General features: G+C 37.9%; 46 protein-coding genes and 5 pseudogenes (2 of these 51 only partly in view). 26 read left to right on the forward strand and 25 right to left on the reverse strand.

Annotated elements, in window-relative coordinates; translation table 11 throughout:
- The 4 genes and pseudogenes from QSG86_RS16710 to QSG86_RS16145 all read right to left on the reverse strand — a co-directional run.
- Nucleotides 1–1,533: pseudogene (locus tag QSG86_RS16710) on the reverse strand (hemagglutinin repeat-containing protein) (its annotated part extends 840 nt beyond the left edge of the window); the annotation flags it as partial.
- A 3,168-nt stretch (nucleotides 1,534–4,701) separates the two neighbouring features.
- A pseudogene (locus QSG86_RS16715) lies at nucleotides 4,702–5,664 on the reverse strand (filamentous hemagglutinin N-terminal domain-containing protein); the annotation flags it as partial.
- Nucleotides 5,665–5,724: 60 nt separating this feature from the next.
- The gene (locus tag QSG86_RS16140) at nucleotides 5,725–6,246 is read right to left on the reverse strand and encodes a toxin-activating lysine-acyltransferase (protein ID WP_317032423.1); all 522 of its coding nucleotides are present in this window, start codon (nucleotides 6,244–6,246) and stop codon (nucleotides 5,725–5,727) included.
- 12 nt (nucleotides 6,247–6,258) lie between these two features.
- The gene (locus QSG86_RS16145; RefSeq protein ID WP_317032424.1) at nucleotides 6,259–8,016 is read right to left on the reverse strand and encodes a ShlB/FhaC/HecB family hemolysin secretion/activation protein; all 1,758 of its coding nucleotides are present in this window, start codon (nucleotides 8,014–8,016) and stop codon (nucleotides 6,259–6,261) included.
- Between the two features lie 450 nt (nucleotides 8,017–8,466).
- Between QSG86_RS16145 and QSG86_RS16150 the strand changes: the two genes are divergently transcribed.
- On the forward strand, nucleotides 8,467–9,216 hold the full coding sequence (locus QSG86_RS16150; RefSeq protein ID WP_317032425.1) for a metallophosphoesterase: 750 nt from the start codon (nucleotides 8,467–8,469) through the stop codon (nucleotides 9,214–9,216).
- Between the two features lie 103 nt (nucleotides 9,217–9,319).
- Here the strand turns inward: QSG86_RS16150 and QSG86_RS16155 are convergent, their stop codons facing one another.
- The 5 genes from QSG86_RS16155 to QSG86_RS16180 form a co-directional block, all read right to left on the reverse strand.
- Nucleotides 9,320–9,706, reverse strand: coding sequence for a GNAT family N-acetyltransferase (locus tag QSG86_RS16155; protein ID WP_317032426.1), 387 nt, complete (start codon nucleotides 9,704–9,706; stop codon nucleotides 9,320–9,322).
- Between the two features lie 207 nt (nucleotides 9,707–9,913).
- Nucleotides 9,914–12,169 carry a TonB-dependent receptor gene (locus QSG86_RS16160; RefSeq protein ID WP_410487486.1) on the reverse strand — a complete coding sequence of 752 codons (2,256 nt, stop codon included), beginning with the start codon at nucleotides 12,167–12,169 and terminating at the stop codon, nucleotides 9,914–9,916.
- Nucleotides 12,170–12,769: 600 nt separating this feature from the next.
- Complete coding sequence (locus QSG86_RS16165) at nucleotides 12,770–13,051, reverse strand: hypothetical protein (protein WP_317032427.1); 282 nt, start codon at nucleotides 13,049–13,051, stop codon at nucleotides 12,770–12,772.
- Between the two features lie 325 nt (nucleotides 13,052–13,376).
- Entirely contained in the window at nucleotides 13,377–13,979 is a 603-nt protein-coding gene (locus tag QSG86_RS16170) for a GNAT family protein (protein ID WP_317032623.1), read from the reverse strand.
- Between the two features lie 432 nt (nucleotides 13,980–14,411).
- Nucleotides 14,412–14,591 (reverse strand): hypothetical protein, encoded by a 180-nt coding sequence (locus QSG86_RS16180; RefSeq protein WP_317033355.1) that lies wholly within the window; start codon nucleotides 14,589–14,591, stop codon nucleotides 14,412–14,414.
- A gap of 723 nt (nucleotides 14,592–15,314) precedes the next feature.
- Here QSG86_RS16180 and QSG86_RS16185 point away from each other — a divergent pair.
- Complete coding sequence (locus tag QSG86_RS16185; RefSeq protein ID WP_317032429.1) at nucleotides 15,315–16,382, forward strand: aromatic ring-hydroxylating dioxygenase subunit alpha; 1,068 nt, start codon at nucleotides 15,315–15,317, stop codon at nucleotides 16,380–16,382.
- A gap of 54 nt (nucleotides 16,383–16,436) precedes the next feature.
- Nucleotides 16,437–17,384, forward strand: coding sequence for a PDR/VanB family oxidoreductase (locus QSG86_RS16190; RefSeq protein WP_317032430.1), 948 nt, complete (start codon nucleotides 16,437–16,439; stop codon nucleotides 17,382–17,384).
- Between the two features lie 61 nt (nucleotides 17,385–17,445).
- Here QSG86_RS16190 and QSG86_RS16195 read toward each other — a convergent pair whose 3' ends face one another.
- The 3 genes from QSG86_RS16195 to mhpT form a co-directional block, all read right to left on the reverse strand.
- A complete protein-coding gene (locus tag QSG86_RS16195) occupies nucleotides 17,446–18,126 on the reverse strand; it encodes a GntR family transcriptional regulator (RefSeq protein WP_317032624.1) in 681 nt (226 codons plus the stop codon).
- A gap of 171 nt (nucleotides 18,127–18,297) precedes the next feature.
- Nucleotides 18,298–18,747 carry a MarR family winged helix-turn-helix transcriptional regulator gene (locus tag QSG86_RS16200; RefSeq protein WP_317032431.1) on the reverse strand — a complete coding sequence of 150 codons (450 nt, stop codon included), beginning with the start codon at nucleotides 18,745–18,747 and terminating at the stop codon, nucleotides 18,298–18,300.
- A gap of 69 nt (nucleotides 18,748–18,816) precedes the next feature.
- Nucleotides 18,817–20,049, reverse strand: coding sequence for a 3-(3-hydroxy-phenyl)propionate transporter MhpT (gene mhpT / locus QSG86_RS16205; protein WP_317032432.1), 1,233 nt, complete (start codon nucleotides 20,047–20,049; stop codon nucleotides 18,817–18,819).
- Between the two features lie 262 nt (nucleotides 20,050–20,311).
- On the opposite strand from mhpT, the gene QSG86_RS16210 reads away from it, so the two are divergent.
- From QSG86_RS16210 to QSG86_RS16245, 8 genes are all read left to right on the forward strand, one after another.
- Complete coding sequence (locus tag QSG86_RS16210) at nucleotides 20,312–21,145, forward strand: p-hydroxycinnamoyl CoA hydratase/lyase (protein ID WP_317032433.1); 834 nt, start codon at nucleotides 20,312–20,314, stop codon at nucleotides 21,143–21,145.
- 49 nt (nucleotides 21,146–21,194) lie between these two features.
- A complete protein-coding gene (locus QSG86_RS16215) occupies nucleotides 21,195–22,646 on the forward strand; it encodes an aldehyde dehydrogenase (protein ID WP_317032434.1) in 1,452 nt (483 codons plus the stop codon).
- Nucleotides 22,647–22,722: 76 nt separating this feature from the next.
- Nucleotides 22,723–24,609 carry a feruloyl-CoA synthase gene (locus QSG86_RS16220; RefSeq protein WP_317032435.1) on the forward strand — a complete coding sequence of 629 codons (1,887 nt, stop codon included), beginning with the start codon at nucleotides 22,723–22,725 and terminating at the stop codon, nucleotides 24,607–24,609.
- A 72-nt stretch (nucleotides 24,610–24,681) separates the two neighbouring features.
- The gene (locus QSG86_RS16225) at nucleotides 24,682–25,821 is read left to right on the forward strand and encodes an acyl-CoA dehydrogenase family protein (RefSeq protein ID WP_317032436.1); all 1,140 of its coding nucleotides are present in this window, start codon (nucleotides 24,682–24,684) and stop codon (nucleotides 25,819–25,821) included.
- A gap of 54 nt (nucleotides 25,822–25,875) precedes the next feature.
- The gene (locus QSG86_RS16230) at nucleotides 25,876–27,129 is read left to right on the forward strand and encodes an OprD family outer membrane porin (RefSeq protein ID WP_317032437.1); all 1,254 of its coding nucleotides are present in this window, start codon (nucleotides 25,876–25,878) and stop codon (nucleotides 27,127–27,129) included.
- 53 nt (nucleotides 27,130–27,182) lie between these two features.
- Nucleotides 27,183–27,719 carry a DUF3237 domain-containing protein gene (locus QSG86_RS16235; RefSeq protein ID WP_317032438.1) on the forward strand — a complete coding sequence of 179 codons (537 nt, stop codon included), beginning with the start codon at nucleotides 27,183–27,185 and terminating at the stop codon, nucleotides 27,717–27,719.
- 42 nt (nucleotides 27,720–27,761) lie between these two features.
- Nucleotides 27,762–28,151, forward strand: a complete 390-nt coding sequence (locus QSG86_RS16240) for a PaaI family thioesterase (RefSeq protein ID WP_317032439.1) — start codon at nucleotides 27,762–27,764, stop codon at nucleotides 28,149–28,151.
- 840 nt (nucleotides 28,152–28,991) lie between these two features.
- Nucleotides 28,992–29,692 (forward strand): IS5 family transposase gene (locus QSG86_RS16245; protein ID WP_410487487.1). Its coding sequence is split into 2 segments (ribosomal slippage): nucleotides 28,992–29,163 and nucleotides 29,163–29,692, totalling 702 coding nucleotides; the frame shifts between segments, so codons are not numbered across the junction.
- A 261-nt stretch (nucleotides 29,693–29,953) separates the two neighbouring features.
- On the opposite strand, the gene QSG86_RS16250 is transcribed toward QSG86_RS16245, so the two are convergent.
- From QSG86_RS16250 to QSG86_RS16295, 10 genes and pseudogenes are all read right to left on the reverse strand, one after another.
- The gene (locus QSG86_RS16250) at nucleotides 29,954–30,175 is read right to left on the reverse strand and encodes a single-stranded DNA-binding protein (RefSeq protein ID WP_317032625.1); all 222 of its coding nucleotides are present in this window, start codon (nucleotides 30,173–30,175) and stop codon (nucleotides 29,954–29,956) included.
- A 56-nt stretch (nucleotides 30,176–30,231) separates the two neighbouring features.
- On the reverse strand, nucleotides 30,232–30,423 hold the full coding sequence (locus tag QSG86_RS16255; RefSeq protein WP_410487833.1) for an Arm DNA-binding domain-containing protein: 192 nt from the start codon (nucleotides 30,421–30,423) through the stop codon (nucleotides 30,232–30,234).
- Nucleotides 30,424–30,662: 239 nt separating this feature from the next.
- A complete protein-coding gene (locus QSG86_RS16260) occupies nucleotides 30,663–31,262 on the reverse strand; it encodes a helix-turn-helix domain-containing protein (RefSeq protein WP_317032440.1) in 600 nt (199 codons plus the stop codon).
- Between the two features lie 306 nt (nucleotides 31,263–31,568).
- Nucleotides 31,569–32,888 (reverse strand): DcaP family trimeric outer membrane transporter, encoded by a 1,320-nt coding sequence (locus QSG86_RS16265; protein WP_410487488.1) that lies wholly within the window; start codon nucleotides 32,886–32,888, stop codon nucleotides 31,569–31,571.
- 142 nt (nucleotides 32,889–33,030) lie between these two features.
- On the reverse strand, nucleotides 33,031–34,677 hold the full coding sequence (gene aliA / locus QSG86_RS16270) for a cyclohexanecarboxylate-CoA ligase (protein ID WP_317032441.1): 1,647 nt from the start codon (nucleotides 34,675–34,677) through the stop codon (nucleotides 33,031–33,033).
- 166 nt (nucleotides 34,678–34,843) lie between these two features.
- Nucleotides 34,844–36,001 (reverse strand): cyclohexanecarboxyl-CoA dehydrogenase, encoded by a 1,158-nt coding sequence (gene aliB / locus QSG86_RS16275; RefSeq protein ID WP_317032442.1) that lies wholly within the window; start codon nucleotides 35,999–36,001, stop codon nucleotides 34,844–34,846.
- A gap of 11 nt (nucleotides 36,002–36,012) precedes the next feature.
- A complete protein-coding gene (gene badI / locus QSG86_RS16280) occupies nucleotides 36,013–36,795 on the reverse strand; it encodes a 2-ketocyclohexanecarboxyl-CoA hydrolase (RefSeq protein ID WP_317032443.1) in 783 nt (260 codons plus the stop codon).
- Nucleotides 36,796–36,899: 104 nt separating this feature from the next.
- Nucleotides 36,900–37,667, reverse strand: a complete 768-nt coding sequence (locus tag QSG86_RS16285) for a glucose 1-dehydrogenase (RefSeq protein ID WP_317032444.1) — start codon at nucleotides 37,665–37,667, stop codon at nucleotides 36,900–36,902.
- 527 nt (nucleotides 37,668–38,194) lie between these two features.
- Nucleotides 38,195–39,184, reverse strand: a pseudogene (locus QSG86_RS16290) (acyl-CoA dehydrogenase family protein); the annotation flags it as partial.
- A gap of 36 nt (nucleotides 39,185–39,220) precedes the next feature.
- A complete protein-coding gene (locus tag QSG86_RS16295) occupies nucleotides 39,221–40,375 on the reverse strand; it encodes an acyl-CoA dehydrogenase family protein (RefSeq protein WP_317032445.1) in 1,155 nt (384 codons plus the stop codon).
- 244 nt (nucleotides 40,376–40,619) lie between these two features.
- On the opposite strand from QSG86_RS16295, the gene QSG86_RS16300 reads away from it, so the two are divergent.
- The 4 genes from QSG86_RS16300 to QSG86_RS16315 all read left to right on the forward strand — a co-directional run bounded on the left by QSG86_RS16300 (nucleotide 40,620) and on the right by QSG86_RS16315 (nucleotide 45,547).
- On the forward strand, nucleotides 40,620–41,399 hold the full coding sequence (locus QSG86_RS16300; RefSeq protein WP_317032446.1) for an enoyl-CoA hydratase: 780 nt from the start codon (nucleotides 40,620–40,622) through the stop codon (nucleotides 41,397–41,399).
- Between the two features lie 372 nt (nucleotides 41,400–41,771).
- Nucleotides 41,772–43,298 (forward strand): 3-hydroxyacyl-CoA dehydrogenase, encoded by a 1,527-nt coding sequence (locus tag QSG86_RS16305; protein WP_317032447.1) that lies wholly within the window; start codon nucleotides 41,772–41,774, stop codon nucleotides 43,296–43,298.
- 50 nt (nucleotides 43,299–43,348) lie between these two features.
- Nucleotides 43,349–44,554, forward strand: a complete 1,206-nt coding sequence (locus QSG86_RS16310; protein WP_317032448.1) for a 3-oxoadipyl-CoA thiolase — start codon at nucleotides 43,349–43,351, stop codon at nucleotides 44,552–44,554.
- A 138-nt stretch (nucleotides 44,555–44,692) separates the two neighbouring features.
- Nucleotides 44,693–45,547 carry an IclR family transcriptional regulator gene (locus QSG86_RS16315; RefSeq protein WP_317032627.1) on the forward strand — a complete coding sequence of 285 codons (855 nt, stop codon included), beginning with the start codon at nucleotides 44,693–44,695 and terminating at the stop codon, nucleotides 45,545–45,547.
- A 374-nt stretch (nucleotides 45,548–45,921) separates the two neighbouring features.
- Here the strand turns inward: QSG86_RS16315 and QSG86_RS16320 are convergent.
- Nucleotides 45,922–46,149, reverse strand: a pseudogene (locus QSG86_RS16320) (electron transfer flavoprotein subunit beta/FixA family protein); the annotation flags it as partial.
- 2 nt (nucleotides 46,150–46,151) lie between these two features.
- Entirely contained in the window at nucleotides 46,152–47,507 is a 1,356-nt protein-coding gene (locus tag QSG86_RS16325; protein ID WP_317032449.1) for an MFS transporter, read from the reverse strand.
- Between the two features lie 297 nt (nucleotides 47,508–47,804).
- On the opposite strand from QSG86_RS16325, the gene QSG86_RS16330 reads away from it, so the two are divergent.
- The 3 genes from QSG86_RS16330 to QSG86_RS16340 all read left to right on the forward strand — a co-directional run bounded on the left by QSG86_RS16330 (nucleotide 47,805) and on the right by QSG86_RS16340 (nucleotide 49,352).
- Nucleotides 47,805–48,008, forward strand: a complete 204-nt coding sequence (locus QSG86_RS16330) for an enoyl-CoA hydratase/isomerase family protein (RefSeq protein WP_317032450.1) — start codon at nucleotides 47,805–47,807, stop codon at nucleotides 48,006–48,008.
- A gap of 94 nt (nucleotides 48,009–48,102) precedes the next feature.
- Entirely contained in the window at nucleotides 48,103–48,591 is a 489-nt protein-coding gene (locus QSG86_RS16335; protein ID WP_317032451.1) for a MarR family transcriptional regulator, read from the forward strand.
- Between the two features lie 65 nt (nucleotides 48,592–48,656).
- A complete protein-coding gene (locus tag QSG86_RS16340) occupies nucleotides 48,657–49,352 on the forward strand; it encodes a nitroreductase (RefSeq protein ID WP_317032452.1) in 696 nt (231 codons plus the stop codon).
- A gap of 414 nt (nucleotides 49,353–49,766) precedes the next feature.
- On the opposite strand, the gene QSG86_RS16345 is transcribed toward QSG86_RS16340, so the two are convergent.
- The gene (locus QSG86_RS16345; RefSeq protein ID WP_317032453.1) at nucleotides 49,767–50,711 is read right to left on the reverse strand and encodes a LysR family transcriptional regulator; all 945 of its coding nucleotides are present in this window, start codon (nucleotides 50,709–50,711) and stop codon (nucleotides 49,767–49,769) included.
- A gap of 96 nt (nucleotides 50,712–50,807) precedes the next feature.
- Here QSG86_RS16345 and QSG86_RS16350 point away from each other — a divergent pair, with 96 nt between their 5' ends.
- The 8 genes and pseudogenes from QSG86_RS16350 to QSG86_RS16385 form a co-directional block, all read left to right on the forward strand.
- Nucleotides 50,808–51,968, forward strand: a complete 1,161-nt coding sequence (locus QSG86_RS16350; protein ID WP_317032454.1) for an acyl-CoA dehydrogenase family protein — start codon at nucleotides 50,808–50,810, stop codon at nucleotides 51,966–51,968.
- A gap of 13 nt (nucleotides 51,969–51,981) precedes the next feature.
- Nucleotides 51,982–52,803: a CoA ester lyase gene (locus tag QSG86_RS16355; protein ID WP_317032455.1), complete on the forward strand. Its 822-nt coding sequence runs from the start codon at nucleotides 51,982–51,984 to the stop codon at nucleotides 52,801–52,803.
- A gap of 17 nt (nucleotides 52,804–52,820) precedes the next feature.
- Entirely contained in the window at nucleotides 52,821–53,660 is an 840-nt protein-coding gene (locus tag QSG86_RS16360) for a MaoC family dehydratase N-terminal domain-containing protein (protein ID WP_317032456.1), read from the forward strand.
- Nucleotides 53,661–53,665: 5 nt separating this feature from the next.
- Entirely contained in the window at nucleotides 53,666–54,853 is a 1,188-nt protein-coding gene (locus QSG86_RS16365; RefSeq protein WP_317032457.1) for a CaiB/BaiF CoA-transferase family protein, read from the forward strand.
- Nucleotides 54,854–55,159: 306 nt separating this feature from the next.
- Complete coding sequence (locus tag QSG86_RS16370) at nucleotides 55,160–56,053, forward strand: LysR family transcriptional regulator (protein WP_317032458.1); 894 nt, start codon at nucleotides 55,160–55,162, stop codon at nucleotides 56,051–56,053.
- A gap of 134 nt (nucleotides 56,054–56,187) precedes the next feature.
- The gene (locus tag QSG86_RS16375; RefSeq protein WP_317032459.1) at nucleotides 56,188–56,862 is read left to right on the forward strand and encodes a 3-oxoacid CoA-transferase subunit A; all 675 of its coding nucleotides are present in this window, start codon (nucleotides 56,188–56,190) and stop codon (nucleotides 56,860–56,862) included.
- Nucleotides 56,863–56,867: 5 nt separating this feature from the next.
- Complete coding sequence (locus QSG86_RS16380; protein ID WP_317032460.1) at nucleotides 56,868–57,512, forward strand: 3-oxoacid CoA-transferase subunit B; 645 nt, start codon at nucleotides 56,868–56,870, stop codon at nucleotides 57,510–57,512.
- A 157-nt stretch (nucleotides 57,513–57,669) separates the two neighbouring features.
- Nucleotides 57,670–57,671: pseudogene (locus QSG86_RS16385) on the forward strand (MFS transporter) (it continues 1,138 nt past the right edge of the window).

The following is a 57,671-nucleotide window of genomic DNA, read 5'->3' on the forward strand; positions in this document are numbered from 1 at the left end:
TGCTGAAATATTCTGCTGCTTAGCTTCATACGTTGCCTTGTCTTGTAAACTTTCTATATTCAGTTCTTTAGCTGTAATGCTTACGCCTTTGCCTTGTACTTGACCACCAATAATATTGGTCGCATTACCACTATTAATAACCGTTTGACTCTCTTGTGAACCAACATGGCTATTCAAATAACTGGTTTCTTCGCCATTATCTGAACCCTTTCCTAAATTACCGCCTGCTGTTACACCAAGTGCCAAACCACTTTTACCATAACTAACCGCAACACCTACATTCCATCCCTGACTCTTATTGCCAGACTCTTCTACACTATTTTGTTCAAAAGCTTTAATATTAATATCATTGTCTGCAATTAAATTTGTACCTTGTTTACCCAATACATCTGAACCCACAATATTAATATCCGATTGCTCCCCAGCACCTGAGGAACGATCAGCAGAACACTGCTCTGCCGTTTCGCAAGATGTAGCAGTAGCGGAATGAGCGATAATATTGGTTTTTCCACCGGCATAAACTTGACTTGATGCACCTGTAGTACTTTCGGTATGGCTAAAGCTAGTATCTTTCTGCTCACCATAGGTCAGACTAACACTGACATTGGCTGCATCCGCTAAATTTTGAGCACTTGTTGCTGCATCTTTTAACTGTGCAAGCGACTGACCAGCCTTATACGCATCAAATCCAGCATTAGCGGCTGCCATTGCATTGACACGATCATTCTTACTTTTTCCAATTTGTTGTGTTGCGTTGACAGCAGTTTGAATCGCAGCAACGACAGGAATATTCACTGCAAGCGTAAACCCTTTTTGCTCACGTTCATACAAGTAGTCATTTTGTTGCTGTTCCGCAGCAGCTTCTATATTGACTTGCTGTGCAATAATATTCACATCACCATTTTGTGCTGAGACTGTACTGCCAGTTTGTTGGTAGTTTTTCCCTGCAACAATTTTGGTATTACCATTTAAACTCCCTACGGTCGAAGCAGTACTGGTTTTTCTCTGATTTTCATTATCAGTACTTTCTTTGACTTTACCCACCGTAAAGCCAATACCACCACTACTAAAGAGTCCTGATTTTTCTTTACTAAAGAAATGATCTTCTGTTGAGCTTGTTGTTGCTGACTCGATGCTAATATTATTTTTAGCAGTAAGTTGCGTATCTTGATCGGCAATAACATGACTGCCTTTTATTCCAATATCTTGTTCAGCTTGCAAAGCGATATTCTTGCCACCAATCACACTCGCAACCGCTTGAGTATTTGAAGCGCTGTCTTTATAGGTATAAGTCGATGAGCTCAGTAAGCCTTTACTATTACTTTGTGTCGCATCATCTGCTGTTTTTGTATATTCACCAGATTCAACTTTAATATTCTGAGCCTGTGCAACAACATTGCCTTGGCCACTATTAATTTCAGATGCACGAAGTTGAATGTCTTGACCCGCTTTGAGCTGAATATCATTATTTGCCAGAATTTGACTACCAACTTCACCAGACTCACTACGTTTGACGTAATTATTCGCATCTCGAATATTTTCTTGTTGTTGCGCAACGGTTACCGTGCCTAAATGAATATTATTCTTCGCATCCAGTTGCGTAACGCCTTCTTGACTTGCATTGGAAATGACACCCGCTTTCAAATGAATATCTTGACCTGCTTTGAGTGAAAGTATTCCTTCACCCTCTGCATTTGTCACATACACACCTGCTTGGCGATTTAAATGTGTATTTGAACCTTGCTCATTTTTAGTGGTATTTGTTTGGGTCACAATATTAATATCGCGCCCAGCATCTAAGAACAATTGCTGTTTAGCATCAATCACCCCACTGACATTATTAATGTCCGTATTGGCCTTCGCAGACAACTGATTGGCCGTGATTCGTCCACCAAGGTTATCAATACGATCAGCTTGGATCACCAGTGCATTACGTCCGGCTATCGTGCCACTGTTTTCTAAATGATTGGTCACATTGAGTGCGGTATTACTCCCAGCTAACAATGCCCCTGAACCATTAATATCGCCAGATTGTAGCCGAACATAGACTTGTGGCACCAATACTGTTTCTACACGGCCATCTGCTAATGTGATTTTTTGCTCAACCAACCAAACGATGTCAGTGGTTAAACGCGCAATTTGTTCAGCACTTAAGGCAACCCCAACGCTTAAATTCATCTCTTTGGCTGCACTCATCCCTGAGTCCATCAATGCTTTAAATTGATCTTCAAGGTTGTTATAGCCGTCTAAATAGACTTGGCCTGTGAGTTTAGCAATTTGGTCATTCACCAATTTTTGTTCATAGTAACCATCCCCTAAACGCTTGTGCATGTTTTGTGGATCACTATTAAACATTTGCAGCATGTAATCACTGCCCAGCCATTTTTTATAGTTGGTAAAACTTGGATCAGTATTTATTAAATATTGACCATTGTTCGGATTAACACTAAATAAACTACTATTCGGTAAAGTAGTGTTAACATCACCCGTTCGAATACCAATACCATCTTGATAGGCTGATGAAATATTTAAGGCTTCAGTCGAACCTGAGTTATTTTGTATCTGTGCATGTTCTTGATAGGAAAAAATACCCAAATTTAAATCAGTCATCATCGGAGCTGGTCGATATGAGGATGTATCATGTCCTGTACTATCTGCACCGCTATGATGCTCACGCCAATAACTATGCAGGGTTCCCTGATCCGTCACAATAGTTTGACCCAATGTTTCATGATTCACTAAATCATCAACCGAGACGACTAAAGTCTTTCCTGCCAGAATTTGACTGTCCGCATTTAACAGCGACGTGCCCGTAATTTTAATATTACCGCCAGCAATCATCTGCCCAGGTGCAGAATCAATCACTTGCGTTTGCTCTGTGATTTTATCGTAATCATATTTATGCCAGTTTTCGTGCCAGATGCCATCAGGCGTTACCATATGGTCATTTTCGTCAGTTCTTTTAATCCCCCACCCTAATTCTTCTTGGCTACCTGCTGCATAACGTTTATTTTGACCTTGTACTTCATATTCAATGATATGTTGGCGATCAACCTCCTTAATTTCTGTTTTAAGGTGTTGATTCGTATGACGGACAACTTGGCTATTGATGGTTAGGTCATTTCCAGCTTCGATCTTGGCACTATGATTATTTAAATTTTTCGCCTGACCTTCTGCATTCTTTGTGCGACTCAGTTGACCTGCAATCACCATATTGCCTTCACTTGAAAGCAAAGCACCTTCTTTATTGCTAATCTGTTGCGCACCAATATCAAGTTGTTGACGTGCGGCAATCACAGCAGCTTTATCTACGTCTGAAACGATCTCATTTTGATTAATCAATTCATTTGCTGCGATCGCAACATGGTGACCATAAATTTTACCTGTTCCAATATTATTTAACTGTTGGTTAACTTCAATGAAGCTTTGACCATTACTATTAATTTCGCCACGGTTAATTAAATTTTCACTGCCAATATGAATTTTATTTTCCGCAACTAAACGACCATTTGCTGTATTTTCAATGGTTTGTGCTTGAAGGCTGAGTTTATTTCCTGCACGTAATTCAGTGCTATTAATCAAATCTCCAGCAGTCTCAATCGATAATTGATTGCCTGCACTGATGTTATTTTGTGTCGTAAATGAATGCTTTAAAGTCAAAGCTAAATCATGACCCGCAGCTAATTCACCGTCCGCAGTAATTGATTTTGCTTGAATATCAACATCCTGATTCGCCAGAACCTGTCCATCACGGTTATTGATATTTTGTGCCTGTATCGCAATATCTTGTGAAGATAATAATTTCCCTTGCTGATTATTGATGTCTCCACTATTAATCAGTAACGTTGTTCCAGCTAGAATTTGACCGTCTTGATTGATGAATTGACCACTATTCAGATTTAAGTTCTGCTCAACTTGTAACTTTCCACGGCTATTATCCGCAGACCCCACATCAATATGACTGTTTTGGGTATAAATATCGCCCTTAATATTATTAAATTGCTCTCCACTGACATTCAAAGTATTCAAATTAAGTTGAGCATTCTGATTATCTAATCCCTTATCAAGATTTAAACTAATCCCACCATTGGCCGTGATTTTTCCCGCATCATTTTCAATCTGATTAGCTTGAATACTGCCTTGAGCAAAGCTGGTTGCAATCGATGTATTGGCTGAACTGGTACGACCGCCACCAGCTGCTGTCGTTGGTACTGAATTTCCTGAACCCGTACTAACACTTCCAGTATTGCCAGTATTCGACCCAGAACTTGTTCCACCACTGGTATCGACTTCCGTATAACCAATTAAGCCATTTTGACTATTACTTAAGGTATTGGCTTCTATCGTCAAATCTTGTAAGCCGGTTTGAATAATGTTGCCACTTTGATTTTTTAAGCTGGTTGTTTCTATATCCACCCGTCCAGCATTGAGGTCACCTGAGTTTTGAATACGATTGCTATTACGAATATTTAATTCTGCAGAGGTGGTAATTAAGCCTGTATTTTTAATATTCTCAGTTTGAATGCTTTGCTGACCTAAGCTGGAAAATGTGCCGCTGTTATTTAAATCTGTGCCTTTAATCTCTAATGTGGCTTGATTCGGTGTGGTTTTATCTTGTGCCACCACCGCACCACTATTCAGCACTTCCCCATTGGCACTAATTTTAATATTACCCGCTGAAGCAAATACTTGCCCCGCATTGTTAATCCCGACGCCTTTCTCAGTACTGATTAAACTGATCTTACCGGCATACATCCCTCCTAGGTTACTGGTATCAATCGCAACTTGTGGTGCTGTACCTGTCGATGTCGCAGTCGCCTGAACGCTTCCTATTTGTGCCGTTCCTGCAATATCATTCTGTCCAGTCACTACCGTAAGTTCATTCGCCCAAATCCCTGCATTAATAGAGGCTGCTCGGCTTAAAATTTGGGTATAGTCGGTTTTACTGGTATCTAAACCTTGTCCAGTGATATTAATCAGCCCATCACGAATTTGAAATCCTGTCACTTGGCCATTATTCAATCGTGGATTACCGCTAGAGAGCGTTACACCACCCGTATTGATAAAACCACCACCATCGACATTAATCCCTGCTTGATTGGCAATAATCACATCCGCCTTACGTCCACCGACCTCAATATAACCATTTAAATGGCTGGGATTACTGCTGTTAACCTGATTAACAATCACTTTGGCTTCGCCACCGGCAAGCCATGGATTGGCTTGAATATAGCCTCCTAATTGCGTATTGGTGTTCTGACGACTGTTATTCAGAATTACCCCTTGTTGATTGACATCAAATTGTTGATAGTGATTCATTGATACGCCAGCTTGGGTTGGCGTCTGAATATTCACCTGTGTAGTGCCATTGGCACTGCTTAAAACAGTTGGACGTTGATTCCCCGCAGCATTTGGATCAGCAATCACATTGGCCTGTGCCGTTTCAACTGCGCTACTGATCAAGGCTGTTCCTGTGATCAGCATTAAAGAGAAAGATAAAACTTTTAGACCCAAATTCTTTTTAGACGTAATAACCGTAGTTTCAAGCTCAATTGTTTTATTATTTTGTGTTGTACTTTGTCCCGCAGCAGATACATGCTCTGCAACCGCAATCATTTCACCACGAGCTTTACTAAAAATCGTTTTATAAAAGTGCTTATTCATTTTGTTTTGCCTATAAGGAGATTCACTTTCTCAATTCAATAAAGTGAGTATTTTTTTAAATTAAAATTTATTGTTCGTTAACAAAAGGTTTTGCCACTGCTGAAAGTCTTTCAAAGCGACTTGATTTCCTTTGAAACGCTTTACTTTCAAACCTGTTTTTTTACCACGATGGTATAAAGAGCTCATACAAGCTAATGGAAACAGCTCGCCTACGACAATCTTGCTCATCATCTTGCTATGCCCAAACGGAGCAAACCAATCAATAATCCATAAGCGATCACCACTGTTCCACTCATATACAGGCATAGGCAAGCCTTGATTTTTAATGTACTTTTTTTCAGTCTCAGCATTCAAAAATGCCCAACTGACATATCCAACAACACGATTATTTTCAATGAACACTGCAAACTGCCGATGCTGTAAAAATGGAACGACTCGTGTCATCAAATAGCTTAAAGGTGCATCCTTTAAATTCGGTACGTATTGCCATAACCACATAAATGAGCCTAAAACCTCAGCTTCACTCCAATGTTCAGAAGGATAGTGAGATGGAGCAATTAAGCTAATATTTCCAATATTCATCACAATTACTCCTTAAAATGAGTAGCTCGCACTAAAGCCATAATTCAGATCAAAGTTTTGAAAATACTCTGGTTTCTTAAGCGGCTTTCCAATAAAGGCGTCATAGTAGAAGGTACCCCCCACTTTAAATTGACCACGCAGTCCCATTGCACCACCCACAAGGGTTTTACCCAACAACCACTGTGCAGATTGACCGTCCACATGCCCTGCATCGAGTGCCATATAGAATTGATGTGATGGGAAAAGAGAAGTCGCTAAATCATTACGCCAGTAAAAGCCACGATCAGCGGATAAAGTTAAATCACCATCAAAACCACGCACCGTATAGCGTCCACCAATTGAAATTCGATCTTGTACACTCAAAGGTGTCTGATTATATTGGCCATGAAAACTGCTGGAATAACTGAAATTCTGCTGATCTAAGCGAAATGGGACTTGTAGACTGGCATCAACTGTCCAAATCTTCATACGCGATGTTCCTTCATCGAAAGCTTCTTCAATAGCGCTTAAAGCACCAAATGCTCCTGTACCGCGTCGATATCCTAGGCCTAAATCTAAAACCGCTGCTTGAATATACTGACGATGATTAAAATCTAGTTGCCAGCCAGCGACATCTCGTCGTTGTACCGTTAATTCAGCATCATCGATAAAACTCTTAGACGTCCGATGCCAACCTTTTAATGTTGCTGTAGTTTTTTTACTGGCATCACGATAGAGCAGTCGTGTGAGAGATAAGTCTTGGTTATGACTTAAGCCATTGTAGTCATAAACGTTGTTTGCAGCAGCAACGGCCTGATCATATTGATAGCGACTCACATTGGCACTGACCAACCAATTTTTATAAGGAATTGAATAATGAATCGCATAGTTATTGCTACCACTGTCTACCGTTGTTCCATTTTGATCGGTAATTGATTGCTGATCGGCAAGGTTTTGTCCGAAAGTTACATAAAATAAATCACTACGAAATAATGGGTTATCTAAAGATAAAGTCACATTACCTTGATATTTCCCTGTTTGATGACTCCCTGCATCATCAACACTCAAAGTCACGCGAACCGGTATGGTACGTTGTTTCCATTTCACGATAACATTACTTTGATTTGGTGCAGAGGCTGGCACAATTTCGATATCTGCCTCAACAGTGGGTACACGCTTTAAATTTTCTAAACCTTGTTCTAAAGCACGAAGATTCAGTACATCACCCGTTTTTAATGGAAAAATATTCTTGGCATATTGAATCCGTCCAGCATGGGTATTTTGATCATCCTGTTGATCAATTTTGATTTCTCCCAATAAACCCGGAATCACGGTTAATTTTAAAATGCCAGAACTTAAATTTTGCGGTGCCACTAAAATTCGTGTAGTGGTATAGCCCTGACCAATAATGATGTTTTGGGTCTGACTCATGAGCAAATTAATGCGCTGCTCGCCCATACAGATGCCATCACTAAACGCTAATTCTTTTAAGGCCTGCTTGAGATATTTTTCAAAATAAGCATTCATCTCACCATTTAATTGGACTTGATGAATAGGAAAACAATGTTGATCTTTAAGATCTTGAAGTCTAAGTTGTGATTGATTTTGTGTTTGATCTAACAAGACATCACGTTGTGGCTGAGTAATTTTTTTAAGTTCTGCTTGTCGTTGTTGATTACGAATGAGCCCATCCACTGCTGGATCAAATTTTCTGGCGTTTAATAAAGTCAATATCATAAAAACCCCAGCTCCAAAGGCAAGCTGAGAAATAAATCTATTTCTACTTTTCATATTATTATCATTTAGTAGATCTAAACTATTGACTATAAATCATACAAAATTAATTTTAAATAGTATAAAAATTACACTTGGTATCATTAATTAATCAAATATATGATATAAAAGACACAATATCGCTACATATAGGCAAAATATATCATTAAAAAATGTAATCATTTATGACATAAAGACTTTAATGATAAACATATCCAAAGACCATAAAAATAACTTTAGATGCTATATTGCTGTCTTAAATGCAAAAAGACCAATAGAAAATAGCGCTAGAGGATGTAAAAATATTGCGCTTCACTTTAGCAGTAATACCATACCTCAAATTGCCAGATGGATTGAACAGATCACCAGATTAAAAGCTTCTCTATAAGCTCTACATGTTATGCCTTTAGCACTTCAACAAAATTTTTTCTAGATGATCTTTTTTTCGATCCATATCAGGAGGGCCAATTGAAACTACAAATTTTATCTGATACACATAATTCAAAATATCAATTATCTGACGATGCTGATCTTATTATTCATGCTGGAGATTTCTCTAACCACTTCGCTGGAGCAATTGAATTTGCTGAATATTGTCAAAAATTGAACAAAAATTTTATTTTTGTTTTGGGCAATCATGATTACTATGGCGCTCATTATGATTTTGTTATCAATTTTTTAAGAGAAAATTATCCTCAAAATGCCCTTTTAGATGATAATCATATCAAAATAGCAGATAAAATATTTGTGGGTGGTACATTATTTACGAATTTTCGCTCAAACGCTCCTCTCACTACCCCCGACAAACTTTTACAATTTAAAAAAGATGCAGAACAATCTATCTATGATTTTGAAAGAATTATGATAGGGGCCAGTAACCGCACGATAACAGCGGATGATTACATTCTATTATTTCAACGGTATTATCAGAATATCATGCAATTTAAAGATCAAGAAAATGTTATTGTCATCAGCCACTTTCCACCTCATTTAGCCTGCCTTGATCCATACTGGGGACATCATCCAATTGCATCTGCACTTAATCCATACTTTATTAATGATTTAGATATCACTGGATTTAAACTGTGGATTGCAGGACATACACATACCGCTATTGATACAGTCATAGATGGATGCAGATTAATTATTAATCCTTTAGGCTATCCACAAGAACAAGGGAAAAATGGTTTTAGAGAAAATTTAATTATCCATATTTAACGACATTTCACCACATAGCGATATCAATCGATAAAGATAAAACTATAGACTTATCTCCACTTTTTCTAAAGTTAATACGATACAGACATTTAAGGCTATATTTTTAAAGTAGATTTTTTCGATATTGAATAAAACCAGTATTGACCGCGACTTGATCATAGAGAATTCTTGCTTGATAATTTGTCTCTTGAGTCAACCAATAAACTCGAGAACATTTTTTCTTATGGGCTTCAGCATACACGGCTTCTATCAGGCTCTTTCCATAACCTCTGGTACGTTTATCTGTTTCTATAAATAAGTCTTGCAGATAGCAATAATGACCTTCTGTCCAAGTACTACGATGAAAAATATAGTATACTAAACCAATTAACCGATGATCAACCTCAAGGACAAAACAGCCCATTTCCTCACTTTCATCAATTAGACGATGAAATGTTAATTTAGAAAGTTCTGATGTTAAGCTGACTTTATAAAAATCCTGATACCCCATCCAAAGGCTTAACCAGCTGTCATAATCCTATTTTATCAATTTTCTGACTTTCATTCATATAGCTCATTAATTTTAATAAAATTAATATAATACACTTTAGATCAAATACCCATAAAATTAGATCAGAATATCTAATTCTATGGTGATCATCTATGCAACTTAGCTTATCTAAAATTATCATTTTATTCGATTATTAAGTTATTAAAATCAATATTTTATTGTATAACTTAAACCATAGGTACGCCCTTCAGCCGCAATAGATAAAAGAGGATTGGCATTTGTTACAGCTGCTTGCTGGGCAAATACAGTTTTATATTCTAATCCCCAAAGATTAAAAATACCAAAATCTAGACGACCATTCCCTAATGGTGCATGTCCTAATAGATCCATAGTGGCATAACCTTTTATTTTGGCAGCGCTATTTCCATCATTTTTAACTGCATTTTTAAATTCAGTATTGGTACTTATGTTGGCGCGTTCAGAGAGTTCACGATCATCATTATATGCCTTATTTGTACCCTTTATGGCTTGCATTTGCATACGTAAACCATAGCCTTCATTATTATTCCATTCTGCAAACAACGTCCCTTTGATTGGCGATACAGAAAATGCATTTAATTCATGCCATTCATTTGCAGCATCTTTATATTGACCACGGGTATAACTCAATGAACCACCTATATTATATTGATCTAAAATAGGATAATTTATTGTTGCTTCAGCACCATAAACACGCTGATCAGTATCAACGACTCTTGCAGCACGGTTATTAAATTGAACTGTTTTATCTGAAGTATTATAAAACCCTGTTAAGCCTAGATTTAAGCCATTACCTTGATCTAAGCGCCATCCTAACTCATAACTATTCACGGTAATAGGCTGTAAATTTGCTGTTGACACTTGATAAGTTGAAACATCACGCAACATGCGTTGTACATCAGGAAAACTAAATCCCTGAGAGAAGTTTGCATAAATTTGTTGTATATCGGTAAGTTGATAGACTGCACCTAAATTAAACAGCGCTTTATCTGCATGTGTTGATCCAGCAGCAACATACTCGGTTTCACGTGTTGGAATATACGCTTCTGTATTGGCTTTAATATATTGATAACGCATACCAACTTGAATGTTTACATAATCTGTAAGCGCATAATCCGCTTGTATAAAAGTACCTAAATTTTGAATTTTTGTATCTGGTCCATAGCCTTTTGTTGTTCCAGTATTGTTATAAACGAGATAAGGATACTCCGTAGATAAAATATCGACAAATTGTTTGTCTTTTTCCACATCGTAATCTAGACCATATGTAAGTTTAAGCTCTTTATCTTGTATATTTAAATCAGACTGTATAGTTGAGCGTATTCCAATCACTTCAATATTAGATTGTGATTGATTTACTTGTTTAACTGCTTGTGTACTTAGTCCATATGGAAAAAATCTTGACTTTTCTTTTCGATAATAAGCTTCTACATTTAGAATCTGGCCTAAAAAATCTTGATTTTGATATTGTGTATTAAACGCATAGCGCTCTGTAAATAACGGATCACTGAGTTTTAGTCCTTTTATAGCGTTATAACTTGGTTCTTTTCCATCATTACTCGTCGCTGTCTTAGGTAAATAAGAATAATCTGGCCCATAATCTGTATCTTGCTTATCTTTATAATATTGAGCACCAAAACTTAAAGATTGATGATCTGTTATTTGATAATTCAATCGACCAATGAAATCAATTGTATCGGTGTCCATCATACTTCCTTGCCATGGACTTAGAGGAATACGATTATCATTTCCATCAAATTGAGCACCTCTGCGGGTATAATCTGCACCTAAAAATCCATCAACATCACCTTTCTTAAATGAAATATTCTGCTCCACTTCATAAGCTAATCCATCTGCTGTAAAATTATTTGCAGAAGTAAGACCAACTTTTGTTGCAAAGCTTAGAGCCTGATCTATATTCGGTCTTTTTGTAATAATATTAATAATACCGCCTGTTGCACCAGATCCATAAATACTTGTAGCACCAGAAATGACTTCGACACGCTCAATGAGACTCGGACTAATACTATTGAATTGTCTTGAAACATCTCGTGAACCTGTTTGTGGAACACCATCTATTAAAACTAAGACGTTACGACCACGCATTGTTTGTCCATAATTACTCATCGTACCGCTACTGGGTGCTAATGACGGTATTAATTGCGCCAATATATCTGCCGTTTTTCGTCCAGCAATTGCTTGTTGTTGAATCTGTGATTGATTGATGGTTTGAACAGTTCCCGCTATTTCAGAAATATTTGTTGCTGTTCTTGTCGCAGTAATGATCATCGCTGGTAGTTTTGTAGCTGATTCATTTTTATTGGTTTGAGTTAAATCACTGTTTGATTCGATTTGCCCTGCAGCATATATAAGATTGCTTGGCATCATCATCATTAAACATAAATAAAGATTTAATTGGCGCATGAAAATATCCATTAAAATAAATCGTAATAATAATGATTATTGTTAAGTTTAAAAAGTTATTTGTCAGCTTAATGTATTTAACCGGAATTATATCTATTTAAATAATGTGTCTGATGCAGCAACAGTGATGAGAGATTTATCTATTCAGATTGAAGATTATAATTATCTGTATCATGATCTAAAAATGAAATTACCTCGATAATTTAGCTTAAAGTCAGCCTTATACCACCTTAGAGAAGAGATAATTTATGTCCATCTTAAGCTCAATAGTGATAGCCCATTATGCTGTGTGAAATGAGTACAGTTAGACCACATAAAAAATATAAAACTATAGCAAAAGCCAAAGAAATCACCCATCTTGTTTTTTGTAAAAACTTAAATGGCTGCAAACACCAATATGAAAGTATATATAAAATGACGTACCACACAACTTTTAAAGTCATAAGAGAAGCGTTATTTAACTGGCGTAAATTATTTAAATCTGTCGTATTATAAGCCATATTAAATGCTATCCAGCCTACTGAACAACTGATATAAACAAGTAATATTTTTAACCATTTACTTTTTATGAATACCATTGAATATTTGATCTCTATTCTGTTAAATGCCCTTTACAGGAAATGATGCATAAAGCTGATGACAGGTCGGATATCGAACTTGTAATTTATGCAGGTAATATGCCTGATCATGATCTAAAAAGCCATTTAACAAGGCATGATTACGATAGGTACAATACCCTTTTTCTCTATCCCAGCTTAAAAAATCAGCTACAGGTTTAGATATTGATAGAATATTGTTATTGCACTGCAATAATCCAAGTGAACTGATCTGATAGTCCTTGGGTTTAGCCCCATCTGGGGTATATGCGAGCCCAATAACCAAATCATTTTTCCTGAACATTTTAATATTGAAATTAGATCTCCAATGACTAGGCTTCGCGTATTTAAACCGCGCAATAAATGAACGAAAAATAAAATTGTGTAGCGTCTCGATCTGATTCAATTAAATCTAGACGTGCAATAAATACTTCATTTGGTGAATGGGGCATACACGCACTTAGAGTTTGTATATTGCTGGATATACCTAAAATCAATGCCGAAGCCGTAACTATTCGTTTCTTTTGAATAGAGTGAAAATAAATTGAAATATTCTTCAGTTTTAATCGCATCTAATATTAATTATAAGGTCTAGATTATAAATGATAACATTAATTTTGCTGTGTAGATTGATCTAGTATAAAATCTAAGTGCTGTCTTACTGCCGGCCACTCGCTTTTCAAAATACTATAAACATAAGTATCCCTTAAAATATCCTCTTTAACAATTTGATGACTTCTTAATACCCCATCCAACTTTGCTCCCAAGCGTTCAATAGCAGCTCGGCTTTTAAAATTAAATGATGATGTCCTAAATTCAACCGCAATACAGTTTAAAAACTCAAAGGCATAACCAAGTAATAATCTTTTGGCTTCAGTGTTGACTACACTACGTTGTACGGACTGACGATACCATGTTGAACCAATTTCTAAACGACGATTTGCTGCATCAATATTCATAAAACTGGTCATGCCTAATACACGACCACTATGACGATCAAATACAGTAAAAGGCAACATTACGCCTTGCTGCTGTAGGTTAAGTCGTCGATGAATTTCTACTTGCATATTTGCTGGATTAGGGATAGATGTATACCATAATTTCCATAACTCACCGTCTTGAACTGCTTCACTTAACTCCAGCTGATGTGCTTCATTGAGTGGTTTTAACATGACGTTATTCCCAGTCAAGGTTACTGCTTCTATCCATTGCATACGAGATTCCTCAATTTTTTCTTTATTCATATCATCATCGACCCATAAATAGCCAAAGCAGCCATTCGCAGTCACCTTCCTGAGTTAACTTCGTATCTCGTATATTGCTGAATGGTTAGAGTACCACAAGCAATTTATTGCATAATTTTCTACTTCTTCCAATAAGTCAAAGAGATATTTACTCAATCAGCGATAAGGTATTTTTCGATTATAGCGTTCAATATCCGCATTCTGCCGTGGCTTTGCAAATTAAATATATTCAATACCTATACCATATTAAGTTAGCCAACGTACAAATTTATAATTCATCAATTCAGGACCTGAATAACACCACGATAATGCCAAATATGTAGCAGCTTAATGCATACTGATCGCATCACGAGTAACGGCTGGTATAGCAGATGTTGTCCATCAAAGTTGACCTACTTATCATTAATTTTTAGCATTAAGTCGATTTATAGTCTCTTCAATTTCTTTTTCAGCTGCTAAATAACTTTCAATCCAAAATTCAGCATCAGTAATATTGGACTTGGTTGGATTATCCATATGTTGTCTAGCTACTTTAGCTTTAGTAAGTTCAAAAATAAGCGCTTCTTTTACTTCTTGTTTCATCATTACTCCTTGTTGGTCTCTCGTTGTAACAGTGTTCTGTACTATTTGTAAAAAATATCAAATTAATAGAATACCCATCCTATAGAATTAGACTATGATTCAGTTTAAATTAGTACTTTAATTTTTTTAAAAATTATATAATTTATAAGACATGATCGTGTGAATTTATTAAATTAAATTTGTTACTCACTTAAATTATCATGAGTCTATAACCTATTGATGAATTATACATATAAACGAAAGCCATAAAAAATTCCTGTGATTAAATCAAATATCTTTTTCATTTTATTACAATACCATTGCATTATTTTTATTCAATCCCCCCAATATCATACTCAGTTATATGTAACTTAAGTACCCTGTTACAATGTAGCAGTTCGTTAGAATCCAATGCGATCAAACATCATCAGTCACAAAGAATCGTATGTTAATCTTTTATAAAAATCATGTCTTAATCGTATTTGATCGCGTGTAATAAGCGTACGGTAAAAAATAATATTTAAGACTGCATCTAAACTGTGCGCTATTTAAATTTGGCTGACTGAACTAAGCTATTTCTTTACAACAGTGATATCACAATAGCAGTCTCATGCATACAATCTTAAAAATATTTGATTATTTCCAACTTTAAATGGATCCATAAATTAATGATTAGATCAAAATTTAGTTGACTAATGGTTTAAAAACTCATAAATTGGATCCAATTGATACGGAGATCAATCAATGTTTATCAAAAATGCTTGGTATGTAGCAGCTCGTTCAGAAGAAGTCATAGACAAACCTTTAGGTCGCCAAATCTGTGGTGAAAAAATCGTATTTTATCGTGGTAAAGAGAATAAAGTTTATGCTGTTGAAGACTTTTGTCCACACCGAGGTGCACCTTTATCTTTAGGTTTTATTGAAGATGGCAATTTAGTTTGTGGCTATCATGGACTTGTGATGGGGTGTGACGGAAAAACAGTCTCGATGCCCGGACAACGTGTCCGAGGCTTCCCATGTAATAAAAGTTACCGTGTCATTGAAAAATACGGTTTTATTTGGGTATGGCCAGGTGAACAGCATGTTGCAACTGAAGCGGATTTACCTGTACTTGAATGGGCCGAAAATAAACAATGGGCGTATGGTGGTGGTTTATTTCATATCAATTGTGACTATCGCTTAATGATCGATAATCTCATGGATTTAACTCATGAAACCTATGTTCATGCAAACAGTATTGGTCAAAAAGAAATTGATGAAGCCGTACCGACGACACGTGTTAAAGAGGATCATGTGATCACAGAGCGTCATATGGAAAATATTTATGCTCCCCCATTTTGGCAAATGGCACTTCAAGGGAATCATCTTGCAGCCGATGTTCCCATAGATCGTTGGCAAATTTGTCATTTTCATGCACCTAGCAATGTCCATATTGAAGTTGGTGTTGCACATGTGGGCTATGGAGGTTACCACGCGCCAGAAGATAAAAAAGTCTCATCTATTGTTGTTGATTTTATTACACCAGAAACAGAAACATCCCACTGGTACTTCTGGGGAATGGCACGTCATTTCCAAGCGGATAATGCTGAATTAACAGCTCAAATTAAAGAAGGCCAAGGAAAAATTTTCTCAGAAGATTTAGATATGTTAGAGCAACAACAACAAAACTTACTTCGACATCCTGATCGAAAGTTATTAATGCTCAATATTGATGCTGGTGGTGTTCAGGCTCGTAAAGTCATTGATCGTTTAATCCATCTAGAACAACAACAATATCTTGCATCGGATCAAATTTCTGCAGTCAATCTTTAATAAAATTTCAACTGTTTAATGATTAATTAAAAATTATTTTAAAGGACAATTCACATGGAAGTGACCATTCATCAAATTCATAGACATAATCCACATATTTTATCTTTGGAATTAATTTCTGGAAATCATATGCCTTTACCTGCATTTCAAGCAGGTGCACATATTGATGTACATTTAGCTGATGGCTTAATACGACAATATTCATTAGCAAATTGTAGTTCAGAACAACATCGCTATATTATTGGTGTATTAAAAGATCCATGTTCCCGTGGAGGTTCTCAATATATTCATGAGCAACTAAAAGTTGGGCAACGATTAACGATTGGTGAACCTCGTAATTTATTTGCACTAAACCCTCAGTTAGGACACGCTATACTGTGTGCGGGCGGAATTGGTATCACTCCAATTCTGGCAATGGCAAAAGAATTAAAGCAACAAAATAAAAGTTTTCAACTGTTTTACTTTGTTAAAACGCGTACATCTCTGGCTTTTTTAGAGGATCTCACAGAACTTGGGCATTTAGTACATATTCATATTGATGATGAACCCAATACCCATTGTGCTTTAGATAATGTGTTAAATCATCACTCAACACATCAACATCTCTATGTTTGTGGACCCAACGGTTTTATGGATTTTGTTATTCAAACGGCTCAAAAAAATACCTGGTTAGATAGCCATATTCATCAAGAACACTTTAATTCTTCTACAAGAGAGACTCATCATGATCATAGCTTTAATATTCAAATTTTAAAAACAGGACAAATCATCCACGTAGCCCAAGATCAAACGGCAGCTAAAGCCTTAGAAGCAGCAGGTGTGCATATTCCAGTTTCATGTGAGCAAGGTATATGTGGTACATGTTTAGTGAATGTGGTCTCCGGTGAAATTGACCATCGAGATGTATATCTAACCGAAGAAGAACAAGCTGAAAATAAACAGTTTACCCCCTGTTGTTCACGTGCAAAATCTACAACTTTGGTCATTGATTGGTCACCTTAAAAGCAGATCAATTTCGATTTAAAGTCAATATTAACGCAAGTGTTTAAACAAAATGATGCGCTCATTTTGTTTCAAATACTGCACGCATCATGCTTCCCAATGTAACCACATGGCTATGCTCACGCATTAAGCTTTCTGCACGAGCTGCATCTCGATTAAGTAATGCCTGATAAATTGCACAATGCTGAATATGTCCATGTTGTAAACGTCTAATCTCTGACCAATGGTTTTTTTTATCAAAAGTAATTGCCTGTATAGAGGCCATAGGTAACTGATTATTTTTAGATAATGCCTGCGTAATCGCAAGATTATTTGTCGCCTGAATAATCGTATTATGAAAAATTATATTAAAATGATGATAAATTTCAATATCCTCATTGGTCAGTTCTGATTTTTCAAAAATAGGATCAATATGCTCAAGACACATCATTAACTGTTTTTGTTCCGTTTCACTTAATCCTTTTTCTGCTAATTTTTTTGCGGCAAGACCCTCTAAAACACCACGAACTTCAAGTGCATCTTGAATTAGTTTTGGCGATATTTCTCGAACGGTATAACCACGGGTTGGATTTTTTAATAATAAACCTTCTTGCTCAAGCACACGAAAAGCAACACGAATCGGTTGACGCGACACACCCAACATTTCAGCTGTAGGAATTTCAGCTAGACGTAATCCTCCTGGTAGCTCACCAGAAATTATCATTTTTCTTAGCTCAATCAGTACTTGTTGACCAGAAGACATGGTATTGCTCAACATAAATGCAAATTCCTGATGCTATCGATTCAAATCAATTATTTCAATCTATTCAGCGTAGCATCATTCGATAAAATAAAATTTAATACTAAATCTAATCTCATTTATGTTCATATCCAGCTTAAATTTTAAAGTGGCCATATGCTGAATATTTATACATTATTCTGCATTCTGCTTTTGCAAATTATTCGCCATAATATCTAAATTATTACGAATCAACAGCGATAAATTAATATCAATGCCTGTTAACATGGTATCTTCAAGTTTTTTAACAATATCACGACATTGAGTTAATTTTTCAAAACCCTCAGGTGTAACATGAATTAAAATACGTCGACCATGTGAGGGATCTGACTGTTTTACAATCCAGCCTTGGCTGAGTAAATCTTGTAAAATTTTATTGGTCGATTGCGGTTTAATAAATGATCGTGCTGCTAATTTTGCATTTGATAGACTTCCCTTTGCTGCCAATACAGACAATGCTGTAAATTGTGGCAAAGTAATGCCTAAATCTTTAAGCGCTTCACTAAGTAATTTACTAATAATACGATCAACACGCGCAATCATATAACTCAATGTTGGTAATTGATGGGTTGATTGTTCAGTCATAATGATACCACCTTAAATTTTAGACATAAAAAAGTATGGCCTATGCTAGACCATACTCGATGATTTCACTTATTGCGATGCGATTTTTAGCACCGGTGTCGCTTCTTGTACTTTCGGTTTTCGGACTAAAAAAAGTGCTGCAATTGCTGCAATAAAGATTAATGGAATACTTGCACCAATCACCATTGCAGAGCTTGAACCCATTGATAATAGCATACCCGCAAATAAAGGTCCTGCAAAAGAACCTATTCGACCAATAGCAACAGCAGCGCCTACTCCTGTTCCACGCATTTTTGTTGGATAGAACATTGCTGCTAATCCATATAATGCTGATTGACCACCAACAATAAATAAACCACACCCTACAGCAGATAAAGATAGTAAAGCAACGGTTGGTGAAATGGCTAAACAGCATAATGAAACTAAAATACCGATATAAATGAGTTTAATCACCATGCTCATTCTAATCTTATCCAGTAGAATACCCATTAGAATTGAACCAAAAATACCGCCGATGTTATAGCCAATTTGAACATAATTCGCTTCGGTTTTTCCTAAACCCTGAGCTCCCATTAATAATGGCAACCAGTTTAAAAGGAAATATAAAACAACCAGTGTGAAGAAGAAACTGATCCAAATTTGAATGGTCGAAAAGCGACGTTCTTTGGCAAATAAAACTTCAAAAAATGGAGTAGATGGTTTTGTTTTTGATGCTGTCAAATAATCCTTTGATTCTGGCAAAAACTTCATTAAAAGTGGAATAAGTAATATGGGAGCAAATCCACCAACATAAAAAATATGCCGCCATTGTTCATCTCCTGCAAGTCCCATCGCAACAAATGAAGTTAACATTCCGCCAAATGGAATACCACTATACATGATACTTACGGCAGCGCCTTTATGCTGACCAGAAACAGCTTCTGATGCCATGGTAATCATCATGGGTAAAGCGCCCCCCATCCCTAAACCAGTCAAAAACCGGATGATGAGCAATAAATTATAATCTGATGCATATGCTGTTAAAACTGACATAACACCAAAAATACAAATACTGGTCAAAAGAACAGCTTTACGCCCAATTTTATCTGCATAACGTCCACCCAGTAATGCACCGGGTAAAGTTCCTAAAATTGCTGCACTAAAAGCCCAAGCCATTTGTGAATTATCTAAGCCAAACTCTGCTCGCATACGTGGTGCTGCAACGCCCATTGATTGAAGATCGAAACCCTCAAAGACGGCAATAGCAAAGCACAATACGAGTGTAAGTGTGGCTTTACTTTTACTACTTACACTATTTTCCATTCATTATCGTCCTTTCTTAGATTTTTAATCTATACACTTCCTATGTATTGCCTTCCGTCCTAAGCAACTCAAAAAATATCACCTAAACTTATAATTTAATCAACATATATTTTTATATATTTATAAAATATTATTTTAATATAATTAATTTCAATAACTTATAAAAAATATTCAAAAAACCTAAAATAAGCCTTGAATATAAGCTTAACTGATATTAAATTAAAGAACATCAGGACATAAAACATAAATTAAGGAGCAACACATGTCTTATCAAAATCGTTGGCAAACAGTTGATGTACAAGTGGATTCAGGCATTGCATGGGTGACATTAAATCGTCCAGAAAAGAAAAATGCGATGAGCCCAACATTAAATAAAGAAATGATTGATGTACTTGAAACGCTTGAATTAGATCCAGCTGCAAAAGTACTGGTTCTAACAGGTGCTGGTGATTCTTGGACAGCAGGTATGGATTTAAAAGAATATTTCCGTGAAGTCGATAATCAACCAGAAATTTTCCAAGAGCGTATTCGTCGTGATGCTTCTCGTTGGCAATGGCATTTACTTCGCTTCTATTCAAAACCAACCATTGCAATGGTTAATGGTTGGTGCTTTGGTGGTGGTTTCTCTCCACTTGTTGCATGTGACTTAGCAATTGCAGCAGATGAAGCAACATTTGGCTTATCAGAAATTAACTGGGGGATCCCTCCTGGCAATCTAGTCAGTAAAGCAATGGCAGATACTGTTGGTCATCGTACATCCATGTATTACATCATGACGGGTAAAACCTTTTCTGGTATTGAAGCGGCAAATATGGGATTAGTGAACAAGAGTGTTCCTCTTGCACAGCTCAAAGCAGAAGTTACAGAACTTGCAAACAATCTACTGGAAAAAAATCCTGTGGTATTGCGAACAGCGAAAAATGGATTTAAACGTTGCCGTGAACTCACTTGGGAACAAAATGAAGATTATTTATATGCAAAACTTGATCAATGTAATCATCGTGATGATGAAGGTGGTCGTGCACAAGGTCTAAAACAGTTTCTTGATGACAAATCAATTAAACCTGGTCTTCAAGCATATAAACGCCCTGCTTAATATGGATCGATTCATCACTCAATAATGGACATGTAAGGAAACATTCGCCATGCAAAACGTAGAGTTACTTATTCACGGTCAATCCGTTGCTGCAAGTTCAGGTAAATACTTTGAAAGAATTAGCCCAATTGATGGCTCCATCGCATCAATGAGTGCAGCAGCAACCTTAGATGATGTTGATCGTGCTATTCAATCCGCTCATGAGGCATTTCAAACATGGGCTACGCTTTCTCCAACAGACCGTCGTTTAAAATTACTCAAAGCGGCAGATCTTATGGATCAAAAAACTGAACAATTTATTCAGACAGCGATTCATGAAATAGGTTCAACTTCAACATGGTATGGCTTTAATGTTCACCTTGCAGCCAATATGTTACGTGAAGCTGCTGCAATGACAACCCAAATTGATGGCAACATTATTCCATCAGATGTCCCCGGCAATATGGCAATGGGCATTCGTGTTCCTTGTGGAGTCATTGTAGGAATGGCTCCGTGGAATGCGCCTGTAATTCTTGCAACTCGTGCACTTGCCATGCCTCTCGCATGTGGTAATACCGTAGTATTAAAAGCCTCCGAAGCCTGTCCCGCAACACACCGCTTAATTGGAGAGGTATTACATGAAGCAGGTATTGGTGATGGCGTGGTTAATGTCATTACTCATGCACCTGAAGATGCAGCAAAAATCGTAGAACGATTAATTCAACATCCTCTGACTAAACGAATTAACTTTACAGGCTCTACACATGTAGGTCGAATTATTGCTGAAATAGCCGCAAAATATTTAAAACCGGTATTACTTGAATTAGGTGGTAAAGCTCCAGTCATTGTACTTGAACATGCCGATCTTGATGAAACAGTAAATGCCATCGTATTTGGTGCTTTCTTTAACCAAGGACAAATTTGTATGTCAACCGAGCGTGTTCTGGTTGACGAAAAAATTGCAGAAAAACTTATTGAAAAATTAATCAATAAAATCAAAACAATTCATGCAGGAAATCCGCTTAATAGTCATGCACCACTCGGTACACTGGAAAGCCTTAAAGCCGCTACTCGTATCCAAAAACTTGTAGAAGATGCACATGATAAAGGAGCGAGTATTCCATTAGGATTAAATATTGATGGAACCGTGATGCAACCGACTATTGTCGTAGATGTAACTAAAGAAATGTTATTATATGCTGAAGAATCCTTTGGTCCAGTCTGTACCGTACAACGGTTTAAAACAGTCAATGAAGCGATTGAACTCGCGAATGATTCTGAGTTTGGCTTATCTTCAGCCGTCTTTAGCCAAAATTTAGCGGAAGCACTCTCTGTTGCAAAACGGATTGACTCAGGCATTTGTCATATTAATGGTGCAACCGTACACGACGAAGCACAAATGCCATTTGGGGGCGTAAAACAAAGTGGTTATGGACGCTTTGGAAGCAAGGCTTCGATAGCTGAATTTACTGAACTACGTTGGATCACCATCCAAACCAGCCCACGTCATTATCCTATTTAACAAAGGAATAAGAGTTGACATGAAGTCAACTCTTTCCGTTAAAACAGAATAGATAAAATTACATGGAGTAATAACAATGGCACACATGACAGTTCATGCACAAAAATATCCTGAGCGATTGGTTAAATTAGGTAGTCATGAAATAGATTTTAAATATAAAGACGAAACCTTATATATCTCTCCAAAGGAACAGCTCAAGCCTTATCCACAAAAATTGACAGACCGCTTGTTGCAATATGCAGCATCACATCCTCATCGTATATTTGCAGCAAAACGCGATACTAAAGGCCAATGGGTTGAGCTGACTTATGCTGAAACTGTAAATCATGCATGGCGCATTGCTCAATCATTAAAAAAATATACACATTTATCTGATGATCGCCCAATTGTTATTTTATCTGGTAATGATCTTGAACATTTAACCTTATCTATGGGTGCGATGTTAGCGGGTATTCCATTTTCTGCTATCTCACCTGCATATTCACTTATTTCAAAAGATTTTGGAAAACTTAAGCATATTTTTGATGTCCTTACACCAGGACTTGTTTTTGCAAATGATGGCGATGCTTTTGCAACAGCAATTGCAACTTGTCGTAATGCAGATGATATCGAGATCATCACCACATCAGGGCAATTTGCAGGCCAAGTATGTACTGCTTTTTCAGATTTACTGGATACTGAAATTACAGATATTCAATCACACTATGCCACTATTGATGAACATCAAATTGCAAAGTTTTTATTTACCTCTGGCTCTACAAAAATGCCAAAGGCTGTACCAACAACGCATTTAATGTTATGTACCAATCAGCAAATGTTGCTACAAACTTTCCCTGAATTTGCAGAAACGCCTCCTGTTTTAGTGGATTGGTTAGCATGGCATCATACTTTTGGTGGTAGTCATAATGTGGGTATTGCATTATACAATGGCGGAACAATCTATATTGATGACGGCAAGCCAGTACCTGGAAAGATGGAAGAAACTATTCGCAATTTAAAAGAGATTGCACCAACGGTTTATTTAAATGTGCCTAAAGGTTGGGAGGAAATTACGACTGCATTGGAGCAAGATGCTAAATTACGTGAAAAATTCTTTAGTCGCGTTAAAATCCTATTTTTTGCAGGTGCAGCACTTTCTGAAGCAGGTTGGAATCGTTTAGATAAAATTGCACAAGATCATTGTGGTGAGCGTATTCGAATCATGAGCGGTTTGGGTATGACTGAAACTGCACCATCATGTGTCTTTACAACAGGTCCTAAAGTCATGGCTGGTTTTATTGGCTATCCAGCACCCGGCTGTGAAATCAAGCTTAGTCCTTTGGGTGACAAGCTTGAATTTTGTGTCCGTGGAAAAAATGTGATGAAACACTATTGGCGTTTAGCACATGATCAACAAGCCGATATTTTTGATGACGAAGGATTTTACCGTACGGGCGATGCTGTTGTTTTAGTCGATCCCAATGATCCTAGTCAAGGTCTAATGTATGATGGACGTATTGCCGAGGACTTTAAACTTAATACGGGTACTTTTGTCAATGTTGGTACTTTACGAAATAAAGTGCTCATCAACGGCAATTTACTGATCCAAGATGTTTGTATTACAGGTTCAAATCTAAATGCAATTGGATTTCTTATTTTTCCAAAAATCAGCGCTTGTGCTGAATATAGTGGTTTACACATACAAACTGCCACCACTGAAGAAATATTAACGCATCCAAAAGTTCAACATTGGTTTAAACAATTTTTATTGAACTTTAATAAAGATGCAACTGGCAGTTCCAATACCGTATCCATGCTGTATTTAATGGTTGAACCACCTCAACTTGATGCTGGTGAAACAACAGATAAAGGTAATTTAAATCAAAATGGTATTTTAAAGCGTAGAGCTACGATGGTTCAAGAACTCTATGAAAAGCATATTAATAATCCGCTCATCATCCGGATTCCGACCTTAAAACAATAACTTTTTACCCTTTACTCAGCAGCTCTTTTATAGGGCCGCTTGGATTTTTACGTCCTCAAAAAGGAAGACTTTATGCAAAATGATAGTGATTTCGAATTATTTCGCCACAATTACCAGCGCTTTTTGGCTGAACACGTTTCCCCTTATTATGCGTCATGGGAAGAACAAGAACTCATCCCGCGCGAACTATGGCATAAGCTTGGTCAGAATGGATTTCTATGTGTTGATATTCCTGAAGAATATGGAGGATACGGTGCACCTATCTATTATTCACAAATGCTAATCGAAGAAACAGCAAAAGCCGGATTTACATCCCTTGCAGTTGGAATTGGTGGACAAAGTGAATTAGTTTCACCCTATATTCAAAATATTGGTAGTGAAGAACAAAAACAATATTGGCTTCCCAAAATGGTCTCAGGTGAAGTTGTCACTGCAATTGCAATGACTGAGGCCAATGCAGGTTCAGATTTACAAGCGATCCGTACTCAAGCAATTTTAGATGGTGATCACTATATTGTTGATGGTTCTAAGACCTTTATCTCTAATGGTCATCATGCAGACTTAATTGTTTTAGTTGCAAAAACAGATCCTCAAGCACGTGCAAAAGGTATTTCTATTTTATTGGTTGATGCACATTTAGAAGGTGTTAAAAAAGGTCGTGGTTTAAAGAAAATTGGGCTACATGCTCAAGATACCGCTGAACTTTTCTTTGATCAGGTTCGTGTACCTCAATCTCAATTACTTGGTCAAGAAGGTCAAGGTTTTAACTATTTAATGCAAGAACTACCTCGTGAACGGTTAAGTATTTCCTTAATGGCTTTAGGCGCAATGCTCGGTGCAATTGAAATTACAAAAGAATATGTCCTTGAACGAAAGGCATTTGGTCAACCGTTATCTCAATTTCAAAATACCCGTTTTGTTCTTGCACAAGCACAAATAAAAGCACGTGCAGCAGACGCTTTTGTAGAACGCTGTAAAGACCTATATCACAAAAATGCTTTAAGTATTACAGAAGCTGCTGCTTTGAAATGCTTTATTACCGAAACCCAATGTGAAGTGATTGACCAACTTCTTCAACTTTTTGGCGGTTATGGCTATATGCAAGAATATCCAATTTCACGTTTTTTTGTAGATGCACGAGTACAAAAAATTTATGGCGGAACAAACGAAATTATGAAAGAGATTGTTGCACGTGAACTCTTAGGAAAATAAATATTTACTGATTTAAAACAATATTTTTCAGCATATTTTAAGGATGAAATAACGATGAAAAAAATATGGACTATGCCATTTTTACTGTTAACGATGCCTGCTTTTGCAGATAGTTTTATTGCAGATAGTACTGTCGAGCTGACAGCACGAAACTTTTATTTTGATCGTGACTATACTGATATCTCAACTTATCCAGCAGCAAAAGATTGGAGCCAAGGATTTATTTTAAAAATGAACTCAGGCTATACAGAAGGCCCTATCGGCTTTGGTATAGACTTATTAGGTACAGCAGGATTTAAACTTCATGGAGATGCTAAGCATGCCGGAACAGGAAATATACCACGAGATCCTATTACCAATGAACCTCAAGGTAGCTATGGTGAATTACGCTATACTGGCAAAATTAAAGTTGGAAAAACTGATTTACGTATAGGCACACTACAACCGATGACACCTGTCTTAGTCGGTTCTCCAGCAAGGCTACTTCCGCAGACTTATCGTGGTATAGCTTTAAATATAAAAGATATTCCTCAATTGGATTTTCAAGCCTCATATATTGATAAAGTGAATCATCGAGATTCTACAGATTATGAAAAAATAAAGATTTCGGGTGTGAATGGGCGCTTTATTGCTGCTGAAACAAATCATTTATATTATGTTGGTGGCCATTATGATCTACCATCAGCACCATTACGTCTAACTTCATTTTATATGGATGTTCATGATATCTTTCATCAAAAACTACTTGGTTTAACCTATCAATACCCCATTAATGAACATAATACCTTAACCAGCCAAATCAGATATTACATCAACAGGGACTCAGGAAAAGCAAATGCTGGACTAGTGGATAATGATTTAATTCATGCACATGTTGAACTCAAACATAAAGCGCATAAATTCATCCTATCGAGCTTTCATCATCAAGGTGAAACAGCATTTCCTTATTTAACTGGTGGAGAAACTGGTCTGATGATTGATACTTGGACAGGTGAATTCCTAAATGCTAAGGAAAAAGTGTATAGCGCTAGATATGAATATGATTTCAAAAAGTATGTACCAGGTCTTCGATTTATGACTCGTTATACAAAGGGTACTAATATCTATGCCCCTCGTTTAGGTGGAACCCACCTTAAAGAAGATGAACTGGACTTCGACATCGGCTATACCATACAAAGTGGGTTCTTAAAAAATTTAGCATTAAGAGCACGCTATGCAATATACAATAATAATATGCTTTCCAATGCTAACATTAAACCTGCCAATGAAACGCGCATTAATATTGATTACACATGGAAGTTTAAATAAATCTGCTTAGGTTCTGTATCCTCAGAACCTTTTTATTCTAGTGAGCGCATGCCGTGAAATATTTATTTGGTCTATGTATTGGCTTAGGATTTTCAATACTTAGCTATGCTGATACAAAATTCACTCCACCACCATTAACACTTGAACCTCTTGCCACATTTAAAGTGGACTTAAATGCACCTGTTTGGGAATTAGGAAAAACATCTGATTTAGGTCAACGACGTATTATTCCAATTACTGGTGGAACATTTGCAGGACCTTTGATTAAGGGACGAATATTAAATAATGGTGCAGATTGGCAAACTGTTGATAGTAATGGGCTTGCACATATAGATACGCGCTATCTGCTGGAAACAGAAGATGGTGCTCTTATTTATTTGCAAACCAAAGGCTATCGTTACGGTTCACCAGCTATCCTTAAACAGCTCAGTCTCGGACATGATGTTGATCCAACACAATATTATTTTAAATTAACCATGCAATTTGAAACTAGTGCGCCTCAATATGCTTGGTTAAATAAAACAATTGCTGTTGGTAGTGCCATGCGTCTTGGAAAAGCCGTTATTTATGATGCTTTTACTATTAAATAGCATGCTAAAAATAATCCAAAAAATCATGGAAGGATCCATAATATGAAAACCACAATATTCAGCCAACTCCCTCCTATTCATCATTTACTTGGTGGACATAATATTCATTGGGATGCTGATCAACGTGAAATCAGCATTGATTACATTGCGCTTGAAAGCTTTACCAATCCACGTGGGACAGTTGAAGGGGGTATGATTTGTGCCATGCTTGATGATGCAATGGGAATTTTAGCTGCACTCAATCACATACAAAAACCAGCAGCAACAATTAATCTATCAATGGATTTTTTTAGAGCATGCGAAGTCGGTACAGTTCAAACAAAAGCATGGTTTATTAAAGAAGGTAAGAAAATTCTTCGTATTGAAAGTGAAGCTTGGCAATCTCAAACACTGATTGCAAAAACCAGTGCCACATTTATGATTTTAGATTAACTTAAAATAATCCATATTAAAAGGTCAGTAACAATTACTGGCCTTGTATCATTTTAGTATACTGTCGATGCGTTAAATAGCGATAAATACTGTCTAATGTTTACCTTGAATAGGCATATCAAAATCATCAATGACCTGACTATCATGCTCTCAAATATGCCGTATATTTTTTTAATATTTTTTAGAAATCCTAAGTATTAAGCAAGATATATTCTGGACGGAGAATAAATTCCAACTAAAATTCTAAGGATTTCGTCTGATCTATTTTTAATAAAAATCGAACATTCGGCTATGGTTAAAAATGAGTTTTGTACGATATATAATGACTTTGTTCGATGATCGCGCAAAATATTTTTTGCCTTAAAATTAAATTATAGTTCTTATACTGGTCCAGAAATTAAAATATAGTCAATCTAGACCAATAAAACAAAATAAATCATTCGCTATAAAGAATTCTTTCAATAAAAGATACTTACATCATTTCAGATCATTTTAATAATAAGCTTTGGTCAATAGATCGCTTAGAAAAAACTGCAGCACTCATTGAATTGAGTTCGAGTATACCTTTGAGCTTTATGAGACAAGTATTGATTATTTGCTGGCGCACTTGGTCATCCACAAAGCAATGATATAGTAAAATCTCTGTTAAAACTTTTAAGCGAGGTTATATCTATGGAAGTGATTTACCAAAAGCAGTCATGAAATATTGCCCATCTAGATTCAGGGCTATAATTACCATCATCCATATCGTGGATTAAAAATAAAATATTCTTGGGAATTTCGTTGGCTAAAATTAGGGCGTGTCCTCATTTGAAGAATAATATTTAAACGCCTAGAATAATGAAATTTCATGGTTGCTATAGCTCAAAGAACAGTAGAAATATTATGGAAGCTATTTTATGGAAACTACGCACAGGTGCGACATGGCGTGATATTCCTCAAGAGTTTTGCCCTTGGAAAACTGCTTATAACCGTTTTAATCGCTGGGCTATGAAAGGCTTATGGGATAAATTTTTTTCAAACTACGAGGCAGCTTGGACCAAGAATGGGTATTCATTGATGGAAGCTACATACGCGCGCATCAGCATGCAAGTGGAGCTCGGCATGGCTTCGAGCGTGCAATTGGACAATCTCGTGGAGGACTCACAACAAAGATTCATCTTGCAACCGACGCGAATGGATTACCGATTGATTTTAAAATCACTGGGGGTGATGTCCATGACAGCCAAGTTGCAGAACACCTAATAGATCTAATTGAAACAGCAGATTATCTAATCGCGGACAAGGGATATGATTCTGAACATATCAAAAAGTCAGCTAGAAATCGAAAAATGATACCTATTATTCCATTAAGATCAAATAGTAAGAAATTCAATCCTGATTCTGATAAGTACTTATATCGCTTAAGGCATTTAGTTGAGAATACCTTTGCAAGATTAAAACACTTCCGTGCAATAGCAACTCGATTTGATAAACTCGCACGTAATTATCAGTCTATGATTTATATCGCCTGCATGTTCATTTGGTGTAAATCTAAATGAGGACACACCCTAGTTTATGTCGATAGGATAAACATAATGCCACCTTCATGTCGATATTTTTTATAAAAATCGACATATAGTTATAATCATGTCGATTAGTTATAATCATGTCGATGTAATAAACATGAATAGATAAAGATGTCGATAAAACCCAAAGAATCGAACATAAGGCTTTTAATATGTCGACGGTATAAATACATTAATGGTCATGTGTCGATTTGGATGTAAAAAATAAAGATTAAAAGCTTTACCCAAAACTCATCAAAGCAATTGCAATACATCTGCCCAAACTTCTACCACTTCCCAATCTGCTCCAATGGCCTTATCTTTCCATTTCCTTGTCCGTAAACTACTCTCAATATAAACCTTACTATCTTTTTTAAGTTCTTTGTCTGCTATCTCGGCTAATCGATTACTAAAAGTGGCAATACTCCCACCATTAGGAAATTGTTTTTTTTCAGGGCCATGATCTAAAATACCCATTAAAATAACTTTGTTCACGTTTAGCTTTGTTCACGTTTAGCATTGTTCTAAATCTTTTAAATTCTCTCAGACGCTTTTTTTCTCGCACCTTTTCCCGACAATTCAGGATAAGTACCTATATCAAGCCACGACCATTTACCATCTGCCTTTTTATACCTAAATAACCACGCTTTTTTATCATCAGGCTTTACACGGAAATATAACCCATCACCGTCTAACTCCCGATATTCTTTTAATTCGGGGTTAATACACCTTTATAATCCTATGATTAATATCATTACGAGATCTTGATGCATAGGATGGCTTTCTTTATATAAAAATATTTAGAACAATAATATAGTTGATTAATACAGGCTATTTGCATCCTGTGACCCTCATATAGATATATTCTCAATTTAGACATATTTAGAGCTTAATTATAAAAGTTATGACCAAAATAATTTACTTTAAGCTAAGAAAAATTTCATATATAACTATACTCATCAATTTAATATGTCACACTGCTTAACATATAAGCTTGTTTAATATGAAAATTTATAATCCTTTCCCGTTCATTTATAGACATTTGAAAACCAGTTGAGCTAAGCAACAAAGAGGCTCCATAAGTTAAAGTCCATACATAGAATAAATAATCGCGAACAGAAATTTGTTCTGTATCCCTATATAGAAAGTTTTCTATTAGATCATTCAATTCAAGTATCCGCTCTTCACGAATCATATAAAGGGAATTAAATAAATCCTTTAACTTTTTATCCTGACCGGCTATACGCTCTTCAATACTATGAAATAATATAGTTCTACTAGAATTAAGCATATGATAGAGCATGTATTTTTCCACATTTTCCTTCATATTTGTTTTATATTTTTTTGATAAATCCAGAATCCTTTTTTCATTTTCAATAAGCAATTCAAGATAAAGCTGATTTTTACTCTTAAAATATTTGTAAATAGTGCCCTTCGCTATATCTAATTCTTTCGCTAAGTCACCAATAACAATATCCTGATCATTATCAATTAAAAGTCGTTCTGCTGCCGCTAAAATCTTTTGCTTATTTAAAGTAATTTTTTGATTACGGTTTAAATACATCCACTTTTCCTCCTTAATTTTTCAATATGAGAATATTGTAAAATTAAGATAATTCGATTAACTTCGTATCAGTATGATTAGCCATGTTATAAGAATCTCTGCAAATTAAAAATTTTAAAATAATTGGTTTTCTAGTTCACTTAGACTAGCTTCGTTAGATTCTCTTTATCTCTTATCAAAAGATAAAATTAACCACGAAGCATAGTAATAAAATGGAAGTTGAATTCAATACTAAATAAAACAACCTTTTCTAATTTAATTAATCGATATAAATAAATATCATCCTATTTAATCGGATACTATCTATCAAAAATCATAAATCGCTGTTAGATTAATACGATTGTCAATCCCTTTTAAATCCATAAATGTTTTCCGTTCACCATACATATACTCTATTCCAAAATTAATTGGTTTAACTGGATTATAAAATACATTAATCCAACCTTGTTTTAATTCTTTATTTTGGGTGGAATCATCATATACTAAATCTGCAAAAGCATTATTCGAATTTGCTCGCATATAACCAAATCCTAAAGTCGAGCGAATTTTAGAAGTAATTTTCTGAGTAAAACCGATGGTCACAGTATTAAATTCATTTGCATGAATTGTCCCAAAATCATCAAATACATATGCATAATTCGACCACAATACATTTTTTGAATCGCCTTTAATATGATTATAGTCAAACCGCAACAGTGAATTATCTGTCAATTGATATTTTCCACCGATAGCTGCTCCCCAAGCCAAGATATGTTCTTTATTTTCATGATTTGTAGCTTTTTGCGTTAAAAACAAACGGCCTGATAATGCCGAACCATTATCAAATTTATAATTTAAGCGCCCAACTGCAGATGGCAATTTAAGTTTTGCCTTGGTATCAGTAGTAAAATTTTGCGTACCTGATGCCGCTACTGTTTCAGCTTTAGGATCCTCTAAACTTAAAGAAAAATTAACATTTTTATCAATTATATAGCTATATTTAACCTGTGGTACACGAGTTAATGAACCACCTACAGATAACGATGCATCAACTGTTTCCGGATAATACTCAACTGCATTAAAATTTGACCATGTTTGACCAATCAACCAATCACCATAAGTTAAATAAGCATGACGGATACGAAAAGTATCACGGCCAGCTCCACCAAAGAAATCCATTTCAATTTTCCCGCCCACACTATGCTTACCAATATTAGGAGTTTTAAAATTAAAGCCCAAACGGGTGGCATTTAAAGTACTCTGGAGCTTATCCGAATTGTTGGCTTCGGCTGTACTACCCTTTAGAGGCACCGTACTAATATAATTATACATCGTAGCTGGTCCTTTAAATTGATAACTTGCATCTGCACGTACATTACCGTAAAACTCAAATTCTGCGCCACCTTTGGTCACGAGCGGTTTTATATCTATCTTGTCCGATATTTTTTTTAAAGCTGGTAATTCCGCTGAGATTTTTTCGCTCGCCTGTTTTTGCTGCTGCATTAAATTTTGTAGTTCTTGCACTTGCTGCTGCAAGTGTGCTACTTGCTGTTCTAATGTCATCTCTGCATAACTTGCAGTAACCCGCATTAAAATTGAAACACTCAGTACTATTTTTACACTTTTTTTTGCATTCTTATTCATCATTAAAAATCCTTTTAACGTTTTAGTTCATCCGTTAATTCGCTGTTATACAGTTTTGAAGAGATGAGTCCCCCCACGGCCAGACTTTTTCACAAATGACTGACCTATGCGCTAGATGTTTTTTTAAAGCAATTTTGCAACCTTACTACGAAGATATTTGTTGCAGCATTTCACGGAGTTTGAATTTTTGAATTTTTCCAGATGGCGTCATCGGAATTTCTTTCCAGACTTCTAGCCGTTCCGGTAAATACTGATTAGCCAAATTATGCGTTTTCAAAAAATCAGTTAATTGTTTTAATTCCAAATGTTCGGCATCGTCTTTTAATTTAACGATGGCACAGGCTTTTTCTCCCATGCGTTCATCCGGATAAGGAACCAAAGCGACGATCATAATATCTGGATGCAAATACATTAGCGATTCCACTTCGGCCACTGGTATATTTTCGCCGCCGCGGATAATCACATCTTTTTGACGGCCTGCAATGCGGATATAACCTTGCTCATCCAAATAGGCAATATCTCCAGTATCCAACCAGTCTTCACTATCTGTTTCATTTAAATGCGGACGCTTCAAATAACCGCCGAAATTTGAGCAACTACGGATTTTTAGCGTACCCGGCTGATGGAGAGGCAAAATTTGGTCATGTTCATCGACAATTTTAACCTCCACACCTGGGAGCGGCAGCCCGTCAGTATTAAATGAACGTTCATCATCATCTTCCGGACGTGTCATGGTGACTGCGCCACATTCGGTCATGCCCCATGCCGAAACTACTTTAACGCCCATATTTTGTCGTGCCTTTTGTACCAAAGTGCTTGGAATCGGCGCGCCCGCACATAGGAAGAGCTTCAAACTATCTAAAGTTTGATGGCTGTCCAACACCGCTTCGGACATGTCATTTAAAAATGGCGTCGATGCCATAGTAAAGCTGACTTGATGCTTATGGATTAAATCTATCGCCGTTTTCACATCCCATACATCCTGCAGTACTGCTTTGGCTTTAAGCAGTACTGGCATAATTAGGCCGTACATAAAACCGGTTTGATGTGCCATAGGTGAACCCATTAAAATCACATCTTCTTTGCTTAAATGTAAGCGTTTAGCATAAGGCACAATATTAGAAAATAAAGTATTGGCGGTATGCATCACGCCTTTTGGTTCGCCGGTTGTCCCAGAGGTAAAAATCAGCTGGGCAATATCATCCGCAGTGATGGTGACATCATTTAAGGTATTTAAAATTTGAGGATCTTTATCCAAACCATGATTTAACAATAGATGTTTAAAGCTGTTTTCACCCTCGCCACCAATCACGACAACGTGTTCAATGCTTTTAATATTGCTTTGCAGTTGATACGCTAATTTTTCATGATCAAATTTACGAAAAGTCTTAGGCACAACAAAAACTTTGCTTTCTGTATGTTTGAGCATAAAAGATAATTCACGCTCACGAAAAATCGGCATCAGCGGATTTAGTACCGCGCCAATACGGCGGCAGGCAATATACAATAAGGTAAATTCCCACCAATTCGGCAATTGGCAAGAAACGATATCAAGCTTTTGAACGCCAAGGCGTTTCAGACCCAAAGCAATTATATTTGAGGTATGCAGCATTTCTCGGTAAGTAAAGCTGGTTTCAGACTGATCTTCCGCTTTATAGCTTACCAATCCGACTTTATCTGGATATTGATGCACGGCTTCATTCAGTGACTGTAATATTGTTTTATTTAACCAATATCCATTTTGCAACATTTTTTCCCTGCGCGGGACCAACAGAACCGCATCGAAATCCATTCTATTTCTCCAATTTCTAATTATCGCATTGCTGTCACTCAAATCAGCAAACTATCTTTACCGCTATATGTATATGTAAAAGCTAAATTTAAATACAGCGGGGCTGTACCGCTCAAATTATTTGAGCGGTAAACAAAGCGAAATCAATATATTTAGCAGGTGACTATTAAGCTGGTACCGCTTTTCTGCCAGCTTTATGACGAGCAATAATAGTCTTCATAATTTGTGCTGTACCATCACCGATTTGGAAGCCTAAAACATCTCGCATACGCTGTTCCATTACGCCGCGGTCATATCCGGCGTGTCCAAAGGTCAGTAAACATTGATGTACCACGTCATAAGCCAGTTTTGGCCCCCACCATTTGCACATACCCGCTTCTGCAGTATGCGGCAAGTGATTATCTTTGAGCCATAAAGTTTGCAAGCACAGCAAGCGTGCTGCTTCGACTTGAGTTTCATAATCTGCCAAAGGATGCGATACCCCTTGGAAGGCAGTCAGCGGTTTACCGAAAGCTTCTCGCTGAGCAGCATAAGCCCACGCTTCATCTAAAGAGACACGCGCTACAGCTAAGACCTGTAAGCCGATCAATGCACGGGAAAAATCAAAACCTTGCATCACCTGAACAAAGCCTTTATTTTCTTCACCTAAACGGTGGCTGACTGGCACGCGTACATTGTCAAAAAAAATCGAGCCGCGTCCAATAGCGCGCTGTCCATGACAGTCAAAGCGCGTAGTGCTGATGCCTGGCAGATTCATTGGCACCAATACTGCAGTTACGCCATGTGCACCAGACTCCACAGTGCCTGTACGGCCAAAGATAACCGAAGCATCCGCCTGATCAGCAGCTGAAATCGAGGTTTTTTCACCATTTAAAATATACTCATCGCCATCGCGTTCAATTTTTAGACGCAGACTGCCTGCATCGGAACCACCGCGCGGTTCAGTTAAACCAATGGCAAAAATCGCTTCGCCTGCAGTCAATTTTTTTAGCCATGGCTCGACCACTTCTGGCGTACCATGCTCTGCCAAAATTTGCCCATTTAATGAAGCCAACAGGTTAATATAGGAAAAACTTAAATCAGCTTTCGCCACAGCTTCATGAATGACCCCAGCAGCCAAACGCCCCATACCCTGTCCACCGTATTGCTCCGGTAATTCTGGTGCAATAAAGCCCATCTCACCCATCTTTTTTACCAAATCGCGATCAAACACTCGGCTTTGATCGCGCTCTAGAAAACCTGGTGCAATATATTTTTGAGCAAATTTTTCAGCAGTTTCCGCCAACAACTCTAGGTCTTCAGTAATGTAAGGATTTTTAGACATAGCGTTACTCCTTACTTAAAGAACTTGCGGAATTCAGGTTTACGTTTTTCTTTCAGCGCATTGACACCTTCACGTGATTCTTCTGTATCGTAATACAGCTTCAAAGCATACATGCCCATGCCAGCAATACCCGCCTGATGTGCTGTGTCCATATTGAAACTGCGTTTGGCAATAGCCAAAGCTGTTGGACTGCGTTCACATAATTCTTCACCCCAAGCCTGTACTTCGGCATCTAACTGATCTGCAGGCACACATTTGTTAGCTAAACCAATATCAACAGCTTCCTGACCTGAATAGCGGCGGCACATATACCAAATTTCACGGGCTTTTTTCTCGCCGACCACTCGTGCAAGGAAAGCCGTGCCATAACCTGGATCGACTGATCCCATTTTCGGGCCAACCTGACCAAAAATAGCTTTGTCGGAACAGATAGTTAAATCGCAAATCGTTGCCAATACGTTACCTCCGCCAATTGCATAACCTTGCACACGTGCAATCACCGGTTTTGGCACATCACGAATTGCAGTATGCAGTTCTTCCATCGGCAGACCAATGGTACCGCGTCCGTCATAATTACCATCATGCGCGGACTGATCTCCACCAGTACAAAATGCTTTTTCACCTGCACCAGTCAGTACAATTGCACCTACTTGACGATCATAGCCCGCTTTATTTAATGCTTTAATAATTTCATCACAAGTTTGACCGCGGAATGCATTCATTTTTTCTGGACGGTTAATCGTGATCCACGCCACACCGTTTTTTACGTCGTATAAAATATCTTCAAAATTCATGTTCAGTTCCTTTCCTTGAAAACTACAATTTTTTATTTACTGCAGATATTGGTTTGATCAGTTTTAGATCTCATTTTCAGATCATCGCAAAACATTGATACTGCTTAACCGCTCATGGTTAAGCCACCAGATACACTAAGTACCTGTCCTGTCACAAAACTGGCATCATCACTCAAGAAAAAGCTGATGGCAGATGCCAAATCATCGGGTTGTCCCAAGCGGCCTAATGGAATGGCACGCGTAAATGCTTCACGTAATTTTTCAGGGTTAGATGCACCTTCAGTAACACCCGCCAAAAGCGCAGTGTCTGTTGGGCCTGGGCAAACCACATTAATAGTGATGTTGTTGCGTGAATGTTCGCGTGCTAAAGTTTTTGAAAAAGATAGCAAACCGCCTTTACATGCGGCATAAACTGCTTCACCAGAAGAACCAACACGGGCAGCGTCGGATGCAATATTGACAATGCGTCCTTTATTACGCGCAATCATGCCTTTCAATACCGCGTGGTGCATATTTAGCATACCGACCAAATTAATTTGAATCAGCTTTTCCCATTCGTCAGGAGTGGATTGAATAAAAGGCTTGAAAATATCCCAGCCGGCGTTATTTACCAAACCATCAATTTCACCCAGCGCTGCTATAGTTTCTGCAACGGCTTGATCAACGCGTTGTTTTTGTGTGATGTCACATTGCATAGCCAGCGCTACACCACCAGTATTTTCAATCTCTGTGACCAAACGCTGTGCCGCGTCTAAATTCATATCAAATATTGCTACTTTTGCACCTTCTTGCGCTAAACGTTTTGATGTTGCTCCACCGATGCCGCCTGCTCCGCCAGTCACAATAATGACTTGATCCTTTAAGCCTTTCATACTGCCTATCTTCCTGTAGTGTTATTCAAATAATCATTCTTAAGTTATGAATCAAACATAGCTAAATAGAAAACAAATTTCAATTATCCAAACCATAATTCCGCAATACGAAATAATATTAAAAATAGCAAAAACAATATAAAATATTGTATTTAATAGATTTAGTCTAATATTTAACACGAATTTAGAAACAATATGTTACATATTTAAAATAATTTTAATTTATTTAGAAAACTCTCATCCTACCTTAATATTGCATCAGCCTATATTTTGTTAAAAATTTCCAAAAAATGTCTACAACTAAAGTATATTTTGCTTTATGAAATATTTTTTCAATTGAGCTAAAAAATATAATAACAATATAAAGTCTATTGAAAATTGAAGCTGTACTGACAATAAAAAAGGCATTACAGTTCAGCTGCAATGCATTAAAACAGTTTAAAAATATCATGGCTAAAAATATGCTTAGCCCATCTTTAGACCTCAAACCTTATAAAAATAATACCAATGCAGGATTAATTGCAAAAGGCCGCAATCCCAGTCTGCACACGACCAAAGCGCAGTGCTACTTGCAGGCCAAGCGCAATTTCGGTTTGCATATCTGCCAATTTTTTTTGAATCAGCTGATTGGCTGCCAATGGACGGCCAAACTGTTTTCGATCCATAGTGTACTGATGTGCCGTGTGCCAGCAAAATTCAGCTGCTCCCATTGCACCCCAAGCAATACCATAGCGTGCGCTGTTCAAACAGGTAAACGGCCCACGCAGACCACGGATTTCAGGAAAGGCATTTTCCTCTGGCACGAATACATTATCCATGACAATTTCACCTGTAATTGAAGCACGCAAGCCCACTTTGCCGTGAATTGCTGGCGCAGATAGCCCTTCCCAATTTTTTTCCAAGATAAAGCCGCGAATATCGCCAACATTACCTTCTGCTGAAACTTCTTTCGCCCACACCACAAATACATCGGCAATCGGACTGTTAGTAATCCACATTTTTGCGCCGGTTAAGCAATAACCACCATCGACTTTTTTGGCACGGCTGATCATGCTGCCCGGATCTGAGCCATGATCTGGTTCGGTGAGGCCAAAACAGCCAATAAATTCGCCTGTCGCCAATTTTGGCAAATATTTCTGCTTTTGTTCTTCTGAACCAAATTCGTTAATCGGCACCATCACCAAAGAGCTTTGTACACTCGCCATAGAACGGTAACCAGAGTCAATACGCTCTACTTCGCGCGCGATTAGTCCATAGCTGACATAGTTTAATCCAGCGCCGCCGTATTGTTCTGGAATGGTGGGGCCAAGCAAGCCCAGCTCACCCATCTCACGGAAAATTAAAGCATCCGTTTGTTCATATCGAAACTGTTCCAGCACACGCGGCATAAGTTTATCTTGCGAATAAGCATACGCTGTGTCGCGGATCATACGTTCTTCAGATGTGAGCTGTTGTTCCAGCAGAAATGGATCTTGCCAGTTAAATTTACTTGCTTTCATGTCTTTATCCTTATTCATTTTTGCAACTTAACGCAATATTTTAATCCTTGATTGTTAGGCTGTAGCAGCTTTGATCATGTCACGCGCAATAATAATTTGCTGGATTTGTGTTGTACCTTCATACAGACGGAACAAACGCACATCACGGTAAAAACGCTCGATAGAATATTCACTGATATAACCGGCACCGCCATGAATCTGCAGGCAACGGTCTGCAACACGTCCACACATTTCAGTAGCAAACATTTTGGCGCAAGAAGCCTCTGTACTGATATTTTCACCTAAATCACGGCGTCGCGCTGCGTCTAGTACCATGCATTTGGCTGCATAAATTTCTGTTTTTGAGTCCGCCAACATGCCTTGAATCAATTGAAAATTCGCAATCGGCTGACCAAACTGTTTACGCTCTACAGCATAATTCAAGGCATCGTCCAGCATACGCTCTGCCATGCCCGTGCTGTAAGCGGCAATATGCAAGCGCCCTTTATCCAGTACTTTCATAGCGGTTTTGAAACCAACACCTTCAAGCCCGCCAATGAGTTGATCTTTATGCACACGGCAGTTATCAAATATCACATCACAGGTATACGAGCCTTTTTGACCCATTTTTTTATCAATTTTACCCAACGACAACCCTGGTGTTCCCGCTTCAACCAAGAATGCAGAAATACCACCTGCACCCTTAATCTCAGAATTAGTGCGCGCCATAACTGTAAAAGTCTGCGCGCGCGGCGCATTGGTAATAAAACGTTTCGTGCCGTTTAAAACATAATAATCGCCATCTTTGACTGCCGAAGTTTTTAGCGAAGCTGCGTCAGAACCAGAATCTGGTTCTGTCAAACAGAATGAGCCAATGATTTCACCACTGGCATAGCGCGGCAAATACTGTTGCTTTTGTACCTCAGTACCGTCAATTAAGATGCCGCTGGAACCAATGCCATTATTGGTACCAATCAAGGAACGGAACGCCGCAGAAGTATGCCCCAGCTCAAATGCAACTAGAACTTCCTCCTCCATGGTAATGCCCAAACCGCCGTATTCTTCGGGAATGGTCAAGCCAAACAACCCCATATCACGCATCTGCTGCACAATATGATCGGGAATTACATCAGTTTCATCTACTTCATGTTCTAAAGGCTTTAACTCATTTTGCACAAAATCACGTATGGTCGATAACAACTGTTCCATCACTTGCTGGTCACGAATCATTTTTCTCTCCTACTCCATGTAAGCATTTAAGCGTTTAAATATGTTATTTATTTCGTTATACGAAATACATTATCAATATAATGGTTTTATGACAATAAAATTATGCAAATTTTATTTTTAAATTGTCATTAAAAGCAAAATAGCCTATTTTTTGATTTTAAAAGTCGAATACTGATTGAATATTCCACAAAACTGCACTAAATTAAGCATAGAAATATATTTTGCTATGCGGAATTTTATAAATATGAGATCATTACAGACTGTTACTATTGATTACTACACAGATGCAGTCGCCATCATTCAAATTAACCGTCCTGAAGCCAAAAATGCACTGAACACCGAAGTCAGACAACAATTGGCTGCTGCTGTGCAGGCAGAGTCAGAGAATGATGCTGTTCGGGTAATTATCATTACTGGTGGTGAAGAAGTGTTTGCTGCTGGTGCTGATTTAAAAGAGCTGGCAGAAGCATCTTCTATGGAAGTGTATTTACGTCGTGCAGAGCGTTATTGGCACAGTATTGCACAGTGTCCCAAACCAATTATTGCAGCAGTCAACGGTTTTGCATTAGGTGGCGGCTGTGAACTAGCCATGCATGCGGACATCATTATTGCCGGTAAAAGTGCGCAATTTGGTCAGCCGGAAGTCAAAGTCGGTATTATGCCGGGTGCTGGTGGTACGCAGCGTCTGCTTCGAGCAGTTGGAAAATTTCACGCCATGCGCATGTTAATGACCGGCTGTCTCATTTCGGCAGAAGAAGCTTTTCAGATGGGCTTAGTATCACAAATTACCGAAGATACCAACACGCTGCCTGTCGCAATAAAAATGGCGCAGCAGATTGCAAAACTGCCACCACTGGCACTGGAACAAATTAAGGAGTCTGTATTGCTTGGAGCAGATGCACCGCTCAACACTGGACTGGCTTTAGAGCGAAAAGCATTCCAACTACTGTTTGACACACAGGATCAAAAAGAAGGCATGAACGCCTTTTTGGAAAAAAGAAAGCCAAATTTCCAAGGTAAATAATCACGAGGCAACTCAGCCGAACTGGAAATATTACAGCAGCTTCTTAACACGTATGTTTTAGACGATAGCTCACTCTCTTAAGCCATTTATGGCTGAAGGATAAGAAGTAAAAATCCGCAAGAGAATGAAGATAATGTCTGCTATATATCCTCTGCTTCTTGCGCTGAGCAAAGTGTTAATTTTTTAGCTGTAAGGGAGACTTTTCTACACAGTGTAAAGAGAACGTATATATAAAATTGCATCACTTGGTTGAAAATAAACTGGCTGAAGATTTATTGGTAGAAAATCTAAAGGTACAAATAACCCCGAAAAAAATGATGCAAAAAGACGGAAAGACTAAGTAAAAAATTAAACAAAATGCAGGACCACATTATGCATACGGATATACAAAACATCGGCATTATTGGCGCAGGAATTATGGGAACAGGTATTGCACAAATTGCCATTCAGTCCAAACATCATGTTTATTTATATGACACACAGCCCGGTGCCGCCCAAAAAGCGCAGGCGCAGTTGGAAATCACCCTCAGCAAATTGCGCGACAAGCAGAAAATCAGCGCTGTACAATATGACGATGCACTGACGCATTTACATATTGCTGAACAGATAGAAGCGCTGCGGGATTGCCAGCTTGTAATTGAAGCGATTGTTGAAAAATTAGAGGTTAAACAAAAGCTGATGCAGCAACTTGAAGCAGTTGTCAGTCTAGATACAATTTTAGCTTCAAATACCTCATCACTATCAATTACCGCAATCGCGTCCCAATGCAAACATCCTGAACGTGTAGCCGGTTACCATTTTTTTAATCCCGTACCGCTGATGAAAGTTGTTGAAGTAATTCAAGGCTTACGTACTAAGCCAGAAATTTCTGTACAGCTCACTGCGTTGGCACAAAAAATGGGGCACCGTCCAGTACGTACTCAAGATACCCCTGGCTTTATTATCAACCATGCTGGACGTGCCTATGGAACAGAAGCGTTAAAAATATTAAGTGAAAATGTCGCTTCAATTGCAAAGATTGATCAGATTTTAAAAGCATCACTGGGCTTTAAGATGGGGCCATTTGAACTGATGGATTTGACCGGTTTAGATGTATCGCATCCGGTTATGGAATCAATATATCAACAGTATTACCAAGAACCGCGTTATCGCCCCAATGTGTTAACACAGCAAATGCTGATTGGAAAAAAATTAGGCCGTAAAACCTGTGCTGGCTTTTACCTTTATATCGAACAGAAAAAACAAGAAATTAGCGAGGAAACTCATTTCTATCCTCAATCAAATGCAATTAATCACGTCTGGCTGCATACCGAATTTGAAGCAGATCTACAGTGCTTAAGCCACTATTTTCATAGCAAAGGCATTCATATCAACAACGCGAAACAGCCCAAACAAAATGATCTGATTGTACTTGCAACTTATGGTGAAGATGCCACGCATTCAGCGCTTCGTGTAGGTGTAGATCCTAGGCGCACCGTATGTATTGACATGCTGGGTGATTTTCAACATTGCCGCACACTAATGCCTAATCTACGAACCGAACAATCCTATATTGAAGCCGCGATACATCTCTTTAGTAGTCCAGACTGCTCGGTTAATGTCATTGAGGAAAGTTTAGGTTTTATCAGCCAGCGTGTACTGGCCATGATTATCAATCTGGCTTGCGACATGGCACAGCAGCAAATTGCCACTGCACAAGATATTAATGATGCGGTGCGCTTGGGTTTAGCTTATCCGCACGGTCCAATTGAATGGGGTGATCTTGTAGGTGCAGATAAAATTTTGCTGATTTTGGAACGTATGTCACAGATTAGCCATGATCCACGTTACCGCCCTAGCCCCTGGTTGCAGCGCCGCTGCAAACTTCAGCTTTCGCTCACCTATACACCTGACACCTGAATCTTCATTTTAAAAATAAATTCAACGCCCACTCTGCAAGGAATAAACTTATGAATGCCTACATTTATGCAGGATTACGAACCCCTATCGGTCGCCATGCGGGCAGCCTTGCCAGCATCCGACCCGATAATTTGGTAGCGCAGGTCATTCAGGCTCTTGTCGAAAAAACTGGTATTGAACCAGTAGAAATTGAAGAAGTGATTTTAGGTAATACCAATCAAGCTGGTGAAGACTGCCGCAATGTCGCACGCAATGCATTGTTAATTGCAGGCTTACCAGTAACTGTCGCCGGACAGACCGTGAACCGCCTCTGCGCCAGTGGTCTAGCTGCGGTGATTGATGCAGCCCGTGCCATTCAATGCCAAGAAGGCGATGTTTATATTGCCGGCGGTGTAGAAAGCATGTCGCGTGCACCTTTTGTGATGGGCAAAGCGGAAAGTGCATATAGTCGCGAAGCCAAAATTTTTGATACTACTATTGGTGCACGCTTTCCCAATCCTAAACTGACCCAACTGTATGGCAATGAGTCCATGCCGGAAACCGGTGACAATGTCGCAGAAGCCTTTGGCATTAGCCGTGAAGCATCCGACCAATTTGCAGCAGCGTCACAAGCCAAATATGAGCAAGCCAAACAGGATGGCTTTTATCAAGATGAAATTTTAGCCATTGCAGTGCCGCAAGGCCGTAAAGCCCCGCCTAAAATTATTAATGAGGATGAACACCCACGCCCTACATCCAATTTTGAAGCTCTGCAAAAGTTAAAACCGCTATTTACAGACGGTGTGGTGACAGCAGGCAATGCTTCTGGCGTCAATGATGGCGCTGCAGCTTTGTTGATTGGCAGCAGTGTATTGCAAGAAAAATACGGTATGCGTCCATTGGTAAAAATTCTAGCATCTGCATCGTCTGGTATTGAACCGCGCATTATGGGTGCAGGTCCAATTGAAGCCATCCGCAAAGCGCTTAAACGCGCAAATCTGACTTTGAATGATATGGATGTAATTGAAATCAATGAAGCCTTTGCACCGCAGGTTTTATCTTGTTTGAAAGGACTGGATATTGCATTTGACGATCCGCGGGTTAATCCAAATGGCGGTGCAATTGCAATCGGACATCCACTGGGCTGTTCCGGCGCACGCTTGGCACTGACTGCTGCACGCCAGCTGCAGCGTAAAAAGCAAAAATATGCTGTTATCAGTTTATGTATTGGCGTCGGTCAAGGCTTGGCAATGGTGATTGAAAACAGCCAACTCTAATGCCCGCAGTCCATCTGCCCGCTTTGGGTAGTCGCTTTTCGCTATACAACACTGGATGAAAACTATCTCAAAAAGTTTTGTATAGCGAAATTTATTGCTATGATAATTGCACAGTGATTTATGACCTTTTCAAATATTATGCACCCGCAAGATGAAACTGCTCCTGAGCAGATCGGAAAAAAAATAAACTTGGATGAGATCCGCTTGGATCCCATCTCACATATTCATCGTGAAAATAATCCGCAATTTATTGCATCTTTAGCGCGTGGTTTAGAGATTCTGCGCTGCTTTACCCCATCTGCACAGATTTTAGGTAATCAAGAACTGTCGCAATTAACCGGCTTGCCGAAACCGACTATTGCTCGTATTACCAGCACATTGGTGTCTTTGGGTTATTTAAAGCAAATACCTAATTCCACCAAGTACACCTTAGACACAGGTGTGTTGGCATTGGGCTACGCCTCACTTTCCAATATTTCCGCACGTATTCATGCACGGCCTTATATGGAAGAAATGGCGAAATATGCCCAAGCACCGGTGGCGATGGCGACCCGCGACCGGTTGACTATGCTGTATTTAGATGTGGTTCAGGCTGAATCTAACCTGACCATGCGCCGCCCAATTGGCTCGACCATTCCGCTACACAATACCGCGATGGGCCGTGCCTGTTTAGCGGCATTACCGGAAAATGAACGCAATTTTATTATGGAAGCATTGGCAAAACGTCATAAAGAGGATTGGCCGAAAGTGAAACGCGGTTTAGAACGTTCTTTTCATGACTATCAAAACTATGGCTATTGCCTATCACTGAGTGAATGGCACAAAGAAGTCAACTCAGTTGCGGTACCAATGGTGCACCCAATGCATGGGCTGCTGGTTTTTAACTGCGGTGCGCCAAGTTATTTGGTCGATCAAGAAAAGCTTGAAAATGAAATTGGCCCACGTTTAATTTACATGGTACAGAATATTCAAGAAGCCTTAAACGCCTTATAAAGGCTAAAGTAAAATTAAGCCGATACTAGCAAGCCCACCAATATCGGCTTTTTTAATTCTATATATTTTACTCGCGCTAATCCTTCTAAACACATCTGTGCTGACTAGATAAAATCTATGCTTTGCGCCAATGCCTAGCCTTAACGGCCGTTGATATCTAAAGATCAAGCCCATAATAATGAAAAGTTCAAATAGAATAAATTCCACAAAAGGCAAAAAATTTAAAATAAAAGTCTTGAAATTAAGATTTGGTTAAACTTTAAAATCTACGTGACTGATTTTTTAAATGAGCTGCATAAAAACAGCCTGTAAAATACCGGCTGTTTAAGAAAATAAAATATTGCGCTGGCTTACAGGTTTCGCGCCAGCTCTGGCACTGAAGAACGGATTTGTTCTTGAGCTTCTTTAGGACTAATAGAAACAATAACGATTTCAGAAATAGCTCCTTTCTCTTTTAAGCGGACCGCTTCTTCCACTGCTATTTCACAAAATGGGTTAATTGACATTTTAACCTTAGTAAAGTCAACCCCACTATTGTCTGGCTTAACGCGAACTTTAACGTTGGCATCAACCACACGTTTTACAGCAACCACTGCTTTCATTTTTATATTTCCTCTACTTTCATATTAAAATCAGATTCATTCTGAATTTGTGCCATATCTGCACGTCGATGATTAATCAAAGATAGAGCCACCGCACCAATTAAGCCTGCAAGTGCAATGACAAAGAAATTTTGCTGAATCGGTAAGTTCAAAGCCACAATAAAACCAATTAACAGTGGTGCGCCAATTGCGCCTAGACGTCCAACGCCCGATGCCATACCAATCCCTGTCGAACGGATCACGCTTGGATAGAATTGACCGCAATAAGAATAAGCCACAATTTGCGCGCCAGTAGAGCAAGCACCAACAACTGCAATAATAAAATAAAGCATCGTGACTGGCATCGGCAAAGTCATTAAATATAAGAAAATACTGCCTAAAATGTACATAATGACTAGTACCCATTTAATATGGAATCGGTCTGCCAGCCAGCCGCCGCCGACAGCGCCAACAATTGCACCAACATTCAATGCAATTACAAAAGTTAAGGCCGAACCTAGCGAATAACCTGACATCGCCATTAATTTTGTCAACCAAGTACTGAGTGCATAAACCATAAATAAACAAGTGAAAAACGCAACCCAAAACATTAAGGTACTAAAAGCACGTCCGTTACTAAATAAAAGTTTCGCTGTGGGTTTTAATGTCGCGTTGGATGAACCATTAACAAAAACAGCATCCACTGCAAAATTCACATCTGGTGCAATTTGCTCTGCAATTTTACGCAGTTCGGCCTGCTTATTCTTTTTTACCAAATATACGACTGATTCCGGCATCGATTTTAAAATAAACGGTAGCAACACAACTGGCAAACCTGCAGCATAGAACACCACTTGCCAGCCATATTGTGCAATAAATTGTTTTCCTAAAACTGCCGCCAAAACCCCTCCTACGGCATAACCGGAAAACATTAATGAGGTCATCACATTACGCACTTTTTTAGGCGAATATTCTGTCATTTGTGCCACGACATTCGGCATCACACCGCCAATCCCAAGTCCTGCAATGAAACGGACTATACTAAATGTCACAGGATCATCAGTTAAACCAGCAATTGCCGTAAATGCACTAAATAAGAAAACACAGATGGCAATCGTTAAACGCCGACCAATTTTATCAGCCAAGCCGCCAAAAAAAATCGCCCCTACCATCATGCCAAACAAAGCTGAACTTGCCATAAATCCAGCTGTAGATGCGCTGACATTCATTTGTTCCATAATCGACGGCAAGGCAGCTCCAGCTACAGAAATATCATAGCCATCAAGAATAATAATCAACATACACCAAATCAGTACTTTAGTATGAAATCCATTAAATTTAGCCTCGCTGGCCAAACTTTGCATATCTACTTTTGTCATCAATCAACTCCTTGATTGTTCTATTTTTTGATTTTTTACTTGTAAAAATTTTTTCATCTTCGTGGTATTAGCTAGCCCGCTTATAATCCCATTTCAACTACAGATAGAATTTAAGCCTGCATATTCCAAATCACGATTCAAATTGAATGAGATAAATATTTATATCAATACCATTACTTATTTTTACACAATAATACCTGTAAATAATAGTTTATTATTTAATTTATGTATATATGTTGACATAAATAACAAAAAACTTATGCTCTATATGGTTATAAATAAATAAGCATATCTACCATGTACACAGCACTAAAGTACCAAAACAATCTCGCCATCATTACTCTCAAACGTCCTGAAGCTAGAAATGCGCTGAATACTCAAATGATTGAGCAATTGCAAGAAATCATTAGTGAGATTGCCTTAAAGAATTTACGTGCTGCCATTTTTACCGGCGACAATAAAGCGTTTTGTGCAGGTGCGGATATCACGGGTAACAAATAAAATAGCGATGAGAAATACATATGTGGCCGTTCACTTTCCAGCTATAGCCGATATACTGTTGACAAAATAGCAGCCACAATAAGCACCTAAAAATATGCCGGACTTCAATTTAGAGAGCTACGATCAGTCTTTATACATGCTACATAATCGACTTTTTTTCCGATTATTTCAGGTAGGCAACAGCCTTGACCGGCAATGTCTAAACGAACTTGGTATATCTCCAGTGCATTGGGCAGTACTTGGTGCACTTTCACGGCCGCATGTAAATGAAGCGGGTATGTCATTTTCAGATTTGACTGAATATCTAGGTATTAGCAGGCAAAGCCTAGACAATATTTTGAAGCGCTTAGAACGTGAAGGTAGTGTTGAGCGCGTAACATCCCATGAAGATAAACGTGCCAAAAATGTAGCACTTACGCCTTTTGGACAGCAAAACTGGCAAGACTTGCAAGCGCGCTTTTTCCAGTTTTACCAACAGGCTATGGCCAGTTTTAGCCTTGATGATTTAGCGAGTATGATTCACTTGCTTAATAAAGTTAATCACGGCCTGAAACAGATTCAAATCGCAGTACCTGAAAAATAGACCTTAATCAGATCAACTGATCTGTATAAAGTCAATTTGGGCATCATATAAAAAAGGAATTTATCATGCAGCATATCTTGGTCGATCAAGCTATTCGTTCACGGCATTCAGTGCGGGCTTTTAAAAGTATCGCTATTGACCGCCAAACCATTATAGATATTTTGAATGTAGCCAGCCGAGCACCATCTGGCAATAATATTCAGCCATGGAAAGTCTATGTGGTTACTGGACAAAAACGTCAACAACTAATTGAGCAGGTGTGTACCGCACAGCGTGAGATTTTTGCGCAATCGGAAAAAGTACAACTGTATCAAGAAACTTTTCAGTATTATCCGAAAAAATGGACATCGCCATTTATCGAACGCCGTCGTGAAAATGGCTGGGAGCTGTATGGCTTACTAAATATTAAAAAAGGTGAAGTACAAAAAATGCAGCAACAGCATTTACGTAATTATGAATTATTTGATGCACCTGTAGGACTATTTTTTAGCTTAAGTAGGACATTAGAAACCGGATCAAAAATGGATATTGCCATGATGATCCAAAATGTCATGATTGCAGCAAAGGCTCGTGGAATTGACAGCTGTCCACAAGCGGCATGGAATCCCTTTCATCAAATTGTTGCAGATGTACTGGAGATACCAGAAGACGAAGAATTGGTTTGTGCTATTGCACTTGGTTATGCCGACCCAGACCAAATGGTCAATCAATTGCATACCCCACGCATAAGCGCTGAAGAATTTACAGTGTTCTGTGATTAAAGTCAATATAAAAAAGATACTGTATGTACCTCAGATTGCTGATAAAGGTCTCACATTTTTGTGAGATTTTTTTATCATAGTTTCATGCTGAAATCTTAATCTACTCAACAAAAAATCGAAATGGTCACACTAGATAATCTAGTGCCGAAAGCCCACTTTGTGCGTAAAATCGATCAAATCATTCGTTTGAACTTTATCCGAGAGCGTGAACCGTATCAGTTTCTTCGGAGACATTTTTATTTAAGTTAGGCCACCTAACCTAACGAGTTAATCTTATCATAGTACATTGCTTTAACCTTGCAAAATATCTTGTAGACTAGTCAACTGTATATTGGTATTTTGTGATGGCATTCTGGACAAGTTGCTATCCAGCCGTTCAAATAAATGTCGACAAAATAGGTGGCTATTCATTAATTAACTTTTATATATCCATTCAGCATTCGGCCATTTTTTCTGATTAATGGATTGTTCTACGCAAAACATAATTTCAGCCGAAATAATACGAACATGCTTGGGAATATTCCTTGTAGAATGCATCGCCATAGTAATAACGCGTATAAATTCATTGCCTGCAATTGGTGCGGCTTTCATTAAACCACTGTTAAATTCATTGATAACTGAAACTAAAGGTAAAACAGTATATCCAAAGCCTTGTATGACCAACTGCTTCTGTATGCTTAAATCATTTGTTTCGGCATAGATATTTAAATTTGACTTATTTTGTTTATAGGCCTGTTCTATAAGCGTACGCAAACGATGAGGATGACATGGCAAAATTAATGGGAAATTTTCAAGCTCTTTTAAATCCATAGGATGATTTAACTGCAACGTTGTATGGCCTGCGCCTATTAAAAATAAAGGCTCTCTCACTAAAGGCGTCAAATCAATTAATTTAGAAGGTGTAGAATCATACATTAGGGCTAAATCAATATCCCCTGCCTCCAGCCATTCTTTTAAATGCCCTGAATATCCAACAGAAATTTTCACTTGTACTTCAGGATATTTTTCTTTGATCACACTCATAATTAGAGTAGAAAGCAGCTCACTGATGCTCGATAACACTCCGATATGAACTTTTCCCCGAATAATGCCCTTATTCGCAGTCAATTCTAATTTAGCGCTTTCAAGGTCTTCCAGAATTCTTCTTGCATAAGGTTCAAGCAGTTTTCCATCATCTGTCAAAGCCATGCCATGACGTGACCGGTTGAACAATTTTACACCCAATTCTTCTTCAAGCATTTGAATTTGACGCGATACTGCTGGCTGCACAATATTCAGCATTGCGGCTGCCTTAGTGAGGTTCTCCACTTCTAAAATAGTAATAAAAGTACGTAATTGTTTGATGTCCATTTCAATCATTTTTCAGCATGCATTCCATCAAATTATACTATTTTAAATTGACTCACATAACAATATATGATCGAAATATACAAAGATTAAGATAAGAACATCCTAGTGAAAAGCACTTTTAATAATTATCCTGAAATCCGTGAAGCTGTTCGTGCGTTATGTGCGCAGTTTACAGATGAATATCATCGCAAAATTGATGAGGAAAAAACCTACCCTGAAGAATTCGTCAATGCTTTAACCAATGCAGGCTGGTTAGCGGCCATGATTCCAGAAGAATTCGGTGGTTCAGGATTGGGATTAGCAGAAGCCTCAGTGGTGATGGAGGAGATTAACCGTAGCGGTGGTAATTCCGGTGCATGTCACGGTCAAATGTATAACATGAGTACCCTGCTGCGTAACGGCTCTCAGGCACAAAAAGAGTTTTATTTGCCTAAAATTGCTTCTGGTGAATGGCGCCTGCAGTCCATGGCAGTTACTGAACCGACGACAGGGACGGATACCACCAAAATTCGGACCACTGCAGTTAAAAAAGGTGACCGCTATGTGATTAATGGCCAAAAGGTCTGGATTTCACGTGTTCAGCATAGTGATTGGATGATTCTTCTTGCACGAACAACACCTTTAGCTGAAGTGAAAAAAAAATCTGAAGGTATGTCCATTTTCATGGTTGATATTAAAGAAGCAACGAAATCAGGGATGGCAGTGCAACCAATTCCAAATATGGTAAATCATGAAACCAACGAACTTTTTTTTGAGAATTTGGAAATTCCTGAAGAAAACCTGATTGGTGAAGAAGGCAAAGGATTTAAATATATTCTGGATGGTTTAAATGCAGAGCGCACCCTAATTGCTGCGGAATGTATTGGTGACGGCTATTGGTTTATGGACCGTGCAACCAAATATGTCAAAGAGCGCGAAGTCTTTGGGCGTCCGATTGGCCAAAACCAGGGAGTACAATTTCCACTTGCAGAATCATTTATTGAAATTGAAGCTGCCAACTTAATGCGTTTCCGTGCTTGTGAACTTTTTGATCATGGTCAAGCTTGTGGTGCTGAAGCCAATATGGCGAAGTATCTAGCTGCTAAATCAAGCTGGGAGGCAGCGAATCACTGCTTACAATTTCATGGTGGTTTTGGCTTTGCCAATGAATATGACATTGAACGCAAATTCCGTGAAACTCGTTTATATCAAGTTGCGCCTATTTCAACCAATTTAATTCTCAGTTATGTCGCTGAGCATTTACTTGATTTACCACGTTCTTTCTAAGAGGGGCTGAATTATGGAAAAAGTACAGAAGTCTGCGCGTTCATATCTTTTTGTACCGGCCAATCGCATTGAACGTTTTGAAAAAGCGCTTAATACAAAAGCTGATGCCATCATTATTGATTTAGAAGATGCAGTTCCAGTTGATCTGAAAATTTCTGCACGTGATGAGCTTAAAACCTGGTTGACTGATCATCCACTAGAAAATGTAATGATCCGTATCAATTCAAAAAGCAGCGAATGGTTTGTAGATGATATTCAATTGACCAAATTTAGTAATATTCGAGCAATTATTTTACCAAAAACTGAATCAGTTGCTGACATTGATGCCGTTACAGCTCTTCGTGCAATTGATGTATTCGCATTGATTGAAACTCCGCTTGGATTTGCCAATATCCGTCAAATTGCTCAAGCAAAATCGGTTAAGGCACTAATGTTTGGTTCAATTGATTTTCAGTTAGAGATGAATATGCAAGGTGGCTATGAAGAGTTATTGTCATTTCGAAATGAATTCGTATTGGCATCCAAACTAGCAGGAATCGAATCGCCTGTAGATGGTGTTACGGTTGATTTTAAAAATAAAGCCTTAGTTGAGCGGGAAACACTACAAGCAAAACAACTAGGTTTTGCGGGGAAGCTTTGCATTCATCCTAACCAAGTCGATATTGTAAACACCGCGTTTACTCCAACTGATGCTGAACTCACATGGGCACAGCGGGTATTGAATGCGGTTAATCAAACACAGGGACAAGCCATTAGTTTGGATGGAAAAATGATTGATTTACCTGTCATTCTAAGAGCACAAAAAATTTTAAAACAGGCTAATTTAAACACATAAAGAATTGAGGAATTTCCATGGAAAACTACAGCAATTGGATTGGAAAGAAAGAAATACAGAATGATTATTCAGATTATCGCTCTGTCGCAATGATGCAGGCCTTACTAAGCGAAACAGATAAGTTGCCAGCGGATTTGCCACATCTATATCACTGGTTTTATTTTCTGCCATTAGTGAATGGACAAGACCTTGCTGTAGATGGCCATCCTAAAAAAGGTGGATTCTTGCCACCTATTCCCTTCCCTAAACGTATGTGGGCAGGTAGCCGATTAGAATTTATCAGACCTATTGTCGCCCATCAATCTTTGCGCCGAGAATCTGAAATTTTAAAGGTTGAACTCAAACATGGTAAAAGCGGTGATATGTATTTCGTGACCGTTCAGCATTCAATCTATGCAGAAAATGAACTGGCAATTATTGAAGAACAAGACATCGTTTATCGTGATATCAGCAATCAGGTACACAGTAGGGCTCAGAAGCAAACTGAACAGACAGAAACAAAAATATTTGATTATCAAAAAAAATTCCCTATTGATCCTGTAATGCTATTCAGGTATTCGGCTATTACATTTAATAGCCATCGGATTCATTATGATCGTCCTTATGCTACTCAAGAAGAAGGCTATTCCGGTCTTGTAGTTCATGGTCCACTTCTAGCGACACTTTTAATTCATCATTTTAAACAAGAACATCCAAATAAAAACATCAGCCATTTTGAATTCCGTGCCGTTAATCCAGTATTCGATTTTGATGATTTTAAAATTTATGGACACGTTGAGCATGAAAATGGTGAATTATGGATCGAAAAGAATAATGGTCAAATTTGCATGCAAGCAAAAATTTTTTTTAAGGAATAAAACTAATGCTTCCTTTAAACAATATTACAGTGATTGCTCTTGAGCATGCTATTGCTGCACCATTTTGCACACGTCAACTTGCAGATTTAGGTGCACGGGTTATTAAAATTGAACGTCCTAATATCGGTGACTTTGCACGAAACTATGATGAACGTGTCGATGGAATATCTTCACATTTTGTATGGGCCAATCGATCTAAAGAAAGTTTAACACTAGATATCAAAACTCAAGCAGCTCAAGATATTCTCAAGCAACTTGTATTAAAAGCCGATGTACTTGTACAAAACCTTGCGCCAGATTCCGCTTCTCGTCTTGGATTGTCTTTTGAAGAATTATCAACAATTAATCCACAAATTATCGTTTGTGATATTTCTGGTTATGGTGATGATTTAGAACATTCTGGACCTTATCGAGATAAAAAAGCATATGACTTACTTATTCAAAGTGAGGCAGGCTTCCTCTCTATTACAGGTACCCCTGATGAATATATAAAAGCAGGATGTTCTATTGCAGATATAGCAGCAGGAATGTATGCCTATACAAATATTCTTTCAGCACTTTTAGAACGCCAACAAACAGGAAAAGGAAAGCGTATTGATATTTCTATGCTAGAAAGTATGGCCGAATGGATGGGTTACCCGCTTTATTATACGCTTCGCGGAGGATCAGCACCACCAAGAACCGGTTCTTCTCATGCTACCATTTATCCTTATGGGCCTTTCCCAACAGGTGATAATAAAAAAGTCATGTTGGGTATTCAAAATGAACGTGAATGGAAAGCTTTTTGTAAAATTGTTCTAGAACAGCCTCAGCTTGCATTAAATGAAAATTTTATTAATAACCTACAAAGATCAAAGAATCGTGACCAACTTAAGCAAATTATTATTGATACATTTAATTCACTCACTCAAACTCAAGTCATTGAACGATTAGATGTAGCTAAAATTGCAAATGCCAGTGTAAATGAAATGCAAAATTTATGGCATCATCCTCAATTAGAAGCACGGCAACGTTGGACTTTAGTAAATACTCCAATTGGTGAAATTCCTACACTAAAACCTGTCGGACGTAAAGATGAAGACTATAAACTTAGCGCTGTGCCAGCTTTAAGTGAACATACGCATAAAATTCTTCATGAATTAGGTTATAGCGAAATTTACATTCATGAATTAACCGAAAAATCAATCATATAGTATTGCCCAGTTTCCAACATCACGAAGGCCGTGATGTTAGTTTTTTTTGGGGAACATGAACATCACAAGGGTACATTCTTAGAATGGTGGTGTGTATTACCCTATTACTCTTCACTTGATTTTTTAGGTCATCACTCCTCTAGAGGGGTGATGTAAAACAGAATCAATCCCAACTAAATTTAACTTTCGTCGAATAAAATTTATATTTCATATCTTTATAAAAAATGAAATACTTTTTACTATATTCCAATTCAAATATGTCGTGCTAATAACAACCAATTTTAATAATTCAATAGGAGCAAATCTGTGAATTTTGATCTCAATGATTTTAGGCTAATTTTGAATATTTCTGAGACTAAAAATTTAACACGTGCAGCCGAAAAAACGTTTATTTCAACACCAGCAGCCAGCAACCGAATTAAAAATTTAGAGCAGCAATTAGGACTGAAAATTTTAGAACGCTCATCTCAAGGCGTTGAACTGACTGAAATAGGACTGATCTATTTAAAATATGCCAAATCAATTTATCATAAAATCGAATGTCTTAAAGGAGAGCTTTCTCAATATAATAATCAAATATCTGGGAAACTATCAATTGTTGCTAACACGACTGCAATTACTGAATACATCCCTCAGGCTTTATCTGAATATTTAATTATTCATCCACATGTGGATGTAAATCTTAAAGAAATGTTAAGCGAAGACATTGTAAATATTGTTGAAGACAAGCGTGCCGATCTTGGCATTATCTCTGGAAATATTGATACTAAAAATTTGCAGACGATGCCTTTAATTTCATCTCATCTCATTTTAATTGCTCCCAAAACCCACCCAATTCTGCAATACAAAAATGTTACCTTACTGAATGCCATTCAATATTCACTGGTAACTTTACATGAAGGCAGTGCAATCCAAATTTTTTTACATAAACTATCGCAACAATTAGATAAAAAAATAAATATTAGAGTACAAGTTTCAAGCTATGATTCCATCTGTCAAATGGTGGCTGCAGGTGCCGGTATCGCAATTATTCCGCTAGCGGCTTTTCGGCGTTTACAACACATTCATCCCAACATCGAATATAGAGAAATTGATGAAAAATGGGCACATCGCGGCTTTAAAATATGCGCAATCAACTTTAATGAAATCAGCCAATTTACTAAAGATTTTATTGAATGTTTAAAATCTCACATTCATTAAGCATAAAATGATCACCATTCATTATGATCTTAACCTCAAATTAACACACCTTTCAAATTTGTAAATTGTGCAAAACACAAGAATATGTGAACTTACTATCAGTATAAGAAACATGAATTTTACAAGGTAGTAAGATGATTAATAAAATCTTCAATTCGGCAAAGGATATTGTCAAAGATATTCAAGATGGTTCTATTATTGCAGTCGGCGGTTTTGGCGGCTCTGGTATGCCGAATGAACTTATTCAAGCTTTAATTGATCAAGGTGCAAAAGATTTAACAATAGTCAGCAATAATGCTGGTAATGGAGATCAAGGCCTTGCTGCGTTATTAAAAGTCAAACGTGTTAAAAAACTGATTTGCTCCTTCCCCCGCCAAAAAGATGCCTATATTTTTGAAGAATTGTATCGCAACAATAAAATTGAGCTGGAAGTTGTACCCCAAGGTACCCTTGCTGAACGTTTAAGAGCTGCCGGCTGCGGTATCGGTGGTTTTTATACACGTACAGCTTATGGCACCTTACTTTCAGAAAATAAAGAAACTAAAGAAATAGATGGTCAAGGCTACGTCTTTGAGAAAGCTTTACCTGTAGATTATAGCCTGATTTATGCCAAGACTGGTGATCGCTGGGGTAATCTCATTTATAACAAAACTGCTCGAAATTTTGCTCCTGTTATGGCTATGGCTGCAAAAACCACTTTAGTTGCTGTCGATCAAATCTGTGAACTCGGTGATTTAGATCCAGAGATTATTATTACTCCTGGAATTTTTGTCGACCGTATTACACTCAAAAATGGTATTGGAGCATAACAATTATGGATATCCAGCAAAAAAGTAACCTTGCTCAACGTGTGGCCCAAGATATTCCTGAAGGTGCTTATGTCAATTTGGGCATTGGTTTACCCACCTTGGTAGCTGACTACTTTGCAAATAAAGAAGTGATTCTACAAAGTGAAAATGGTGTCTTAGGTCAGTGGAATCAGGCTGAAGAAGGTGAAGAAGATTGGGATTTGATCAATGCAGGTAAAGAGGCAATTGATTTAAAAAAAGGCGGCGCTTTTTTTCATCATGCAGATTCTTTTGGAATGATGCGCGGTGGACATTTAGATTATTGTATTTTGGGCGCTTTTCAAATTTCTGCCAATGGTGATCTCGCCAACTGGCATACAGGACATCCTGATGCCATTCCTGCTGTTGGTGGCGCAATGGACTTGGCCTCTGGTGCACAAAATGTTTATGTCATGATGGAACATTTAACTAAACAGGGCCACAGCAAAATTATGGAGAAATGTAATTATCCATTAACAGGACTAGCTTGCGTCAATCGAGTGTATACGGAAATCGCCACTTTTGAATTTGCTGATGGAGCGATCTATGTAATTGACATCGTTTCACCACATACTGCTGATTATGTTCAAAGTATTACCGATGTCATTTTAGATTTTTCAAGAATGAAATAAGTACAAAAAATATTTTACAAAGGAGATGTAAATGGGAATGTTAAATTGGTATAAGGAATCGGATTCCAACCAGAAAAAAACATTTTGGGCATGTTATGCCGGATGGGCCTTAGACTCATATGATATGCAGATTTTTAGCTTCTTGTTACCTGTCATTAT

It is taken from the genome of Acinetobacter sp. SAAs474 (genome assembly GCF_032823475.1).
In the GTDB taxonomy this organism is placed as follows: Bacteria; Pseudomonadota; Gammaproteobacteria; order Pseudomonadales; family Moraxellaceae; genus Acinetobacter.

What these genes read in the sequence shown, in the direction of transcription:
- QSG86_RS16330 (WP_317032450.1), top strand. Translation starts at nt 47,805, where the DNA reads ATGTACACAGCACTAAAGTACCAAAACAATCTCGCCATCATTACTCTC.
- QSG86_RS16315 (WP_317032627.1), top strand. Translation starts at nt 44,693, where the DNA reads ATGCACCCGCAAGATGAAACTGCTCCTGAGCAGATCGGAAAAAAAATA.
- QSG86_RS16240 (WP_317032439.1), top strand. Translation starts at nt 27,762, where the DNA reads ATGAAAACCACAATATTCAGCCAACTCCCTCCTATTCATCATTTACTT.
- QSG86_RS16335 (WP_317032451.1), top strand. Translation starts at nt 48,103, where the DNA reads ATGCCGGACTTCAATTTAGAGAGCTACGATCAGTCTTTATACATGCTA.
- QSG86_RS16295 (WP_317032445.1), bottom strand. Translation starts at nt 40,375, where the DNA reads ATGATTCGTGACCAGCAAGTGATGGAACAGTTGTTATCGACCATACGT.
- QSG86_RS16355 (WP_317032455.1), top strand. Translation starts at nt 51,982, where the DNA reads ATGGAAAAAGTACAGAAGTCTGCGCGTTCATATCTTTTTGTACCGGCC.
- QSG86_RS16195 (WP_317032624.1), bottom strand. Translation starts at nt 18,126, where the DNA reads ATGTCTTCTGGTCAACAAGTACTGATTGAGCTAAGAAAAATGATAATT.
- QSG86_RS16215 (WP_317032434.1), top strand. Translation starts at nt 21,195, where the DNA reads ATGCAAAACGTAGAGTTACTTATTCACGGTCAATCCGTTGCTGCAAGT.
- mhpT (WP_317032432.1), bottom strand. Translation starts at nt 20,049, where the DNA reads ATGGAAAATAGTGTAAGTAGTAAAAGTAAAGCCACACTTACACTCGTA.
- QSG86_RS16140 (WP_317032423.1), bottom strand. Translation starts at nt 6,246, where the DNA reads ATGAATATTGGAAATATTAGCTTAATTGCTCCATCTCACTATCCTTCT.
- badI (WP_317032443.1), bottom strand. Translation starts at nt 36,795, where the DNA reads ATGAATTTTGAAGATATTTTATACGACGTAAAAAACGGTGTGGCGTGG.
- QSG86_RS16170 (WP_317032623.1), bottom strand. Translation starts at nt 13,979, where the DNA reads ATGCAATGGATAGAAGCAGTAACCTTGACTGGGAATAACGTCATGTTA.
- QSG86_RS16360 (WP_317032456.1), top strand. Translation starts at nt 52,821, where the DNA reads ATGGAAAACTACAGCAATTGGATTGGAAAGAAAGAAATACAGAATGAT.
- QSG86_RS16285 (WP_317032444.1), bottom strand. Translation starts at nt 37,667, where the DNA reads ATGAAAGGCTTAAAGGATCAAGTCATTATTGTGACTGGCGGAGCAGGC.
- QSG86_RS16190 (WP_317032430.1), top strand. Translation starts at nt 16,437, where the DNA reads ATGGAAGTGACCATTCATCAAATTCATAGACATAATCCACATATTTTA.
- QSG86_RS16375 (WP_317032459.1), top strand. Translation starts at nt 56,188, where the DNA reads ATGATTAATAAAATCTTCAATTCGGCAAAGGATATTGTCAAAGATATT.
- QSG86_RS16265 (WP_410487488.1), bottom strand. Translation starts at nt 32,888, where the DNA reads ATGATGAATAAGAATGCAAAAAAAAGTGTAAAAATAGTACTGAGTGTT.
- QSG86_RS16345 (WP_317032453.1), bottom strand. Translation starts at nt 50,711, where the DNA reads ATGATTGAAATGGACATCAAACAATTACGTACTTTTATTACTATTTTA.
- QSG86_RS16310 (WP_317032448.1), top strand. Translation starts at nt 43,349, where the DNA reads ATGAATGCCTACATTTATGCAGGATTACGAACCCCTATCGGTCGCCAT.
- QSG86_RS16210 (WP_317032433.1), top strand. Translation starts at nt 20,312, where the DNA reads ATGTCTTATCAAAATCGTTGGCAAACAGTTGATGTACAAGTGGATTCA.
- QSG86_RS16230 (WP_317032437.1), top strand. Translation starts at nt 25,876, where the DNA reads ATGAAAAAAATATGGACTATGCCATTTTTACTGTTAACGATGCCTGCT.
- QSG86_RS16380 (WP_317032460.1), top strand. Translation starts at nt 56,868, where the DNA reads ATGGATATCCAGCAAAAAAGTAACCTTGCTCAACGTGTGGCCCAAGAT.
- QSG86_RS16325 (WP_317032449.1), bottom strand. Translation starts at nt 47,507, where the DNA reads ATGACAAAAGTAGATATGCAAAGTTTGGCCAGCGAGGCTAAATTTAAT.
- QSG86_RS16365 (WP_317032457.1), top strand. Translation starts at nt 53,666, where the DNA reads ATGCTTCCTTTAAACAATATTACAGTGATTGCTCTTGAGCATGCTATT.
- QSG86_RS16220 (WP_317032435.1), top strand. Translation starts at nt 22,723, where the DNA reads ATGGCACACATGACAGTTCATGCACAAAAATATCCTGAGCGATTGGTT.
- QSG86_RS16305 (WP_317032447.1), top strand. Translation starts at nt 41,772, where the DNA reads ATGCATACGGATATACAAAACATCGGCATTATTGGCGCAGGAATTATG.
- aliB (WP_317032442.1), bottom strand. Translation starts at nt 36,001, where the DNA reads ATGTCTAAAAATCCTTACATTACTGAAGACCTAGAGTTGTTGGCGGAA.
- QSG86_RS16300 (WP_317032446.1), top strand. Translation starts at nt 40,620, where the DNA reads ATGAGATCATTACAGACTGTTACTATTGATTACTACACAGATGCAGTC.
- QSG86_RS16225 (WP_317032436.1), top strand. Translation starts at nt 24,682, where the DNA reads ATGCAAAATGATAGTGATTTCGAATTATTTCGCCACAATTACCAGCGC.
- QSG86_RS16145 (WP_317032424.1), bottom strand. Translation starts at nt 8,016, where the DNA reads ATGAAAAGTAGAAATAGATTTATTTCTCAGCTTGCCTTTGGAGCTGGG.
- QSG86_RS16200 (WP_317032431.1), bottom strand. Translation starts at nt 18,747, where the DNA reads ATGACTGAACAATCAACCCATCAATTACCAACATTGAGTTATATGATT.
- QSG86_RS16180 (WP_317033355.1), bottom strand. Translation starts at nt 14,591, where the DNA reads ATGAAACAAGAAGTAAAAGAAGCGCTTATTTTTGAACTTACTAAAGCT.
- QSG86_RS16250 (WP_317032625.1), bottom strand. Translation starts at nt 30,175, where the DNA reads ATGGGTATTTTAGATCATGGCCCTGAAAAAAAACAATTTCCTAATGGT.
- QSG86_RS16260 (WP_317032440.1), bottom strand. Translation starts at nt 31,262, where the DNA reads ATGTATTTAAACCGTAATCAAAAAATTACTTTAAATAAGCAAAAGATT.
- QSG86_RS16340 (WP_317032452.1), top strand. Translation starts at nt 48,657, where the DNA reads ATGCAGCATATCTTGGTCGATCAAGCTATTCGTTCACGGCATTCAGTG.
- QSG86_RS16155 (WP_317032426.1), bottom strand. Translation starts at nt 9,706, where the DNA reads ATGGGGTATCAGGATTTTTATAAAGTCAGCTTAACATCAGAACTTTCT.
- aliA (WP_317032441.1), bottom strand. Translation starts at nt 34,677, where the DNA reads ATGGATTTCGATGCGGTTCTGTTGGTCCCGCGCAGGGAAAAAATGTTG.
- QSG86_RS16185 (WP_317032429.1), top strand. Translation starts at nt 15,315, where the DNA reads ATGTTTATCAAAAATGCTTGGTATGTAGCAGCTCGTTCAGAAGAAGTC.
- QSG86_RS16160 (WP_410487486.1), bottom strand. Translation starts at nt 12,169, where the DNA reads ATGCGCCAATTAAATCTTTATTTATGTTTAATGATGATGATGCCAAGC.